The sequence below is a fragment of the Pseudomonas vranovensis DSM 16006 genome, assembly GCF_000425805.1.
Classification (GTDB): domain Bacteria; phylum Pseudomonadota; class Gammaproteobacteria; order Pseudomonadales; family Pseudomonadaceae; genus Aquipseudomonas; species Aquipseudomonas vranovensis.
Genome location: NZ_KE384455.1, coordinates 56,645 through 112,972 on the forward strand (window position 1 = coordinate 56,645; position 56,328 = coordinate 112,972).

A 56,328-nucleotide genomic window follows, 5' to 3' on the forward strand; every position below is an offset into this window, starting at 1 on the left:
ACTGATGGTAGTCAAGCAAGGCAAGGTGGTGGAGCAAGGCGCAGCGGCAGATATCTTTGCCGCCCCGCAACATACCTATACCCGGCAACTGCTGGAGGCAGCCTTCCTGGCCCCGACAACACCGTAAGCGCATCACCTGACGGGAGTAGCCGCGGCCAAGGCACGAGGCTGCAATCGACTGCAAAGCAGTGACACACCTGCCCGTTCCGGTGTTGCGGTCGTTTCACGACCGATCGCAGCCTGGCGGCAGCGGCTAAGCTCCACAGAAACAGAAAAGGCCGCTTGCGCGGCCTTTCCTGTTTAAAGCGACAGCACTCAGTAGCGAGTGATGTCTGCCTTGGTTTCCAACTGCTTGCGGTACGCCGCAAAGTCCTGCTGGCCAGCACGGGAAGCGAGGAACTGGCGATAATTCGCCTTCTCTTCTTCGGTGGCTGCAGCACCTTCGTTCACACCGTTCAGGCGCAATACCACCAGGCTGCCGTCATTCAGCGTGACACTGCCGTAGACCGGCTTGTCCTTGGCTTCAGGCTTGCCCATGCGGAACAGTGCCTGCAGCTCGACCGGATCAATACCTTCCTGGCTGCGCGAAACCGCCTCTTGAACCTTCCAGCTCTGGCCTTCCTGGGTAGCGGCCAGCGGAATGCTGCCGTCACGCAGGCCTGCGATCAGGGCATCAGCCTTGGCTTTCACCGCGGCGGTAGCCTGCACCTGGGCCAGGTGCTTGCGGATGCTGTCCGAGACCACATCCAGGCTCAGTTGCTCTGGCTTGCGGTGCTCTTTGACGCGCAGCACGACTATCGTTTCCGGGTCCAGCTCGATAGCGGTGCTGTTGGCACCCTCTTCCAGGACTTCGGCACTGAAAGCAGCCTGGATCACCGCACGGTTGGCAGTGATGCCGTCGCCACCTTCACGACCGAACGCAGGTGCAGTTTGCACTTTCAAGTTCAGTTCCTGAGCCGGCTGGGCCAGGTCGGAGGCTTCGAACGCCGCGTCTTCGAGCTGCTTGGTCACCTCGACAAAGCGCTGCTCGACCTGCTGGGTCTTGAGTTCGCCAGTCAGTTTGTCTTTCAGGCTGGCGAAGCTCGGCACTTCAGGCGCCTGAACGTCGAGCAGCTTGATCAGGTGGTAGCCATATTCGGTACGTACCGGCGCCGAGACCTGATCCTTGTTCAGCGCGTACAGCGCTTCTTCAAAGGCAGGATCGTAGACACCCTGGCCGGCGTAACCCAGGTCACCACCGTTGTTGGCCGAGCCCGGGTCTTGGGAGAATTCCTTGGCCAGCGCGGCAAAGTCTTCACCCTTGGCCAGGCGCTGCTGGATTTCTTCCGCTTTTGCCTTGGCCTGCGCATCGCTCACCTTGTCAGTGACTTCGATGAGGATGTGAGCGGCATGACGCTGCTCGGCAAGGTTGGCGATCTCTTTCTCGTACAGTGCCTTGAGCTCGTCTTCGTCAATCTTGACCTGGTCGAAGAACGAGGACTTTTTCAGCTCGATGTAGTCGATGACGACCTGATCAGGGCTCATGAATTCCTTGGCGTGTTGATCGTAATGCGCCTTGATCTGCTCGTCGGTGACCTTGACCGCAGCGGGGTCGGCCTTGAAGGTCAGCGAAGCGAAATCACGGGTCTGCTTTTCAAGGCGTGCAAAGGCGTTGACCTGATCATCGGTGACGAAACCGCTGCCGGCGAGGCCTGCACGCAGTTGGCCGATGAGCATTTCCTGGGCCAGCATTTCACGGAACTGCAGACGGCCGTAGCCCATCTGGCGAATGACCTGGTCGAAACGGTCGGCACTGAACTTGCCATCCTCCTGGAACTCCGGCGTTTGCAGGATCAGTTGGTCGAGTGCGGCTTCGGAGAAAGCGAACTTGGCGTCTTCAGCGCCCTGGAGCAGCAACTTGCGGTCGATCAGCCCCTTGAGTGCCGCCTCACGCAGCAGCTTCTCATCGAGCAGCGCCGGATCGAAATCCCGGCCCAGCTGTTGCATCAGCTGCCGACGTTGCATGTCGACGGCCTGGCTCAGCTCGTTCTGGCTAATGGTGTCCCCATTGACCTTGGCAGCATCCTGGCTGTTGGTGGTGGCCTGGAAGATGGCATCGAAGCCGGTCAGCGCCATCAAGGCTACGATGACACCGATGATGGTCTTGGCAATCCAACCTTGTGAATTGTCCCTGATATTCTGCAGCATGCGTCCCCCAGAAACGGTTTTACTGAATAAACAACCGTGGAGCGTGGGTAGAGTCCTGATAGAAGAAAGGCGCATCCGAGGATGCGCCTTCTCGTAACCAGCTGAACATCGGATGCCTTATGGCGCTTCCCGACATTCAGCAGCCAGGCCAGGCAGGTGCCTGGCCTGGTTAGGCGTAAGCCTGAAGGAAGTGACTTAGTTGACGGCTTCTTTCAGTGCCTTGCCAGCCTTGAAGCCTGGCTTCTTGGCAGCAGGGATTTCCAGAGTCTTGCCGGTTTGCGGGTTGCGGCCGGTGCGAGCTGGGCGATCGGTGACGGAGAAGGTACCGAAACCTACCAGTACCACGGAATCACCTGCCTTCAGGGCGCCGGTGACGGATTCGATTACTGCGTCCAGCGCCTTACCAGCGCTAGCTTTCGAAATATCAGCAGATGCGGCGATAGCGTCAATCAGTTCCGACTTGTTCACTCTAAGTCCCCTTATATCTCTATTGAGTTTGTTTCTAAGTATGTAATGAAAAGCTTAACGAGCGCTGGGTGGCCTGTTGACACTTAAGTGCCGCTTTATAACAAGGGCCTGAAAATACTGTCAAGAAAGCCCCCCAGCCGAATACGTACTAATGCGTGCTAATTCTTTCCTTGGAATCGCTGTCGCGCTTTTCATCCTTGGCGACAATCTCGGGAGCCACATCTGGCAAGGGCTCCGGGGCGTATTGCAGCGCAATTTGGAGGACTTCGTCAATCCATTTGACCGGTTTAATCTGTAGATCCTGCTTAATATTCTCAGGAATTTCCTTCAGATCACGCACATTCTCTTCCGGAATGATCACGGTCTTGATTCCACCGCGGTGCGCCGCCAGCAATTTCTCTTTAAGCCCGCCAATGGCAAGCACCTGCCCACGCAGGGTGATTTCACCGGTCATGGCCACATCGGCCCGTACCGGAATCTGCGTCAGGGCCGAAACCAGGGCGGTACACATGCCGATACCGGCACTTGGACCATCCTTGGGCGTGGCGCCTTCAGGCATGTGGATGTGGGTGTCGCGCTTCTCGTGGAAGTCGGCAGGAATGCCCAGGCTTCTCGCCCGGCTGCGCACCACAGTCTGCGCGGCAGTGATCGACTCGACCATCACATCGCCCAACGAGCCGGTCTTGATCAACTGGCCCTTGCCTGGAATCACCGCCGCCTCGATGGTCAGCAACTCGCCACCGACCTGGGTCCAGGCAAGGCCCGTGACCTGGCCAACCTGGTCTTGCTGCTCGGCCAGGCCGTAACGGAACTTGCGCACCCCAAGGAAGTGCTCCAACTGCTCACCTGTGACCTTGACCGCCACCTGCTTGAGGCCGGCATGCTCCTTGACCACCTTGCGGCAGACCTTGGCGATCTGGCGCTCAAGGCCCCGCACACCGGCTTCACGGGTGTAGTAGCGGATGATGTCGCGGATGGCCGTCACGTCGACTTCCAGCTCGCCCTTCTTAAGGCCGTTGGCCTTGATCTGCTTGGGCGTCAGGTACTTGACCGCAATGTTGATCTTTTCGTCTTCGGTGTAACCCGGCAGGCGAATGACTTCCATCCGGTCCAGCAGCGCTGGCGGAATGTTCATCGAGTTGGAGGTGCAGAGGAACATCACATCGGAAAGGTCGTAGTCGACTTCCAGGTAGTGATCGTTGAAGTTGTGGTTCTGCTCGGGATCGAGCACCTCAAGCAGCGCCGAGGCTGGATCGCCACGCATGTCGCTGCCCATCTTGTCGATTTCATCGAGCAGGAACAGTGGGTTGCGTACGCCCACCTTGGTCATCTTCTGAATCAGACGACCCGGCATCGAACCGATGTAGGTACGACGATGGCCACGAATCTCGGCCTCATCACGCACACCGCCCAGGGCCATGCGCACGAACTTGCGATTGGTGGCGCTGGCAATCGACTCGGCCAGGGACGTTTTACCAACACCCGGCGGCCCAACCAGGCACAACACCGGACCGCGAATTTTCTTCACGCGCTTCTGTACGGCGAGGTACTCAAGGATGCGCTCCTTGACCTCCTCCAGACCGTAATGGTCAGCATCGAGGATTTCTTCAGCCTTGGCCAGGTCCAGGCGCACCTTGCTCTGAGCCTTCCACGGCACTTGCACCAGCCAGTCCAAGTAAGAGCGCACCACGGTGGCTTCGGCAGACATCGGCGACATCTGCTTGAGCTTGTTCAGCTCGGCCTGGGCCTTGGCATAGGCATCCTTGGGCAGGCCAGCGGCGTCGAGGCGCTTTTTCAGCTCTTCGACTTCGTTGTGCCCTTCCTCGCTGTCGCCCAGCTCTTTCTGAATGGCCTTCATCTGCTCATTCAGGTAGTACTCGCGCTGGCTGCGCTCCATCTGCTTCTTGACGCGACCGCGGATACGCTTCTCGACCTGCAGCAGGTCGATTTCAGCATCCAGCAAGGCCATGACATGCTCGACACGGGTCGGCAGGTCGAGGATCTCGAGAATTTCCTGCTTCTGCTCGATCTTCAGGGCCATGTGCGCGGCCATGGTGTCGACCAGGCGCCCTGGCTCATCGATGCTGTTGAGCGACGACAGGACTTCAGCCGGGACCTTTTTGCCCAGCTGAACATATTGCTCAAATTGTGACAGCAAGCTACGAACGAAGACTTCAGACTCGCGCTCGGCGGTCTGCGACTCGTCGATCAGCGAAACTTCGGCACGGATATGGCCGTCGACTTCGTTGAAACGCTCAACTGCACCGCGCTGCTCGCCCTCGACCAGCACCTTGACGGTGCCATCGGGCAGTTTGAGCAGCTGCAGGACAGTAGCAATGGTACCGACGCGGTACAGGGCGTCTTCGCCTGGATCGTCGTCAGCGGGGTTCTTCTGGGCCAGCAGGAGAATCTGCTTTTCGCCCGTCATGGCGGCCTCGAGGGCTTCGATGGACTTCTCGCGACCCACGAACAGTGGGATAACCATGTGCGGATAGACGACGACATCGCGCAATGGCAAAAGAGGCAAGTCGAGGGTGGTCTTCATGATTTCGCCTCTACAGCGGCCTTGTGGCCGGAAACCGATGGAATTTGAGCGTGAAGTTAATGTGGGGGCAGGCCCGCAAAAAAACAAGCTCCACGACAGGAAAAGCAAAGGGGCCCGAAGGCCCCTTGCAGATTCGAGCCGTTTGGCGACTCAGACGTCGGGTGCAGCTTTGGCTTGCGGCTCGCTGTTCTCATAGATCAACAGCGGCTGCGAAGAGCCATCGATGACGCTCTCGTCGATCACCACCTTGCTGACATCCTTCTGCGAAGGAATCTCGTACATGGTGTCGAGCAGGATGCCTTCGAGGATCGAGCGCAGGCCACGAGCACCTGTTTTGCGCTCCAGGGCCTTGCGGGCCACGGACTTGAGCGCGTCGCTACGGAACTCCAGGTCCACACCTTCCATTTCGAACAGCTTGGCGTACTGCTTGGTGAGGGCATTCTTCGGCTCGGTGAGAATCTGCATCAAGGCAGCTTCGTCGAGCTCGTCGAGGGTTGCCAGCACTGGCAGACGACCGACGAATTCCGGGATAAGACCGAACTTGACCAGATCGTCAGGCTCGACCTCACGCAGCGATTCACCAACCTTCTTGCCTTCCTGCTTGCTGCGCACTTCGGCACCAAAACCGATGCCGCCGCGGGTGGAGCGGTTCTGGATGACCTTTTCCAGGCCTGAGAACGCACCACCACAGATGAACAGGATGTTACGCGTATCGACCTGCAGGAATTCCTGCTGCGGATGCTTGCGGCCACCCTGCGGTGGTACCGAGGCAACCGTGCCTTCGATCAGCTTCAACAGCGCCTGCTGCACGCCCTCACCCGAGACGTCACGGGTGATGGACGGGTTGTCCGACTTGCGCGAGATCTTGTCGATTTCGTCGATGTAGACAATGCCCATCTGGGCCTTTTCCACGTCGTAGTCGCACTTTTGCAGCAGTTTCTGAATGATGTTCTCGACGTCCTCACCCACATAACCGGCTTCGGTCAGGGTGGTGGCATCGGCGATGGTGAACGGTACATTCAACAGACGCGCGAGGGTTTCGGCGAGCAGGGTCTTACCCGAGCCCGTCGGACCGATCAGCAGGATGTTACTCTTGCCGAGCTCGACGTCGTCGTTCTTCTTGTCGCGTTGGTTCAGGCGCTTGTAGTGGTTGTACACCGCTACGGCCAGCACCTTCTTCGCACGCTCCTGACCAATGACGTACTGGTCCAGGATGGTGCTGATTTCTTTCGGCGAAGGCAGTTTATGCGCGCTGCTTTCGGCCTGGGCTTCCTGCACCTCCTCACGGATGATGTCATTGCACAGGTCGACGCACTCGTCGCAGATAAATACCGAGGGGCCGGCAATCAACTTGCGCACTTCGTGCTGGCTTTTGCCGCAGAAGGAGCAATAGAGCAATTTGCCGTTGTCCTCGCCGTTACGGGTGTCAGTCATTCGATCGATCCAATCCGGTAGGCTTGCAACACAAGATGAAGGCAATTGCGGGCTTTTTCAAGTCCGCAGGTGGCGGGAAGGCCCAACCACCTGCTTTGGCGCCTTGTCAGACAGCCATTTGCCGCTTGTCGTGTACCGAGTCGATCAGACCGTACTCGGCGGCACGTTGCGCGCTCATGAAGTTATCGCGTTCGGTGTCACGCTTGATGGTCTCCAGGTCCTGGCCTGTGTGGTAGGCCAGCAACTCGTTCAAACGCGATTTGATGGAGAGGATTTCCTTGGCGTGGATCTCGATATCCGTCGCCTGGCCCTGGAAGCCACCCAGCGGCTGGTGAATCATCACCCGCGAGTTGGGCAGGCAATGACGCTTGCCCTTGGCACCGGCAGCCAGCAGGAAGGCGCCCATGGAGCACGCCTGACCGATACAGGTAGTAGAGACATCAGGCTTGATGAACTGCATGGTGTCGTAGATCGACATGCCCGCAGTCACCGAACCACCCGGCGAGTTGATGTACAGATGGATATCCTTGTCCGGGTTTTCCGCTTCAAGGAACAGCAGTTGCGCTGCAATCAGGTTGGCCATGTAGTCCTCTACCGGGCCGACCAGAAAGATCACCCGCTCCTTCAAGAGGCGCGAGTAGATGTCATAGGCGCGTTCGCCACGAGCGGATTGCTCGATAACCATCGGGACCAGGCCGCCTGCGGCCTGGATGTCAGAGCTCTGCTGATAATAAGAATTGCGGGACATGTCCTGCACTCACTCCCAAATAGTCATGTCTTGAATACGCACAAGCCAGCTCGAAGGCTGGCTTGTGGTGTTTTCCTACGAGAGAAGGAAATCAGTCAGCGGCAGGAGCCTGCGCTGGCTTGACAGCTTCTTCGTACGAGACCGATTTGTCGGTCACAGTCGCTTTCTGCAGAACAGTATCCACAACTTGTTCTTCCAGCACAACCGAACGGACTTCGTTCAGCTGCTGGTCGTTCTTGTAGTACCAAGCTACGACCTGCTCAGGCTCCTGGTAGGCCGAAGCCATTTCCTGGATCATTTCGCGAACGCGGTCTTCGTCTGGCTTCAGTTCGTTCTGCTTGACCACTTCAGCAACGATCAGACCCAGTACGACACGGCGCTTGGCTTGCTCTTCGAACAGCTCGGCCGGCAGTTGCTCTGGCTTGATGTTGCCGCCGAACTGCTGGACCGCTTGAACGCGCAGGCGGTTGACTTCGTTTTCCAGCAGGGCCTTGGGCACTTCAATCGGGTTGGCAGCCAGCAGGCCGTCCATTACCTGGTTCTTGATCTTGGTCTTGATGGCCTGACGCAGTTCACGCTCCATGTTCTTGCGAACTTCGGTGCGGAACCCTTCCAGGGTTGCTTCCTTGATGCCGAACTGGGCGAAGAACTCTTCGGTCAGCTCAGGCAGCTTAGGCTCGGAAACGCTGTTGACGGTAACGGTGAACTCGGCGGTTTTGCCAGCCAGGTCCAGGTTCTGGTAGTCCTCGGGGAAGGTCAGGTTCAGAACGCGTTCGTCACCAGCCTTGGCGCCAACCAGGCCTTCTTCGAAGCCTGGGATCATGCGACCCGAGCCCAGTACCAGCTGGGTGCCCTTGGCCGAACCACCGGCGAACACTTCACCGTCGACCTTGCCGACGAAGTCGATGTTCAGCTGGTCTTCGTTCTGGGCAGCGCGGTCGGCGGCTTCAAAACGGACGTTCTGCTTGCGCAGGACTTCCAGCATGTTGTCCAGGTCGGCATCAGCCACTTCGGCGCTCAGGCGCTCGACGGCGATCGAGTCGAAACCGGCAACGGTGAACTCAGGGAATACTTCGAAGATGGCGACGTATTCCAGGTCCTTACCCTTTTCGAACGACTTTGGCTCGACGGCAGGGGCGCCAGCCGGGTTCAGCTTCTGCTCAACCACAGCTTCGTAGAAGGAAGCCTGAACCAGGTCACCGAAGGCTTCCTGGCGAGCGGCGTCTTCGTAGCGCTGACGGATCACGCTCATCGGCACTTTGCCAGGGCGGAAGCCTGGAACCTTGGCGCGACGGGCAGTCTGTTGCAGACGCTTGTTGACTTCGGTCTCGACGCGCTCGGCCGGAACGGCGATGGTCATGCGACGCTCGAGAGCAGAAGTATTTTCAACAGAAACTTGCATGGATATTCCTCGTTGCACAGACGTTAGCCGGCGATACCCGACTCCAGAATCAAGGGCAAGCATTCTAGTGGCTCAAAGGCCAGAAGTCACCCCGTTCAAGACGACGGGAAAGTACGCCGGTCCATTTCATTTACAGCCCCCGGCAAAAAGTGTGTCCGGGGACGCTCAAGACCCGCCGCCCAAGGCTTGGCTACAGCCGGCACTCGGTGGATATGCCAGGCCTCGGGCAGCCAGAAATACATGTCAAAACACTACAAACAGCGCCTCAGGGCGCTGATTCGTCGATCTCGTTGAAGCTGCAGTAGTCTTCCCACTCAAGCCCCAGCGCCTGGGCCACTTCCCGATGCACTTCAAGACGCATGGCCTTGAGCTCATCTTCAGAGCCTGCGATCAACTGCAAGGTCAACTCCCAGGGCTCGAGCCCCTGCTCCTGGGCGGCATCCTCGAACGCCCACTCGATCTGCTGTTGCTGCTCATGCTCACTGAGCCCGGCAATCTCTTCAAGCAACTGCGGATTGGCCTGGGCGAAGCGCTGCAACGCGCTGGCCTGGCGTTCTTTTGAAACCATGGGACTGTCCTCATCACACCTTGCCGCTGACCACGGCCTCAACCGGCTGAAATCTATCAGCTTTTGGCCCTTTGTCACCAGTGCACCGCAGCACCGGCCTGCAACAACCCAAATACTATTTATTATCATTTGATAATGATAATCGATATACTGCGGCACCTTTTCGCTCCACACCGGCAAGCATCCCGATGGAACCCAGCCCTACCCCCACCTCACTCAACGCCTGCCTGCACACGCTCTACCAGGATCATCATCACTGGCTGCACCGCTGGCTGCGTCAGCGCATCGGTTGCCCGGAGCATGCTGCCGACATTGCCCAGGACACGTTCCTGAGCATCCTCAGCACCAAGGACTTGTTCCAGATCCGCGAACCCCGTTCCTTCCTGTCCACGGTGGCCCGGCGCCTGATGGCCAATGCCTATCGCCGGCGCATGGTCGAGCAGGCCTACTTTGAGGCATTGGCGCTGCTGCCCGAGACAGTGGAACCCTCACCGGAAGTCCGCCTGCTGGCCCTCGAAGCCCTGACCCTGCTTGACCGTATGCTCGACGCCCTGCCTGCCAGGGTGCGCGAGGCGTTTTTGCTGTCGCACCTGCAAGGCCTGAAAATAGCCGAGATTGCCGAACGCCTGCAGGTCAGCACCCGTTCGGTAAAGCTGTACCTGGTGCGCGCCAATCAACACTGCTTTTTTGCCCAGCCATCATGAGCCGACCCAGCCCGTTCAACGCCCGCACCACTCGCGAAGCGGCCCAGTGGTTGACCGAGACCATGGACGGCCCGCTCAACCCCGAACAAGAACAGGCTCTGCACCGCTGGCGCATGGCCGACCCGGAGAACGAGCGCGCCTGGCTGCATATTCACGCTTTGCGCCAACGCTTGTCGGGCCTGGACCGGCGCGCCGGCTACCAGAGCCTGTCCAAGGACCAGGGCAGCAGTCGCCGCAGCGCAATCAAGGCCCTGGCCTTGCTCGGCCTGTTTGGATGCGCAGGGCAACTGCTCTACCGCAGCCAGTCCACCGCCGGTATTGCCTACAACAACGGCGCCAGCTCGCCCCGTACCCTGCACCTTGATGACGGCAGCCAGCTGACCCTGGATGCCGAGACCGAAGTGGTGGTGTACCTGACCGCCGAGTACCGACACCTGCAACTCAACAGCGGTCGCCTGATGATCAACAGCGGCCATGCCGCCCCTTACGCCGCAGCGCCATTGAGCGTGTTGACCCCGCAGGGCAGCATTCGCGCCCTGGGCACGCGCTTCCTGGTCGAACTGCTGGACACCAGCACCCGGGTGTCGCTGTTTGAAGGCAGCGTGGAACTCCAGCCACAGAACGCCCCTTTGAATACCTTGCGCCTGAAACCCGGCGAACGCAGCCGCCTGGACACCTGGCAGGCCAGCGCAAACACCCCCGATGCCCTGGAACCGGCCTGGAGCAAAGGGCTGCTGGTGGCCGAGGACATGCGCCTGGACGCCTTTGCCCGGCAACTGGCGCGCTACCGCCCAGGCGTGCTGCGCTGCAGTGAAGACGTGGCCGGCCTGCGTATTTCCGGCGTGTATCCGCTGAGCGACAGCGACGCAGTACTCCATGCCCTGAGCCACGCGCTGCCCATTCAAGTACAACGCCGCTCCCGCTACTGGATCACCCTGAGCGCCCGTTGACCGGGCACGACGCTCACGACAGCAGATCGATGCGCACGCCCTGCGACTGGTCCGCGACCACCTTGACCTGCGCCCCGAACACGTCGGCGATCCGCTCCTCGCTGAGCACCTGCACCGGCGTGCCCTCGGCGCACAGCCTGCCGTGCTCCAGCAACCACAATCGGTCGCAGTAGCGCGCGGCCAGATTCAGGTCGTGCAGCACACACACCACCGCAATGCGTGGCAAGCGCGCCAACGAGCGCAGTACCCGCATCAAATTCTGCTGCTGGCCGACATCCAGCGCACTGGTGGGTTCGTCAAGTAACAGCAAGCGCTCCTGGTTGTCACCCCGCACATTGGCAGCCGGACTCACCGCCAACTGGTTCATGGCGCGGGCGATGGTCACCCGCTGCAACTCCCCGCCCGACAGCGACAACACGCCGCGTGACAATAGATGACGGATATCCAGGGCATCGATGATTCCCGGGCACGGTTCGCCGATATGCTGCTGCCCCAACTGGATGAATTCCAGCACCTGCCAGTCAAACACGCTGTCCATTTGCTGGGTGACCAGGGCGCGCCGGCTTGCCAGTTGCCTGGCGCTGAAATCGGACAGCGGCCGGCCAAGCAAGCGAATCTGGCCACTGTCTGGCCGGGTGTAGCCGGAGATCAGGGAGAGCAACGTGCTTTTGCCGGCACCGTTGGGCCCGATCAGGCCAAGCAACTGCCCTTCCTTTATAGAGGCTTTCAAAGGCCCCAGCGCAAACGGCTGCGCCAGACTGACATCGATCAGTTCAAGCATTTCAGAACTCCCGCACCTTGCGCCCAAGCAGCAGCCATAAAAAGTAGGGCCCGCCGATCACACTGGTGACCAGCCCTACCGGAATTTCTGCGGGGCTGGTCAGGCTTCTGGCCAGGGTGTCGGCCAGCAGCAGCAAGATGGCGCCACTCAGCATCGACGCCGGTATCAGCAACCGATGTCCAGGCCCGAAGCACAGGCGCAAGCAATGCGGCACCAGCAGGCCGATGAAACCGATGATCCCGGTCAGCGCCACGCACAGCCCCACCCCCAGCGAGGACGCCAGGACCACCCGGCTTTTCAGGCGACCGCCGTTCAGGCCGGCAGCATGGGCTGACACCTCGCCCAGCTGGAACAGGTCCAGGTCCGCCGCGCACCGCGCCAGCACCCACAGCGCCGGCGGCAGCACCATGCAGGCCACGCTCAGGGTCGACCACTGGGCGCTGCTGAGACTGCCCATGCCCCACAAGCTCAACTGACGCAGCTGCTCTTCGCTGGCGACATAGGCAAGAATGCCGCCCACCGCGCCCGTCAGGGTGTTGATGACCAGCCCTGCCAACAGCAAGGTAATAGTGGACTCACGCCCCCGATTGCCCCGTCCGATGCGGAAAATCACCAGGGTCACTAGCAAGGCACCGATAAAGCCTGCAAAAAACTGCCCGTACAGCTCAAAGCCCGGCAAACGGCCATTGACCAGCACCACCCAGACCGATACCGCAAGCCCGGCGCCACTGGCCTGACCGAGCAAGGTCGGATCTGCCAGCGGATTACGGAACAGGCCCTGCATGGCCGTACCGCCCGCCGCCAGGGTGGAGCCCACCAGCACAGCCAGCAGCAGGCGCGGCAGGCGCACTTCGTACCAGACTTGCCACTCCAGCGGTGCAGGCATCACGCCGACAAATATCGCCGGCGACAACCCGATGCTGCCCACCAACGAGCACACCGCCAGTAACAGGCACAACCCCACCAGCATCAACAGAAGAGTCTGCGTCGAAGCACCTCGCACCTGCATCATGGGAACAAGGCTCCGGCATCACGGCGCAACTGCAACATGGCCTGGACCGTGCGCGGCCCCAGGTTGAGCAATGCCTGGTCATCAACCTGGACCAGGCGGCGCTGCTGTCCGGCGGGCGTATGGGCCAGGCCGCCGAGTTGCCAGAGGTTTTCTTCCCCACCCAGCGCCTCCAGCCCCGCCTTGCTGACAATGACAAAATCAGGCGCCAGGGCCACCATGGCCTCCGCCGCCACCTGCTTGTAGGCGTTGAAGGGCGCACTGTTTTCGATACCCGCCTGTTCAAGAGCTGCGTGGGCTTCGGTGCCCCGGCCCATGATCAATGGGGTCATGCCGGCCCGATTGAAAATGAACAGTGCCCTTGGCCCTTCGAGCACCGGCATCCGGGCCAGCTCGGCCGCCAGGCGCTGCTGTTCCTCGGCCAACAGGTGCCCTTGCGCCTGGCGGTCCATCACCCGGGCAACCTGTTCGATTTTGCCGGCTATGTCGCCGATCCCTTTGCCGCGAGCGACACTGATCACTTCAAGATCCAGCGCTTGCAGTTGACGCAACACGATCACCGGCCGCGCCGCATCGCTGATCAACACTCGCTTTGGCTTGAGCGAGAGGATTCCTTCGGCTGACAACTGACGCAGGTAGCCCACCGAAGGCAAGCTGGCGATTGCTGGCGGATAGCGGCTGGAGTCATCACGCCCGACCAACTGCGCACCGGCATCCAGGCGCTCGACAATTTCAGCGAGGTCGTTGCCAATGACCAATGTGTCCGCCGCCTGACCACCTGCATACACCCCTATGCTGCCAACCAACAGGCATACGCCCAGACAAAGCCCCTTCATTGCATCACCTCCAGCGCATCCAGCCACTGGCGCCAGGCCACTTGCTCCGGCTCACCGGCCGGACGGCGGGCAAACACCTGAACGATCAAGCGCTGCCCGGCATCAAACAACTCAAGACTGGTCACTCCACCGCGCTCGTTGGGTTTGTGCACGCGCCAGGTCTGCGCCTCCATGGCATCCACAATGCTGAAACAGGTTGCAGCGGCCAGCGACGTTGCAGGCATTTCGAACACCAGGCGGTTTTCATAGGCATGCATGCCCGACAACTGCCCGGTAAATATCTGCACACTGCCCGCACTGTAGACAAACAGCATCAACTCCAGCCCGCTGCCGGCCAGTTGACGAAACAGCGCAACCGGGCTGCGCTCGGCCAGGCGCCGGGCGAATTGGGGCGTCACCAATTCATTGCCCTCGTAACGCGTCAGGCCATGTCGCTTGAGCAAGGCAAAATGCTCATGGACATTGTTCATTGCCGCCCACTCCTCCACTAGCCCCGGCACAAGCAACTCACGCCTGACGAAGGGTTCCTTGAGGGCGAATTCAGGCCGACGCTCCACACAACGGCCATACAGTTGCCTCCACTCCGCCAGCGAGGATTCAGGCACCGACATCACGCACAACAACAGCCTCCCGTGACGATCGAACACCTTCAGGGCATAGCTGCCGGCGCCGGCATCATGAGACACGCCCACCCAGTACCAGGCACGCAGATTCAGCCGCAGGTCCAGGCCATCGTCGCCAATCACCAGGCCAGCCTCGCTGATGTCGTCCGATTGCGGATAACGCCCCAACTGTTCGATCCACGCATGGCTGGCGGGCGTGCGGGTAAGCACCGGCCCCAGCGCATGCAGGTGCGCGGCCACCTCTACGGCAGGGACATCAAGGTGCAGACAATCGGCATCCAGGCACACGCCGGGTTCGGCTGCAGTCAGTACAGTCATCGGTAAATTCCTTGTAGAAGGCAGGCTCAATGCCCGGCGGTTGAAACGGGTTGATCACATTCGGCAGGGGCTGCAACCAGCGCAGAGCCATCGGCATCATGGGCAGGCAGCAACCAGAGAAAGTCGGCATCGGTAGCGGCCAGGCTCTGGCCCTGCTCGCCAATCACCAGCACCTTCAGGCCCGGGTCCAGCGGCCCCTTGGCCAGGTACTGGGGAGCACCCAGGCCCTTGAGCGTATGCAGGGTTCCGGCGAACAACAGTCGGGGCGCCTCGGCGCTGTCGAGTACCTGGGCCATGCGCAGATCGCGGGCATGCTGGATCGCAAGCATGCCGTTCAACCGCTCCTGATCAATCTGGCCGCAATGCATCCTGACGATATGTTGGCGTTGACGCGCCGCAATGGCGGGCGTAGGAGACAGCGCATGCACAGAAGCCCCCGAGGCACTCATCAAGCGCTTGCGCTCGGTGACCGACAGATTGCCTGCCAACAGCGGAAACGGCGCCGGCATCAACGCTTCCACCAGCGAACCGTACTGCTCCCAGGGCCAGCGCTCATTCCAATGCATGATCTGGCGCAAGCGCGGTGGCCGCACCTGATTGCCCTGGCGCAGCCAGGCCTGCACATCGGCAACCGGCCGCTGCTGGTCGCTGTCGAGCATTTCCAGCACCACAGCGCCCTGGGCACGGCGCTCGGCCAGGCGGGTGACCAGCCATTGCTCGATCAAATGATGGGCCAGGTTGTCATGCACTTCGCCGACCATCAGCGTACTGGCCGGGGCTAGTGCATCGATCAGCTCAGCCGCGCTGATCTGGCGGCCACTGCCGAGCTCGACAATCGCTCCCCACTGCGCGATGTTCGCTTCCATCGAGGCGTAAACCGACTCCCGTGGCGCGGTATTGACGCTGGCGCAGCCCATCAGCAGCGCCAGGCACAGCGCTGCAAATCCTTGCTTGTACATTCATTACTCCCCAGCCTGCGCCACTCAGTACTCGAAGGTGAAACCGATCGAAGCGGTACGGCCGCGACCGGTACCACGATCCAGGGAGGCAGACATGATCGAGTCCACCGAGGCGTTGTAGCTGTAGACCTTGTTGGCGACGTTCTCGACGTTGAAGAACACACTCAGGCTCTTCTGCACCTGCAGGCTGCCGTACACATCCCAGAGCACACCGGTAGAAGGCGTCTTCTTGGTTTCATACCAGTCCCAGCTCTCTTCGGCCGAGCCCGAATACTCACCGCGCGCGCCAAGTACCAAGCGCTCGTCGAACCAGCGTGTGCCGACATCCAGCGTCCAGTAGCGGTCCGGCTGGCTGTTGATGTCTTCGAGTTCGATGCCGGAAGTGGTCGGCGCCTTGGTGGTGGCGCGGGTCCAGGACAGGTTGGTATAGAAGAAGCCGACGTCGTAGCGACCTTCCACCTCATAGCCATCCATGCGCACTTGTTCGGGCCAGTTAACCCAGTTCATCTTCGCCGAATACTCGCCATCGTCGTCGACAATATCGAAAGACTGCGGGGTGATATAGCCGTCGATCTTGCTGATGAAGCGGTTGATCTTCAGTTGCCCGTAGTCCGAACTGCTGAGCAACCCGGCACGACTGAAGTTGACGCCGAGCTCATAGTTGGTGGAACGCTCCTGTCGCAGGAATGGGTTGGCCCCTACCCCATCGGCGTCGCTGGCATCGGCTTCGAGCGGGACTTTTTCGAAGAACATTTCCTGCACCCGCGGCGCCCGCGTGGTACGCGACCAACTGGTGTAGAGCTGCACCCAGTCGTAGGGCTTGACGGCAAAGCCGACGCGCGGGTTGAAGCTGTGTTCACGGCGGGTGATGTCGATATCGCCACCGCCGATGTCCAGGCATTGGCCGATGATCGAGCACTTGGGTACGTGACCGCTGACCTTGTAGCCGTCGTAATGGCCCGCCAGGGTCAGGGCATAGATGTCGTAGTTGAGCTCCAGGGTGCTGAACACGCTGTGGGTAGCTTGCTCGCCCTCGGGGTTGGCACCGCGTTTCTCCGGGGTCTTGGCGACGAAGTCATCAGTGTAGTAGCGAGCACCATTGCTCCAGTTGGCCTCCACCTCGCCCAGGTTGAAGCGACTGACGTTGGTGAAATCGAAACCGTGGGCATCGTCACGGGTCTTGCGGCCAATGTAGCTGGAGTCTTCTACCGGCGGATACTCAAGCCGGGTCGTGTTCTGATAGGCATTGACCGTCAGGTTTACCCATTCGCTGTAGGGGGTGTAGGCGTATTTGGCCCGATAGGTTTCGTTGTCCAGCTGCCAGGGGTAGTTGTGGTAGAACTCGTTGCGGTACTTCACCCCGCTCAGGTCCAGGCGGTGCATGTCATTGGGCTGCAGGCGCAGCTTGAGCAGGCCGGAGCGCGGATTCTGTTTGGTGGTGTCGTACTCGTTGGTCTGCCCGGAACTGGTCTCGTACTCGCCAGTCTGAGTGCTGCTGACGGCGGCGGCGATACCGTACACACCATCGACATCTTCAGGTTGCGTCCTGGCACCAGCGGCGAACATACGGGTATTGCCATAGCCGTTGTTGCCGGTGCGGTAGGTGGAACGAAAGCCCACGCGGTGGTCAGGCTTGACGATGTCATCGATGTCGAAGGTACGAAAATTCGCCGTGCCACCCAGGGTGTTCGCCCCTTCGGCGCCGTCCACCGAACCACGCTGCACATCGACCCCGGCCAGCAGGTTGGGATCGACAAAAGCCATTGGCCCTCCCGAACCGTGGCCTGCATTGTTGCGGAAGGTCTGGGTGACACCATCGATCATGGTGTTGACCCGCCCAAGGCCCGACAGGCCTCGGATATTCACCGACACGCCCGGCTGGCTACGCGAATGCATCGTGTAGGTGCCCGGCATCGACCGCACCAGGCTGTTCAGGTCCTGGCGCTCCGGGTGCGCTTCGCGGCTGCTCTGGATAGCGCCCGGCCGCTCGGCCAATGCCCCGACCATGGTTGGCGCGACTTCCAGGGCATCTGAACGCTGCTCATTGACCCGCAGCACATACGTACGGTCCTTGAGCCGCTCGATCCACAGACCGGTGCCCATCAACAGCAGGTCGAAGGCTTCCTTGACGGTGTAGTCGCCGCTGAGGCCTTGGGTGCTGCGGTTTTCGCTGAGTTCAGGAGCGTAGGTCAGCATGATGCCGGTTGCGCCGGCGAGCTGATTCAAGGCAGGCGCCAGGGGCCCGGAAGGAATCTCGTAATGCTTGCGGGCGCTGGCCTGCTCGGCGGCCTTGGTCTCGCCCGCCATCGCCGCCGAACCACCTGCCATCCCGATGGCCAGCGTCAAGGCTGTCAGCGCGCCACGCGCCAGCTTCAATGCATTGCTCTTGTCGTTGTGCTGCAACCACTGCACGGCGGCTGGCTGTGTGCTCTTCACTTGGCGCTCCCTGAACATTGAAAAATGATCTTTGTAGAGAGGTCACGCGAAGATCCGAAAAGGGGAAATGAAAATAATAATTATTTAAATAATTTTCAGAGGCAGATGCTCGGCAGCCAATCCGCATCAGATTTTTGGGGAAGGGAGAGAAGCGAATCGCCAGAAACGAAAAAAGCCGCTCTAGGCGGCTTTTTCTGTGCTTTCTCGCACTTCAGCGAAGGGCGGTGAAAGCTTGGATGGTGCGGACGAAGAGACTCGAACTCTTACAGCTTGCGCCGCTGGAACCTAAATCCAGTGTGTCTACCAATTTCACCACGTCCGCGTGAAGCTTTTAAAGCAAAGGCGCCAGATTTTCATCAGGCGCCTTTCTGGAATATGGGGTGGACGATGGGGATCGAACCCACGACAACAGGAGTCACAATCCTGTGCTCTACCAACTGAGCTACGCCCACCATATTGCATTTACCGCTTTACTTGTGCCTAAGCTGCCTATTGGCGCACCCGGCAGGACTCGAACCTGCGACCATCCGCTTAGAAGGCGGATGCTCTATCCAGCTGAGCTACGGGCGCATATTTAATCTGCTTTCTGTTACGATTACAAATTAACTTTTAGCCGTACCGAACAAGCTACCAAATCCGCTCATTCTGCCTGACCTTGCTAACCAGTGCTAGGCTCTGCCCGACAAGTGCGACGAATGTTATAGACGAGTGGTTAGGTCGTCAACTCTTTTTTGAAAAAAATTCATTTTATTTAAGGGCTTAGGGGAATTGCCGGACCAAGCGCCTTTGCCCTCGGGCCCCTTCATGCGAGAATGCGCGCTCTTTTTATTCCCTCTCGATGGTTAATCACGCGTCATGACTGCACACCTTATCGACGGCAAGGCGATCGCCGCCAGCCTGCGCCAGCAGATCGCCCAACGTGTCGTGGAGCGTCGCCAGCAAGGCCTGCGTACGCCTGGCCTGGCGGTGATCCTGGTCGGCACCGACCCCGCCTCTCAAGTCTATGTCTCGCACAAGCGTAAAGATTGTGAAGAGGTCGGCTTTATCTCCCAGGCGTTCGACCTGCCCAGCGAGACCTCCCAGCAAGCGCTGACCGACCTGATCGATCGCCTCAATGATGACGCGAACATCGACGGTATCCTGCTGCAGCTGCCATTGCCTGCCCACCTGGATGCTTCGCTGCTGCTCGAGCGTATCCGTCCAGATAAAGACGTCGATGGTTTCCATCCTTATAACGTCGGCCGCCTGGCCCAGCGGATCCCGCTGCTGCGTCCATGCACCCCCAAAGGCATCATGACCTTGCTCGAAAGCACCGGTCAGGACCTGTACGGCATGAATGCCGTTGTCGTCGGCGCCTCGAACATCGTCGGTCGCCCGATGGCCATGGAGCTGCTGCTGGCCGGCTGCACCGTGACCGTTACCCACCGCTTCACCAAAGACCTGGCCGGCCATGTCGGCCGCGCCGACCTGGTGGTGGTTGCCGCTGGCAAGCCGGGCCTGGTCAAGGGTGAGTGGATCAAGGAAGGCGCCATTGTCATCGACGTCGGCATCAACCGTCAGGACGATGGCAAGCTGGTGGGCGATGTGGTCTACGAGACCGCCCTGCCCCGCGCCGGCTGGATCACGCCGGTGCCGGGTGGCGTCGGGCCGATGACCCGGGCCTGCCTGCTGGAGAACACTTTGTATGCAGCGGAAGAACTGCATAAGTAAGGTGTGGAGCGGGTAGTGAAAAAACGGCATCTGTGAAGATGCCGTTTTTTTGTGCCCGCAATGGCTTATTTGCGTGCCGCATCCCAGGACTTGAGCAGTTCGCTGTAGCTGACGGTCTCGCCTTTTGGCTTCTCGTTGGCGAGTTTGGACTTGGGCGCGCCCGGCTGGTCAAACCAGTACTGGGCATCCCGCTCCGGGTTCAGCTTGGGCGCACAGGTGGCCTGGGCCTTGGAGCGCTCGAGCCGTTCGAGGATTTTGTCCTGGTCGCGGGCCAGGCCATCCAGGGCTTGTTGCGGGGTCTTTTCACCGCTGGCCGCTTCGGCGATATGACTCCACCACAACTGGGCCAGGCGTGGGTAATCCGGCACGTTGGTGCCAGTGGGCGTCCATTGCACCCGCGCCGGGCTGCGATAGAACTCCACCAGCCCACCGAGCTTAGGCGCCAGGTCAGTCATGGCCTGGGAGTTGATGTCCGACTCGCGGATCGGCGTCAGGCCGACGATGGTTTTCTTCAGCGACACGGTCTTGGAGGTCACGAACTGAGCATACAGCCAGGCCGCCAGGCGCTGCTTCTCCGGCGTCGACTTGAGGAAGGTCCAGGAACCGGCATCCTGGTAACCAAGTTTCATCCCCTCCTCCCAATACGGCCCCTTGGGCGACGGCGCCATGCGCCATTTCGGTGTGCCGTCGGCGTTCATCACCGGCAGGCCAGGCTTGGTCATGTCGGCGGTAAAGGCGGTGTACCAGAATATCTGTTGAGCGATGTTGCCCTGGGACGGTACCGGCCCGGATTCCGAAAAGGTCATGCCCTGGGCTTCCGGTGGCGCGTAGGCACGCATCCAATCGACGTATTTCTGGGTCGCATACACCGCCGCCGGGCCATTGGTGTCGCCGCCGCGGGTGACGCTGGAGCCGACCGGGTGGCAGTCCTCCACACGAATGCCCCACTCATCCACAGGCAAGCCATTGGGCAGCCCCTTGTCGCCACCACCGGCCATGGAGAACCAGGCATCAGTGAAGCGCCAGCCCAGCGACGGGTCTTTCTTGCCGTAGTCCATGTGCCCGTAGACACGCTTGCCGTCGATCTCTTTCACGTCTTCGCTGAAGAACTTGGCGATGTCTTCATAGGCTGACCAGTTCACCGGCACGCCGAGTTCATAGCCGTACTTTTCCTTGAACCTGGCCTTGAGGTCCGGGCGATCGAACCAGTCGGCACGGAACCAGTAGAGGTTGGCGAACTGCTGGTCCGGCAACTGGTAGATCTTGCCATCAGGCGCGGTGGTGAACGAGATGCCGATAAAGTCCTTCAGGTCCAGCGTTGGCGAGGTGTAGTCCTTGCCTTCGTTGGCCATAAGGTCAGTGATGGACTCGGTCTTGCCATAGCGAAAATGCGTGCCGATCAAGTCCGAGTCGTTGACCCAGCCGTCATAGATGTTCTTGTCCGACTGCATCTGGGTCTGCAGTTTTTCCACCACGTCGCCTTCCTGCAGCAGGTCGTGGGTCAACTTGATGCCGGTGATTTCGCTGAAGGCTTTGGCCAACACCTTTGATTCATATTCATGGGTGGCAATGGTTTCCGACACCACGTTGATTTTCATGCCGCGAAACGGCTCGGACGCCTTGATGAACCACTTGAGCTCCTCAAGCTGTTGCTCCGGGGTCAGGGTCGAAGGCTTGAACTCGCTGCCGATCCATTTCTTTGCTGCATCTTCATAGGCGTCTGCCCAGGCGCTGGCGTTGAAGCTGCCCAGTACGAGCAATGCAGCCAGGGTCAAATGTCGCCGGTTCTTGTTGTTGTCGAACATCGTGATCTCCCGATTGTGTATTCCCACGGAGCCTGGCCGAACCTGTCCGGTCAGCCCCAACGCATCACCACCAACAGCCACACCAGTGACAGCAGCGAGGCCACCCAGATATTCCAGTCGCCGCCCCCGATCACCAGCAGGTGCAGGTAAGCGCTGACCAGGAGGCCGATGAACAACCGATCGCCACGGGTGGTGGCAATCGGTAGGAAACCCCGGCGTTCCACGCAGGGCTTGCGCAACTCGAGCAGGGTCATGCCCAGCAGCAAACAGCCGATCGCGCTAAAAAACAGCGCCGTCGGCAAGGTCCAGGCCATCCACTCCATCGCACGCCTCCTCAGACCCGGCCCAGGGCAAAGCCCTTGGCCACGTGGTTGCGGACAAACCAGATCACCAGCATGCCCGGCAGAATCGTCAACACCCCGGCCGCCGCCAGCACGCCCCAGTCGATACCCGAGGCCGACACCGTGCGGGTCATCACCGCCGCGATCGGCTTGGCGTTCACCGAAGTCAGCGTGCGCGCCAGCAGCAGCTCGACCCAGGAAAACATGAAGCAGAAAAACGCCGTCACGCCGATGCCCGAGCCAATCAGCGGCACGAAGATCTTCACGAAAAAGCGTGGAAAGCTGTAGCCGTCGATATAGGCGGTCTCGTCGATTTCCTTCGGCACGCCAGACATGAAGCCTTCAAGGATCCACACCGCCAGTGGCACGTTGAACAGGCAGTGGGCCAGGGCCACCGCAATGTGGGTATCGAACAGGCCGATGGAGGAATACAGCTGAAAGAACGGCAGCAAGAACACCGCCGGCGGAGCCATGCGGTTGGTCAGGAGCCAGAAGAACAAGTGCTTGTCACCGAGAAAGCGGTAGCGCGAAAAGGCATAGGCCGCCGGCAAAGCCACGCCCAGCGATATCACCGTGTTCAGGCACACGTAGTAGAGCGAATTGATGTAGCCGCTGTACCAGCTCGGGTCAGTGAAAATGACCCGATAGTTGTCGAGGGTAAACGCCTGCGGCCACAAGGTCAGGCCGCCGAGAATCTCGGTGTTGCTTTTGAACGACATGTTCAGCAGCCAGTAGATCGGCACCAGCAGGAACAGGATGTACAGCAACAAGGGCAGCGTCTTGCGCGGGTTCATGCGGGCCGCCTCCTAGTCGTTGTCGGCATGGGTCATGGCGGTGTAGAACAGCCACGACACCAGCAGGATGATCAGGAAGTACACCAGCGAGAATGCCGCCGCCGGCCCCAGGTCGAACTGCCCCACCGCCATTTGCGTGAGGGTCTGGCTAAGGAAGGTGGTGGCATTGCCCGGCCCGCCACCGGTGAGCACGAACGGCTCGGTGTAGATCATGAAGCTGTCCATGAAGCGCAGCATCACCGCGATCAGCAGCACGTTCTTCATCTTCGGCAACTGGATATGCCGGAACACCGCCCAGGCCGAGGCGCGGTCGATGCGCGCCGCCTGGTAGTACACATCCGGGATCGCCCGCAGCCCCGAGTAGCACAGTAGCGCCACTAGCGAGGTCCAGTGCCATACGTCCATCACCAGCACCGTCACCCAGGCGTCCATGGTATTGGCCGCGTAGTTGTAGTTGATCCCCAGCTGGTTGAGCGAGGCACCCAGCAAACCGATGTCGGCACGGCCAAAGATCTGCCAGATTGTGCCCACCACGTTCCACGGAATCAGTAACGGAATGGCCATGACGATCAGGCACAGCGACGACCAACGCCCCTTGGTCGGCATGGTCAACGCGATGGCGATCCCCAGCGGAATCTCGATCAGTAGCACACAACCCGAGTAGATGAACTGGCGCAGCAACGAGTCGTGCAGGCGCGGGTCCTGCAGCACCTGGCGGTACCAGTCGGCGCCGACAAAGTAGCGACTGGACTGATCGAAGATGTCCTGCACCGAGTAATTGACCACCGTCATCATCGGCACCACAGCGCTGAACGCCACCAGCAGGAACACCGGCAGCACCAGCCACCAGGCCTTGTTGTTGGGTACCTTGTTCATGGCATGGCCTCCACCAGCACATCGTTGGCATAGAGCATCAGCCACTGGGATGGAAAACTGATCCAGGCATGCCCCTCCGGCACTGCGCGGTCTTCACCCAGGCGTACCTTCAGCGCCACACCCTCAAGCTCCAGGGTCAGGATCCGGTAGGTGCCCAAGTCTTCGATATCCACTACGCGAGCCTTGAAGGCATCATCGAAGGGGGCCTCCCGCACCTGGACGAACTCCGGGCGGATACCGACCTGCAAGCGTGCAGTGGGCAGCTGTTCCAGGCGCTCGCGCAGCGATGCCGGCAAGGGCAGCACCACGGCACCAAAGCGCACGCCGCCCGCCGCGACCTGCACCTCGATCAGGTTCATGCCCGGGCTTCCGATGAAGTAGCCGACGAAGGTATGGCGCGGCCGCTCGAAAAGTTCGCGCGGGGTGCCGAACTGAACGATCTGGCCGCCATACATCACCGCGATCTTGTCCGCGAAGGTCGAGGCCTCCAACTGGTCGTGGGTGACGTAGATCATGGTGATGTTGAACTGCTCGTGGATCTGCTTGAGCTTGCGTCGCAGCTTCCACTTCAGGTGCGGGTCGATCACTGTCAGCGGCTCATCGAAGAGGATTGCCGAGACGTCGTCACGCACCAGGCCGCGCCCCATCGAGACTTTCTGCTTTTCGTCGGCAGTGAGGTTGCGAGCTTTTCTTTTCAGTGCCGGGCCCAGGTCCAGCACTTCGGCGATTTCCGCCACCTTGCTGCGCACCCGCGCCTCATCCATGCCCTGGTTGCGCAGCGGAAAGGCCAGATTGTCGAACACGGTCATGGTGTCGTACACCACCGGGAACTGAAATACCTGGGCAATGTTGCGCGCCTGGGGCGAGAGGTCATTGACCACCTTGCCATCGAACAGTACCTGGCCCTGCAACGGGCTGAGCAGGCCGGAAATGATATTGAGCAAGGTCGACTTGCCGCAGCCCGAAGGCCCGAGCAAGGCGTAGGCACCGCCCTGCTCCCACACGTGTTCCAGCTCACGCAAGGCGTAGTCGTCAGCGCTACCGGGTGTGCGGCTGTAGCTGTGGGCCAGGTGCTGCAAGCGGATCTCGGCCATCAGACACCCCTTGCTTCACGGACGCCCGGCGCCTGCACCAGCTTGCCCACGCTGTCGAACACGAACAATTTATGCGTGGGAATGAACACCCGGATCGACGCATCGACGTTGTACTCATGCACGCCGGGCAAGTGCAGGATGATGCGAAAGTGCTCGTTGCGCACATGCAGGAAGGTTTCCGAACCGCTGATTTCTGCCAATTCCACCAGCACCGCCAGCTCCAGGTCGTCGTCGTTGGAAGGCACCAGGCTGATATGGCTGGGGCGCACACCAAAGCGGTATTCGCCGTCGCCGATACGGCGCAGGTCAGCGTTCATCGCAAAATGCACGGCACCGGCGAAACTCACTTCGTTGCCATTGATGCGCCCGGGAATCAGGTTGATCGGCGGCTCGGAAAACAGCTCCGCCGCCAACACCGTGCGCGGCTGGTGATAGACCTTTGCGGTGGGGCCGCTCTGCACGATGCGTCCCTCATGCAGAACGGTGGTGGTGCCACCCAGGGCCAGCGCCTCATTGGGTTCGGTGGTGGCGTACACGGCAATGCAGTGACGCTGGGCAAACAGCGCGCGCATCTCCTGACGCAGCTCTTCGCGCAACTTGTAGTCCAGGTTCACCAAGGGCTCGTCGAACAGGATCAGCTCGGCATCCTTGACCAGCGCCCGAGCCATGGCCGTGCGCTGTTGCTGCCCGCCCGACAGCTCCAGGGGCATACGCGTGAGAAACGGCTCGATACGCAGCATCTGCGCGGTCTGGTACACCTTGTGGCGAATCTCTTCGTCGCTCACCCGTGCCTGGCGCAACGGCGAGGCAATGTTTTCGAACACGCTCAGGGTCGGGTAATTGATGAACTGCTGGTAGACCATCGAGACATTGCGCTGGCGCACCGGCTGGCCCGTGACATCCACCCCGTTCATCAGCACCCGGCCGTGGTCGGGACGATCGAGCCCGGCCATCAGGCGCATCAGGCTGGTCTTGCCCGACAACGTGCGACCGAGCAGAACATTGAACGAGCCCGGCTCAAAACTGAGGCTGGCATCGACAATCCACGGCTGGTTATCGACGGTGCGGCTGACATGTTCCAGCGTTAGCGACATGGGCGGCCCTGGTTGTTGTTATCAGACAGGCATTGGCCACAAAGCCAGATCCGTGCCAGTACCGGGCGCTTCAGCTAAGCCATTGTCAACGCGGTATTTTTCCGGGAACCCCGGCCAATGCCTGTTCGCCGTTGAACACGATTGAACAGCAAGCGTTGAACACTTGAACAACCCACGCATTGACAATGAACAGGACTGAACAACACTGGATCACACAAAAACAACAGCACTGCCCCGGCAGAGGGAAGGCCCATGGCCGTATCCGCCCCCACCCATGCCCAACTGATCCAGGCGTCCTGGGCGCGCTGTCGCGAGTACGGCCTGACACCGCAAAACACACCCGACTTCGATCAGTTGTCCGGCACTCACCTTGGCGAGCTGCTCGAGCGCCAGCAGGTGCTGTTGCGCACCACCCGCGACGAGGTCATGCCGCAGTTCAGTCACCTGTTGGGCAACTCCAGCTACCTGATCATGCTCAGCGATGAGCAAGGTCGCCTGCTGGACACCTGGGGCACCCGGCGCTTCATCGACCCGCATCAGCAGCACGGTTTTGTCGCCGGTGCCCGCTGGCTGGAACAGGGCGTGGGCACCAACGCCATTGGCACCGCGCTGGCCTGCGCCCAGGCTGTGCATGTGGGCCAGGATGAACACTTCCTCAAACTCAACCGCTACATGGCCAGCGCCGCTGCGCCGCTGATCGATGCCGAGCGCCGCCTGATCGGCGTGCTCGATGTATCCAGCGACAGCTACCTGCCCGCCTCGCAAACCCTGGGCCTGGTGCGGATGATGAGCCAGAGCCTGGAAAACCGCCTGATCATGGCCCGCTATGCCGGGCACTGCCGGCAACTGAGCTTCAACTCAGGCTCGAACAACCTCGACAGCCAATGGGCCGGCCTGCTGCTGTTCGATGACCTGGGACGCATCCTTGCCGCGAATCGACGGGCCGACAGCCTGCTCGGCCAGTCGCCCCTGCAGCAGCGTCTTGAGCAAGTCTTCCAGACACCGCTGACGGAGCTGCTCAAGCACGCACCCGGTGAGCCCTTTGCCGTGCAGGTGACCGGCCGCAACCGCTTTCATTGTTTATTGCATGAGCCGCTGCAACGTCCCGCTCCGTTCGCCGTCAAGCCACCTGCACATGAAGGCGACCCACGGATCGGCAAGGCCCTGCAACAGGCCGGCCTGCTGCTGGAAAAAGACATCCCGGTGTTGATCCAGGGCGAAACCGGGGTCGGCAAGGAAGTGTTCGTCAACGCCCTGCACGCCGCCAGCAGCCGTCGTCACCAGCCGCTGATTGCCGTCAACTGCGCTTCAATCCCGGCAGAACTGGTAGAGTCGGAACTGTTCGGCTATGAAAAAGGCGCTTTCACAGGCGCCCACCACAAGGGCAACCCGGGGCTGATCCGCAAAGCCGACCACGGTATCGTCTTTCTCGACGAAATCGGCGACATGCCGCTGTCGACCCAAGCGCGGTTGTTACGCTTTCTTCAGCAACGCAGCATCCAGCCACTGGGCAGTGGCGAGCCGGTAGCGGTGGATATCCGAGTGGTCTCTGCCACCCACCAGGACCTGCCCGCACTGGTACGCCAAGGTCGTTTCCGCCAGGATCTCTACTACCGCATCGCCGGCATGAGCCTGACCTTGCCGCCTTTGCGCGAGCGCAGCGACCGCCTGGCCCTGATCAGGCAGATCCACCAGCAGCACCGCGCCCCCGATGCGCCCGGGCAGCTCGACAGCAACATCCTGCAGCACCTGTTGCAACACCCTTGGCCAGGCAACCTGCGCCAGTTGAGCAGCACCCTGCAGGTAGCCCTGGCCCTGGCCGACGGCCAGCCCATTGCCGTGGAGCATTTGCCGGACAGTTTCCTGGCCGAAACGGTGGCCCCTCCGTGTGTCGGGCGCAATGCAGCCGAAGAGGACCTGAGCCTGCGCCTGCGGGCACTCAACGGCAACGTATCGGCCCTGGCCCGAGACCTGGGAATCAGCCGCACCACCCTCTACAAGCGCCTGCGCGACCAGGGCCAAATAGTCGGTTGATCGACAACATTTCCCACCGGGCTGGCGCGCAGCCGATTCTGCTGTAACACCCTGGATTTCAGCTTTACCGGCTGAGCGCCCGCTGTGCTTCAGCCGGGATTTATCCCCCGTCGCATCGACAATAGCCATACCGCCAACCCCGGATGCGTGCCTCGATGCAAACAACAAATACAGTCTTGATGATCCGCCCGGCGCGGTTCGCCTTCAACCCGGACACCGCCCTCAACAACCGCTTCCAGCAAGCACTGCTCGACCCGGACCGGGCACAGCAGAAAGCGCTGGAAGAGTTCGATGACTATGTCGATACCCTGCGCCAGCATGGCGTCGAAGTGCTGGTGGTGCAGGACACCCCGGCACCCCACACCCCCGACTCGATCTTCCCCAATAACTGGTGGAGCAGCCACGCCGATGGCAGCCTGGTGCTCTATCCGATGGAAGGCCAGAACCGCCGGCTGGAGCGCAACAAAGGCGTACTCAAGGTGCTTGAAGAACGCTTCGCCGTTCGTCAGACCATCGATCTGAGCCCGCTGGAACAGCAGAGTATGTACCTGGAAGGGACTGGCAGCATGGTCCTGGATCGCCAGCACCGGATCAGCTACGCCTGCCATTCCGGTCGCACTCACACCCAGGCCCTGCGCCTGTTTGCCGAACAACTCGACTACCGCCTGTGCGTGTTCCACGCCGTCGACCGGCACCAGGCGCCGATCTATCACAGCAACGTGATGATGAGCGTGGGCCGCGGGCTCTCGGTGGTCTGCCTGCAAGCCCTTCCCGACGCCAACGAGCGCCGCGCCCTGGAGCACTCATTGCGCGACACCGGCAAGGACATCCTGGCCCTGGACTTCGACCAGCTCGAAGGCTTTGCCGGCAACATGCTCGAAGTCCACGACAAGCAAGGCCAGCCGCTGCTGGTGATGTCGCGCAGCGCCTGGCGCTCGCTGTCGGTCGAGCAACGCAGCCAGGTCGAGCAGCACAGCCACCCGGTGGTGGTAAACATCGACCATATCGAACGCATCGGCGGCGGCAGTGCCCGCTGCATGCTCGCCGAAGTGCACCTGCCGGTGCGCCACTGATTACAACAAAGGAGTTCATCATGACCCGCTATATCGACATTACCGATCTCAGCCACCTGGTGGCGCGCAAGGGCCTTGGCACCTGCATCAGCGAGATGGCCGAGTACATTCGTGAGGACTACCTGCGCTGGCACGACTTTGAAAAATGCGCGCGCCTGGCCAACCACTCACCCGATGGCGTGATCGAGTTGATGCCGGTGTCCGATGCCAACCTCTATGCCTTCAAGTACGTCAACGGCCACCCCAGGAACACTCAACGCGGCATGCTCACTGTCATGGCGTTCGGCGCCCTGGGCGATGTCGATACCGGCGCACCGGTGCTGCTCAGTGAGATGACCCTGACCACCGCGATCCGCACCGCCGCCACCTCGGCCCTGGCCGCACGCTACCTGGCGCGCCCGGGCAGCCGACGCATGGCCCTGATCGGCAATGGCTCGCAGAGCGAATTCCAGGCCCTGGCTTTCCACACCCTGCTGGGTATCGACGAGATCCGCCTGTACGACCTGGACCCTGCGGCCAGCGCCAAGCTGGTGGCCAACCTCAGCACCTTCCCTCAGCTCAAGGTGAGCATCGCAGGCTCTGTGGCCGAGGCAGTACGCGGCGCCGACATCGTCACTACGGTGACCGCCGACAAGGCCTACGCCACCATCCTCACCCCGGATATGATCGTACCCGGCATGCACCTCAACGCCGTGGGTGGCGACTGCCCGGGCAAGACCGAACTGCACCGCGACATCGTCGAACGCGCCCGGGTAATCGTCGAATACGAACCGCAAAGCCGTATCGAAGGCGAAATCCAGCAGATGCCCTCCGATTCGCCCACCACCGAGTTCTGGCAGGTGGTCAACGGCCAGGTGCCGGGTCGCGAGAGCGACGAGCAAGTCACCCTCTTCGACTCGGTCGGCTTCGCCCTTGAGGACTATTCGGCCCTGCGCTACGTACTGGATGTAGCCACGGCCCTGGACATCGGTCACGACATTGCCCTGGTGCCCGAGCTGGACAACCCCAAGGACCTCTTCGCCTTGCTGCGCCAGCCGCTGACCAGCGCCCAGAAAAAGCGCGCCTGAGGCCCCTCGGTTGCGCCGCGCCAACGCACGGCGCAACCGTAACCGCTGTCACTCAAACCCAAACAGGAGGTGGCGCAGCCGATCCGGCTGCAATTACACGTTCAACAGCAGAATCCGGCAGCCGACGCCGGTTGAAACGACACAAAAAAATCGTCGCCATCGCGCATTCTTGGCCCGACCAATCAGTCACTGACTGACCGAAGCGCTCCACTGCCCTACATCAATTATAAAACTCAGGGATTACCACCATGACTTCGCTGCGCAAGCTCCTCGGCGTGCTGCTCCTTCCTTTGTGCGTAAACAGTGTCCAGGCCAAGGAATGGACTGAAATCCGCTTCGGCGTCTACCCCGAATACCCTCCCTTTGAGTCCGTTGCCGCTGATGGCAGCCTGCAAGGCTTCGACATCGAACTGGGCAATGCCATCTGCGCCAAGCTGCAGGTCAAGTGCACCTGGGTACACAACGAGTTCGACGGCATGATCCCGGCCCTGCGGGCACGCAAGTTCGACGCCATCATGTCGTCGATGGCCGTGACCCCTGCACGCCTCAAGCAGATCGACTTCAGCGCCCGGCTGTTCCTCAGCCCCACCTCGGTGATCGTGCGCAAGGGCGCCGACTTCGGTGACACGCCCGAATCGCTCAAGGGCAAGCAGGTCGGTGTGCTGCAGGGTTCGCTACAGGAAGCCTACGCCCGTGCCAAGCTGGCGCCACTGGGTGCCCAGGTCAAGGCCTACCAGGCCCAGGACCAGAACTACGCCGACCTGATCAACGGCCGCCTGGACGCCACCCTCACCGACAAGCTCGAAGCCCAGCTCAACTTCCTGTCCCGGCCTGAAGGCGCCGACTTCCAGAGCGGCCCGGCGGTCAAGGACCCTACCCTGCCCCTGGACATCGCCATGGGCCTGCGCAAGAACGACACCGAGCTCAAGGCCTTGCTCGACAAGGGCATCGCCGCCGTCCACGCCGACGGCACCTTTGCCGCGATCCAGAAGAAGTACGTGGGCGACCTGGATATCTACAACGATTGATTCGCACGCCGCCGGCCAGGGTTGACCTGGCCGGCGCTGCGCCTTGTCTTGTGTGCTGACGAGAGCCTTCAAAGTGAACAACTTTTTCCACTCTACCGGCTTGCATGCCTTGAGCTTGCAGGGCTTCGGCCCGCTGCTGCTGCAAGGTACCTGGATGACCGTGAAACTTGCCCTGTTGTCATTGGCCCTGAGCCTAGGTCTGGGCCTGCTGGGCGCCAGCGCCAAGCTGTCACGCCTGCGTGCGCTGCGCGTGCCGGCCACCCTCTATACCACCCTGATCCGCAGCGTGCCGGACCTGGTACTGATCCTGCTGATCTTCTACACCCTGCAACTAAGGCTCAACGACCTGACCGAGCTGCTGGGCTGGGACTACTTCGAGATCGACCCCTTCACGGCTGGGGTCATTACGCTGGGCTTTATCTACGGCGCCTATTTCACCGAAAACTTTCGCGGCGCGATCCTCAGCGTGCCAGCCGGGCAACTGGAGGCGGCGACCGCCTATGGCCTGAGCCGTGCGCAACGTTTTCGCCTGGTGCTGTTCCCGCAACTGATGCGTTTTGCCCTGCCGGGCCTGGGCAACAACTGGCTAGTGCTGCTCAAGTCCACCGCCCTGGTGTCGATCATCGGCCTGGCCGACCTTGTGAAGGCAGCGCAGAACGCCGGCAAGACTACCAACAACACCCTGTACTTCCTGATCATCGCCGGGTTGGTCTACCTGCTCATCACCACCCTTTCCAACCGCCTGTTCAAGCACCTTGAGCGGCGCTACAACACCGGCATCAAGGAGCTGGCGCGATGATCGAACTGATTCAGGAATACGGCCTGGCCTATCTCTTCAGTGATGGCACCGGGCTCTCGGGACTGGCCATGACGTTGTGGCTGTTCATCGTCACCATGGTGCTGGGTTTCGTGCTGTCGCTGCCACTTGCCCTGGCACGCGTTTCACACACCCGGTGGCTGCGCTGGCCGGTGGAGGCCTACACCTTCGTGTTTCGCGGCACCCCGTTGTATATCCAGTTGCTGATCTGCTACACCGGCTTGTACGGCCTTGAAGTGGTGCGAGACAACGCCCTGCTCGACCAGTTTTTCCGCAATGCCTTGAACTGCACCCTGCTGGCCTTTGTGCTCAACACCTGTGCCTACACCGTGGAAATCTTCGCCGGGGCCATTCGCAACATCCCCCACGGCGAGATCGAAGCGGCCCACGCCTACGGCCTGCACGGCTGGCGCCTGAATCTGTTTGTGATACTGCCGGCCGCCCTGCGCCGTTCGCTGCCGGCCTACAGCAACGAGCTGATCCTGATGCTGCACGCCACCTCCCTGGCCTTTACCGCCACCATCGCCGACATCCTCAAGGTGGCCCGCGATGCCAACGCTGCCACCTTTCTGACCTTCCAGGCCTTTGGAATCGCGGCGTTGCTGTACATGTTGCTGTCGTTTGCACTGGTCGGCGGCTTTCGCCTGGCCGAACGACGCTGGATGCGTTTTCTTGTTCCTGCCCGAGGCTAATCCATGACTACCACCGCAACCGCCTTGTCGACCGCCGCGACGCCAGCCCTCCGCCCCAGCCCGCGTATCGCTGCCGTGGCCCAGGACGCCTCCGTCAAACTCAGCGTCCAGGAACTGCATAAAAGCTACGGTGAACACCAGGTGCTCAAGGGTGTATCCCTCAATGCCCGCAAGGGCGACGTGATCAGCCTGATCGGTGCCAGCGGCTCGGGCAAAAGCACTATGCTGCGTTGCATCAACTTCCTCGAACAACCCGATGCCGGCGTCATCACCCTCGATGACCAGCGCATTGAAATGCGCCAGGGCCGTACCGGCAGCCGGGCGCCACACCCCGCACAACTGCAGGATTTGCGCACGCGCCTGGCGATGGTGTTTCAGCACTTCAACCTGTGGAGCCACATGACGGTACTGGAGAACATCTGCCTGGCGCCCCGCCGAGTACTGGGCGTCAGCGCCGAAGAAGCCCACGCGCGGGCGCGCAAGTACCTGGACAAGGTCGGCCTGCCGGCCCGCGCCGCCGACCAGTACCCGGCCTTCCTGTCCGGCGGTCAGCAGCAACGGGTGGCCATCGCCCGGGCCCTGGCCATGGAACCGGAGATCATTCTGTTCGACGAGCCCACCTCGGCGCTCGACCCCGAGCTGGTGGGCGAAGTACTCAAAGTGATACAGACGCTGGCCGAGGAAGGTCGTACCATGCTCATGGTCACCCACGAGATGGGCTTTGCCCGTCAGGTGTCGAGCCAGGTGTTGTTCTTGCATCAGGGCCGGGTCGAGGAACAAGGAAGCGCCGAGATACTTGACCAGCCGCAGAGCGAACGCCTGCAGCAATTTCTTTCCAACCGTTTGAAGTGAAGCCGAACCTGCATGGATACCAAGGTCAACAGCCCACACGCCGCGCCGCCCCTGGACCGGATCGACGAAGCGATCATCGATGTGCTGCGCCATAACGGACGCATCACCTACGAAAAGCTTTCGTCACTGGTACACCTCACCCCCCGACCTTGTCTGGAGCGGGTGCGCAAGCTGGAAAGACGGGGAGTGATTCGCGGCTATGGCGCGATCATTGATGTGCAGATGGTTTCGCCGGGGCTGTCGTTGCTGGTGCTGGTGGCCTTGTCGAACCAGAGCGGGCGCAGCGCGCAGAAGGCCTTCGAGGCGTGCGTGCGGGCCTGCCCGCAGGTATTCGATTGCCAGTTGATCAGTGGCCATTTCGACTACAGCCTGCGCATGCGTTGCCGCGACATGGAGCATTACCGTGTGCTGACCGAAACCTGGATGAACAACGACGAACTGCATATCGACAAACTGGTGGCACATCCAGAGCTGGCAGTGGTGAAAAACACCGCCCCGCAGCTCTGAACGCTCCTTGACTCAGGCGCGTGGCGGCACTTGCTGCTCGCTGCGCGACCAGTCCAGCAACAGGCTGTAGGCCACGGCCAGCAAGGTCGGGCCAATGAACAGGCCGATGAAACCAAAGGCCAGCAAGCCGCCAAACACCCCCAGCAGCACGATCACCAGCGGCAGGTTGCCGCCGCGGCTGATCAGGTACGGCTTGAGTACGTTGTCCACGCCGCTGATGATGAACGTACCCCAGATCCCGAGAAACACCGCCATGCCATACTCGCCCTGCCAGGCCAGCCAGGCCGTGGCCGGCACCCAGGCCAGCGGTGGCCCCATGGGAATCAGACTGAGCATGAAGGTAACAATCGCCAACACCAGCGCACCGGGAACACCGGCAATCAAAAAGCCGATCAGGGCCAGGATTGCCTGGGCTGCTGCTGTCCCGATCACCCCGTTGACCACCCGCTGCACCGTGCCAGCAACCAGCCCCAGGTAATATTCGGCACGCTCGCCGATCAGTCGCTCCAGAAGGCGCAGGACAAAAGCTGCAAGGCGCGGCCCGTCGCGGTAGAAGAAGAACACGAACACCAGGCTCAGGGTCAGCTCGAGGATACCGCTGCCGATCTGCGCGCTGCGCGCCAGCAGCCAGTTGCCGACCTGCCCCAGGTATGGCTTGACCGTGGTCAGCAAGGCGGCGCCCTGTTGATCGATGGTGTCCCACATCGCCACCAGCCGTGGCCCCACCAATGGCACGCTGCCCAGCCAGCTCGGCGCATCCGGCAGGCCATCGACCTGGACATCGCGAACGAAGGCGGTGGCATCGCGGATATGGTCGGCCAGGTTGAACCCCAGCCACACCAGCGGCAAGGCCACCAGCAGTATCCATAACGTGGTCAGCAGGCCGGCCGCCAGGGTTTCGCGCCCGCCCAGCACACGAGTCAGCAGGCGCATCAGCGGCCAGCTGGCATAGGCCAGGATGGCGCCCCAGAGCAGCGCCGACATGAACGGAGCCATCACCCACAGGCCCGCACCGAGCAGGCCAAGCAGGATGATCTGTACCAGCAGGCGATCATTGTTGGGCATGCGCTTCTCGCTCAACGAATCAGTTCGACGTGAAAACCGTCAGTCTTGGCATCACCCACTTCAAGCCTGGCCATGCGTACCCCGGCCTTGCCCAACTGCTCGCGCCAGGCTTCGGCCTGGACGCCGCTCAGGGTGACACGCAAGGTGCTGTCCAGGTTCAGGCTGCGCCCCAGCAGCGTGACCCAGGCCGGTTGAGGCTCACCCAGATCAGGGTAGTCGAGCTTGCCGGTGTCGCGCAGTTCGCGCAGCACCGTTGCCGGGGTCGGCAGCACTTCACCCAGCGGGGCGTCGGCAACGAATTCTTCTACGTGAAGGTAGGCGCGCTTGTTGCCACGGGTGATGCTGTAGAGGGCTACCAACGTGTTGCTCTGCTCGGCGGAGCGGCGCAGCAGGATGAAGGCCTGTTGATCGTCGGCGCCACCGAGGCGCGAATTCTTGAACACCTCGTTGGCCCACAGGCTGTTTTCGCCACAATCGCGGGCCTGGCACCAGAACAGCGGATAGCCACCCTCTTTCTGCAAGGCTTCACGGGCGGAGGTAAAGGCTTCGTTGGCGCTGCGCTCAGGCGGCAGCTCGTAGGTGACCGAACTGACCTGGCCCCGGCTTTCGATCTTGCCTTCGGCCCGCAGTTGGCCGCTGATCTTGCGCAAGGAGCCAAGCGGGTAGATCCGCTCCTGGTCGGCAGCGCTGCGCTCGACCACCACCTTGGCGTCGACCGGCACCGGTAGCCCCTCGGCCAGCAGTGGCGCACTGAACAGCACGGCGATACCCGCCGCCACGGCTTGTCTGTAGCGTGTGATACTCATTGGCTGGCCACGCCGCACGGGGCGCCAAGGCTGAATATGGGTGAAACGTTGTCGTGCTTGTTCATGGTTGTCTCCCTGTTCAACCCGCCAAGCCTCGACAGTTGCCCGCCGCAAGTCAAGAAATGCCAAAAAACTGATTGAAACAGTCTGCAACAAGCCTTGCACCCGACTCGTCGTTCAAGTGCAGGTGGTGACCGCCCGGCAACGGCTCCCAGGCAAAGGGCAACTGTTCAAGCAACTCGGGATGACGGGGCAACATGCCGTCGGCGGCGACCACCAATTGAGCCGGGCAGGCAATACGCTGAACAAAGCTGAGTGCCTGGGCCTGACTCAGGCGCGTGGGTGATGGCAGGGTCAGCCGGCTGTCGCTGCGCCAGGAATAGCCTCCCGGCACGGGCATCACGCCGCGCTGGGCCAGCAGTTCGGCGGCTTCTCGACTGACCGCCACCTGTCCGCGCATCCTTGCCTCCACCGCCCGCTCCAGCGTCGGATGCACGGCCTTGCGCTTGCCGTCCAGGCGCAGTTGCGCATCCAGCGCCATGCCCAGGCGTTCGGCGGCATTCTCGGGGCCACTGGTGGGCGGGACTACCCCGTCGATCAGCGCAAGCCGTGTCACGCGTTCGGGTAGCGAGCCGGCCAGTACCACCGAAACGATCGCACCGAGCGAATGCCCCAACAGGGCAAAGCGTTCCCAGCCCAACTGCTCGGCAACGCGCAGCACATCATGGGCATAGTCCCACAGGGCGTAACCCGCGCCCGCGGGACGATGTTCGGAGTAACCGTGCCCGGCCAGGTCCAGTGCGACAATGCGCAGCCCCGCCAGCTTGGGTGCCAGCCGGGCAAAGCTGTTGGCGTTGTCCAGCCAGCCATGCAATGCGATGACCGGTTGCCCATCGGCTGGGCCGAACAGATGAGCCGCCAGTTCGATGTGCCCCAAGTTCAACCGCACCTCTTCCACGTCATGACTCATGCTTGTCGCTCCTGCCAACGCCCCAGCAGTCGCCTGATCAGGTGGGCGGTGTCATCGGGCCGTTCCAGCGGAAACATGTGCCCGCCCGGCAGACTGTGGTATTCCCCCAGGGGCAAGCGTCGTACTTCGCGGGCATGGTGCTGCTTCACCACCCGGCTGTGGCTCCCGCGCACCATTGCCAGCGGCACCTGCAATTGCTGGGCGCGTCCGGGCCGAGTGTGAGGAATGCTGCGGTAGATGCTGATTTCTGTGGCAGGGTCGAAACACAAGCGCAGCGACTCGCCCTCCTGGCGCAGCCCATGCTGCAAATAGGCCTCCAGGCACTCGGGGTCGAAACCGCGGAACAGGGTCTTGCTGGCAAAGTAGGCCCGCGCCTGGTCCAGGTCGTTGAACGCTTCCCGGCGCCCGAGTGTTCGACCGGCCGGGGTGATCCTGTCGATAAACCCCCAGCACTTGGCCAATTGCAGGAACCAGCGCTCGGCCTGGGTCAGTACGGGCGAGTCGAGCATCACCACCCCTCGGTAGCGCTCCGGACAACGCAATGCGGCGTGCAGGTGCAGCACCCCGCCCAGGGAGTGCCCCACGCCCCACACAGGTTCGGGAAGTTGTTCGAGGTGGTGGATCAGCTCGTCGACCAGTGTCTGCCAGTTGTCGTCCACCGGAAAGCGCGGGTCGTGGGCATGCTGTGACAAATGGCTCACGGTGTAGTCCGGACCCAGGCCGGCAAAGAGCTTGCCGTAGGTGGCCGAAGGAAAGCCGTTGGCGTGAGCGAAAAAGACCTGTTGCGACATACCCGGCTATCCGTAGGAAAAACAGGTCTCAATTGTCCGCAACTGACCAGGGCCGGGCAATGACCGTAACAGCCATCGGCGACGGCACTCCGGTCAATAGCGCCAGGCCCTGTAACCCGGGTGCCCCGAGGGGCAGCCGTCAGGCGTGGGTCATGCTACGCAGGGTCATCAAGCCGGCCAGCGGCCAGTCGCCTTCGAGTTGAGCCAGGCTCGCGGTGCTCATGCCTTCGGTGGCACGGGCATGGCCGTGTTGAAGGATGCCGACCAGGTTCCCTACCAGCGGTTGATGGCTGACCAGCAATACATGCTCGAGGCCCAGGTTATCGAGCGCGGCAATGACCTGGCCCGGATCGGTGTCTGGCGTGAGCCAGGGCACTGTTACCACCGGCTTGCCGAAGCCCAGGGCCTCGTGGACCAATGCCGCAGTTTGCTGCGCCCGCACATAGGGGCTGGCCAGGATTGCCTGCAACGGCTGGCCCAACAGCTGGGCCGCGCTGCGCACCACTTGCTCACGACCGTGGGCCGTGAGGTTGCGCTCGGCATCGCTACGTGCGCGGGGTTCGGCTTCGCCGTGGCGCAATACCCAGAGCTTCACAGCTTGGGTTCCTCGTCACGCGCCGGGTGCGCTGCCGACGGCACGCTATGGGCCGCTTCACCCTCTGGAGCGCGAGGCGCCGGCCAGTCGGCAAATGGCCAGGGTTTCTGGTCGGTATGAAACGTGCCGAAGCGGCCGATCTGTGCCAGGAACTGGCTGAGGCTGTCGCCGAAGTTCATCAGGCTGGCACTGGGTGCGCCGTAAATCAGACGGTAGATCAACTGCACCAGCACCAGGCCGCCCAGCAGGGTTTGCGCCACTTGCCACACCAGCAAAAACACCAGCATCCACAGCACGCGCAATATGATCGACTCGCGCCGGGCCTGGTTGGGGGATTCGTTCATGTGTTGCTCCTGTACTCAGTTGAAACCGCTGGTGGAGATGAAGTCGACATCGGTTTTCGGCTCGGCGCGCATCAGCAGCTCGATGACCTGGGTCAGGGTGCGACCTTCAAACAGGATCGCATGCAAGCCCGCCACCAGGGGCATGTACACCTGCACCTGTTGCGCCTTTACCTTCAGCACCTTGAGGGTATTGACCCCTTCGGCGACTTCGCCCAGGCGATTGACCGCCTCTTCCAGGCTCAAGCCTTGCCCCAGGGCGTAGCCTACCTGGTAGTTGCGGCTCTTGGGCGAGGAGCAGGTCACGATCAGGTCACCGACACCGGCCAGCCCGAGGAAGGTCATGGGGTTGGCGCCCTGGCTTACCGCAAAGCGGGTCATCTCGGCCAGCGCGCGGGTAATCAGCATGCTCTTGGTGTTCTCGCCCATGCCCAGAGCCACGGCCATGCCGGCAATGATCGCGTAGACGTTCTTGAGTGCTCCGCCCAGCTCGACGCCAAAGCGGTCGCTACTGGCGTACACGCGGAAGGTGCGCCCGTGCAGTACGGCCTGCACGCGCTGGCAAAGCGCTTCGTCTTCACTGGCCACCACGGTGGCGGTGAGGGCATGCTCGGCCACTTCGCGAGCCAGGTTGGGCCCCGACAGCACGCCGATGCGTGCTTGTGGCGCGATTTCTTCGAGAATCTGGCTCATCAGCTTGAAGCTTTGTGCCTCGATGCCCTTGGTCAGGCTGACCAGCATCTTGCCCGTGAGCAGCTGCGCATGCGGTGCCAGCACGCTGCGCAAGGCGCTGGAGGGCAAGGCGACGAAGATCAGTTCGCAATCGTTCAACGTGGCCAGCAGGTCATTGACCGGCTCGACACCCGGGTGGATCTTCACCCCCTTGAGGTAGCGCGGGTTTTCCCGGTTGTCGCGCATGGCCTGGGCCTGTTCGGAGTCGCGCATCCATTGGCGTACCGCGATGCCGTTTTGCGCCAGCAGATTCGCCACGGCGGTACCGAAACTCCCGCCTCCCAGAACTCCAACCGGCTGCTGTTCAGTCATATCCAATCCGTTAAAACCAATAATAGTGGCGACCCTCGCATTATACGGAGCGACAAGGCCAGGACCAGCGCCACATCAGCAAATTGACGCGTACATTGCCCTGCCCGCGACTGAAAAATACTGGCCACTCGGTTAACATGCCCGGCTTTAACCCGATACCAAGGCCACGCCGTGTCATTTGGCCCGCCCTCCTCTCGCCCAGCTGTACTGTTGACCGCCTTGTTGAGCGCCCCTGCGGTAGCCGACGACCTGTTCGTAGACACCCAGGCCGTGCCCCAGGTACTGACTGCCACCCGGCTCAAACAGTCGCCGGCAGCCGTACCCGGCAGCATGACCGTGCTCGACAGCACCTTGATTCGCGCCAGCGGCGCCCGCGATGTCCCTGAATTGTTGCGCCTGGTGCCGGGGATGATGATCGGCTACGGCGCCGCCAACCAGCCGACGGTCAATTACCACGGCAGCAACGTCAACGACGCCAGGCGCATGCAGGTGTTGATCGACGGTCGCTCGGTATACCGCGCGGGCCTGGCCACGGTCGACTGGAGCGACATCCCCCTGGCCATGGAAGACATCGAGCGCATCGAGGTGTTTCGTGGCCCCAACACCGTCAGCTACGGCGCCAATGCGCTGATGGCGGTGGTCAACATCCTTACCCGCAAACCGGCCGACAGCCACGGCACGCGCCTGAAAGTCACCCGCGGTCAGCGCGGGATCAACGACTGGTACGCAAGCCAGGGAACAGGCTGGGAAGATGGCGACCTGCGCCTGTCGCTCTCCGGCATGCAAGACGACGGCTTCGACGAAGACCGCCACGGCAATGACTACCGTGACAGCCGCCGGCTCAATCGACTTAACCTCAGTGTCAGTCATGCCTTGGCGAGCAACCAGAGCCTGGATTGGCAACTGGCGGTCAAAGAAGGCAGCAACCAGCGCCCCTACACCTATCAGCCGGTGTTCTATGGTGTCACCGAAAATGGTGACAATTCCGATGCCAACGCCAAGAACTATGCAGGCTCGGTGCGCTGGAACATCGATCTGAATCCCGAGCACAGCCTGTACGTGCAAGGCACGACCCAGCACTGGGAGCGCAAGCAGGTATGGCGCGCCTGTGATGCCGCGTTGTCGTTCAGCCCGCAGTTGACCCGCCTGTGGCAGCTCGACCCGAACTACGCCGAGCAGGTGGCGCGCAACATCCTCGCCCCGCTACCCCCTGCCAGCCCTGAAAAGTACGCCCTGGCAAGCGAGGCCCAGCAACAATGGCGCAACGGTGGCTCTGAACAGGTGTGTGGCGACATCGACCAGAGCACCCGGGAAACCCGCATGGACCTTGAGCTGCAGGACACCCTGAGCCTGTCCGACAGCCTGCGCCTGGTCAGCGGTGTCAATTACCGCTATGACCGGGCCGATTCGCAGACTTTCTTCAATGGCAGCCTGGACGACAGCACCTGGCGCTTGTTCGGCCACCTTGAGTGGCGTGCCAGCGAGCACTGGATCCTCCAGGGCGGAGCAATGTTCGAAGATGCCCGGCTGTCCGGCAGTTCGCTGACGCCGCGCGTGGCAGTCAACTACCTGATCACACCGCGCCATGGCTTGCGTGCGGTGTACTCCGAGGCGGTACGCTCACCCGACATGTTCGAGAACAACGTCAACTGGAGCTACCAGGTCAATAACCTGAGCCCCGCAGCCTTCGGCCAGAACAGCGCGCGCTACTTCGTCAGGACCCGTGGGCCGGGCGACCTCGACCAGGAGCACATGCGCTCGCGAGAACTGGGCTATAACGGTTACTTCGCCGACGCCGATATCAGCGTCGACCTCAAGCTGTTCTACGACGAAATCACCGGCATGATCAGTGAGCCGCTGCGCAACAACCAATACATTGCCAGCAACAGCAACAAAGCCCGCTTCAGCGGAACCGAGGCACAGATGGACTGGCACCTGAGCCTGGCCGATCGCTTTCGCCTGACCTACGCTCACGTCGATGCCTGGGCCAGCAACGCTGCCGACCGGCAAATGAGCGCACACAACAGTGGTTCGGCCGGCTGGCTGCGCAACTGGGGCCGAGGCTGGTCCAGCGCCCTCTTCTATTACGGTGACGACGCGCTCAACCAGTACCGCTTCGAGCGGGTGGACCTGCGCGTTGCCAAGCAAATCACATGGGATCGCACCCAGCTCGAGTTGGCGGGCATGCTGCAGCAGCGCCTGGACGATGAGCCCACCAGCAACGTCGATAACTACTACGACAGCCGTCACGTGCTGTACTTCAGTGCGGAGTTGACGTTCTGATGCACCTTGTGCGGCGCTGGCTGTTGCTCATCTGCTTGTGGCCTCTGGGCGGACCGTGGGCCAGTGAAATCCTGCTCACCGCGAGCCAGGACGGCCCCAGCGTCGAGCAATTTGTACAAGCGCTGCGCGAACGCCGACCCGCCGACATCGTCCGCTTCGTGCCGGTCGATGAACTTGGCCGCCCGGCCAAGCTCGACCCAACCATACGCCTGATTCTGCTCGACAGTGCCAGTCTCGAGTGGCGCCTGAGCGAAAACCCCGGGCCACCGGCCCTTGCCTTGCGCGTAAGCCGAGTGCAAGCGGAAAAACGCCTGGGCAAACTGCGTCCGGCTTACCTGAGCCTGCTCTGGAGCGACCCGCCACTGGATCGCCAATTGCGCCTGACCCGCCACCTGCTGCCCCAAGCCCGCCGCATTGGCGTGCTGTATGGCCAGCACAGCCAGTTCTTGCTCGAAGAGTTACGCCGCGCCGCCCAGCCCATGGGCCTGGAGATCGTCGCCCAGGCCTGGCCAGACTTGCGCGACAGTCGCCCTTTGCAAACCCTGCTGCAAAACAGCGATGTACTGCTGGGCATCGACGACCCCCAGCTGTACAGCCCCAAGACGGCCAAGAATCTGTTACTCAGCAGCTACGCCCGGCAAATGGCACTGATCGGCCCCACGGCCGGGTTTGTCCGTGCCGGTAGCCTGGCCAGTACCTTGAGCGACCAGGACGACTGGTTGGCGGTGCTTGACCGCCTGCTCGACCAATCACCCGGCAAATGGCCCCGAGCCCAGTACCCGACGCACTTCCACGTCGTCGGCAACCAGCAGGTCGCCCGTGCCCTGGGGGTTGAAACCATTGATCCGCTGGCCGCCGCGCAGGCCCTGGCCCTGGCCGAAGGAGAACGCAGACCATGAGGCGACGCCTGAGCTGGGACATCCACACCCGCACGCAGATCATCAGCCTGGGCCCAGCCCTGTTGCTGACCTTGCTGCTGATCAGCTTTTTCACCTTCGTGCGCATTCAGGACCTGCGCCAGGAGCTCAATCACACGGGCCAACTGATTGCCAACCAACTGGCGCCGGCCTCCGAGTATGGTGTGATCGCCGGAAACGATGAAGTGCTCGAAAGCCTGATGCGCGCCACCTTGAGCATCCCACACGTACGTTTTCTCGAGGTCCAGGACAGCAGCAACCATATCCTGGTGTATGTCGAGCAGCCGGATGAACACGCCAATCGCGCCCAGCAGGTCGAGGTGTTCCAGGCCCCCATCCGCCTGCAGCAGATTCGCCTGGACAACGACTTTCTGCACAACAGCAAACCACCGGTGAAGAACATCGGTGACGACTACCTGGGCCGGGTAATCGTCGGCATGTCCAATGACGCCTTCAGCCAGCGCCAGCAGGAGATCGTGATCAAGGCCGCGATCCTTGCCTTGTTCGCCCTGCTCTTTACCTTTCTGTTGGCCAGGCGCCTGGCCATGAGCCTGGCTAAGCCGATCAGCGAGATGGGGCATGCGGTCAAGGCCATCCAGCAAGGCGATTTCAACGCCCCTCTGCCTGTGGTCGATGACAGTGAACTGGGGCATCTGGCCCAGCACATCAACAACCTCGCCTGCGCCCTGGCCCAGGCCAGCCATGAGCAGCAGCAGGCGATGTCACAACTGATCCAGGCCCGCGAAGAGGCTGAACAGGCGAACAAGGCCAAGTCCGATTTCCTGGCCATGATGAGCCATGAGTTGCGCACGCCCATGAACGGCGTACTGGGCATGCTGCAATTGCTGGAAACCACGGCCTTGAGCGAAGAACAGGCCGAGTACACCGAGGTGGCCAGCGAGTCGACCGGCCATCTGCTCAAAGTGATCAACGACATTCTCGACTTCTCGCGGATCGAGCGTACCAACCTTGAGCTTGAACACATCAACTTCAATCTGGGCGAACTGATCGGCAGCAGCGTGCAGTCTTTCCAGCACCTGGCAGCCCAGCGCGGCCTGGACCTCGTCCTGCTGCTGCCACCTGGCATGGAGCAGCTTCATGTGGTGGGCGACCCGACACGCATCCGGCAGATCCTGCTCAACCTGGTCGGCAATGCCCTGAAGTTCACCGAGCACGGCAGTGTGCGCATCGAGCCGCGCTGGCAGGTACTCGACCGCCAGTTGATCTGGTTCGGCTGTGCGGTACACGACACCGGTATCGGCATCGACAGCAAACGCCTGGAAACCATGTTCGTTGCCTTCCAGCAGGCAGACAGCTCGATCTCCCGCCGCTATGGCGGCACGGGCCTGGGCCTGTCGATTGCCCGTACCCTGGCCGAACGGATGGGCGGTACCTTGCGCGGCGAAAGCCGTGAAGGCCTGGGTTCGACCTTCACCCTGGAGATGCCGCTGGCACTGGCAGACAAGCCCTCGGCCCACGTACCCAGCCTGCTCGGCGACCCTGAAGACGAAGGTCAGGGCCGACGCATCCTGCTGGTGGAGGACAACCCGGTGAACCAGACCGTGATAGAAGCCATGTTGCGCAGCCTGGGATTCGAGGTGTGCGTGGCCGTGGACGGCGCCCAGGCAGTGACCCAGGTCGCCCGCCAGCGCTTTGCCGCCACCCTCATGGATTGCCGGTTGCCGATTCTCGACGGCTATGAAGCCACCCGGCGCATTCGCCAGCTGCCCCAGGCCGCTGCCATGCCGATCATCGCCCTGACGGCCAATGCCCTGCAGGGCGATCGTGAACGCTGCCTCAACGCGGGCATGAACGATTACCTGGCCAAGCCATTCAAACGGACTGATCTGCAGCAGATTCTTCTGCGATGGCTGCCCGATCAGTCAGCTGCGACTGGCGATTAATCTGAAATTGCGGCAGTCTTATGGACTGGACAGGCCCCTCGAAAGGCCTGAAAATAAAATTTCAGTGCACAAGTGTACTTCTTTGCCCCGTGCGCTGTGACTTTCACTACAACGCAATAGTCTATGTGTAGGCTGCCGCCCCAAGCACAAGCGTTTTGGGTCGGCCGGGAAGATTTGCCCCCTGCCGCACGGGGACTATTGAGGAGCTCGCATGACCAAACAAAACGCCTTTACTCGGGAAGACCTGCTGCGCTGCAGTCGCGGTGAGCTGTTCGGCCCAGGTAACGCGCAACTGCCCGCCCCGAACATGCTGATGGTGGATCGCATTACCCACATCAGCCAGGAAGGCGGCAAGTACGGCAAAGGTGAATTGGTCGCCGAGCTGGATATCAATCCGGACCTGTGGTTCTTCGCCTGCCACTTCGAAGGTGATCCGGTGATGCCAGGCTGCCTGGGCCTGGACGCCATGTGGCAACTGGTCGGTTTCTTCCTCGGCTGGCAAGGCCTGCCAGGCCGCGGTCGCGCCCTGGGTTCGGGTGAAGTGAAATTCTTTGGCCAGGTCCTGCCGACCGCCCAGAAAGTCACCTACAACATTCATATCAAGCGCGTCCTCAAGGGCAAGCTGAACATGGCCATCGCCGATGGTTCGGTCAGCGTCGACGGTCGCGAGATCTACACCGCCGAAGGCCTCCGGGTCGGCGTATTCACCTCCACTGACAACTTCTAAGGGTTATCCGCATGCGCCGCGTCGTTATCACTGGTCTGGGCATCGTTTCGTGCCTGGGCAATGACAAAGAGACCGTCTCCGCCAACCTGCGTGCAAGCCGCCCTGGCATCCGATTCAACCCGGAATATGCCGAAATGGGTCTGCGTAGCCAGGTTTCCGGCTCCATTGACCTCAACCTCGAAGAACTGATCGACCGCAAAGTCTTCCGTTTCGTGGGTCACGCCGCTGCCTATGCCTACCTGGCAATGGCCGACGCGATCAAGGACTCGGGCCTGACCGAAGAACAGGTGTCCAACCCGCGTACCGGCCTGATCGCAGGCTCCGGCGGCGCATCGACCCTGAACCAGATGGAAGCGCTGGACATCCTGCGCGAAAAAGGCGTCAAGCGCGTCGGCCCGTACCGCGTCACCCGGACCATGAGCAGCACCGTCTCGGCGTGCCTGGCCACCCCGTTCAAGATCAAGGGTCTGAACTACTCCATCGCCTCGGCATGCGCCACCAGCGCACACTGCATCGGTACCGCGATGGAACAGATCCAGATGGGCAAGCAAGACATCGTCTTCGCCGGTGGCGGTGAAGAAGAACATTGGAGCCAGTCGTTCCTGTTCGACGCCATGGGCGCTCTGTCCAGCAAGCGTAACGACACGCCGGAACTGGCCTCCCGCGCCTACGACAACGACCGTGACGGCTTCGTTATCGCCGGCGGCGGTGGCATGGTCGTGGTTGAAGAGTTGGAACACGCCCTGGCTCGTGGCGCCAAGATCTACGCCGAAATCGTCGGCTACGGTGCTACCTCCGACGGCTACGACATGGTCGCCCCAAGCGGCGAAGGCGCCATCCGCTGCATGCAGATGGCCATGTCCACCGTCGACAGCCCGATCGACTACCTGAACACCCACGGCACCTCGACCCCGGTCGGTGACGTTGCCGAAATCAAGGGCGTTCGTGAAGTATTCGGCGACAAGGCCCCGGCCATCAGCTCGACCAAGAGCCTGTCCGGTCACTCCCTGGGCGCCGCCGGCGTTCACGAAGCGATCTACTGCATGCTGATGATGGAAGGTAACTTCATCGCCGGCTCCGCCAACATCGACGAACTGGACCCTGCGGTTGCCGACATGCCGATCCTGACCAAGACCCAGGAAAACGCCAAGATCGATACCGTGATGAGCAACAGCTTCGGTTTCGGCGGCACCAACGCCACCCTGGTGCTCAAGCGCTGGGAAGGTAAATAAGGGCCAGCCCCTTATGTGAAAACGCCCCGACTGGTTCGGGGCGTTTTTGTTTGTGTCGCCATCGCGGGGCAAGTCGAAACGCCGCACCACCGCGCCTACACTGAAAACCTCCCGACCAGCCCATTCAATTCGATCGCCAACTGCGACAATGCCTGGCTCGCCGCATTGGTCTGGTTAGCCCCCGCCGACGTCTGCAGCGCCAGATCGCGAATGTTGGTCAGGTTGCGATCCACCTCCCGCGCTACCTGCGCCTGCTGCTCGGACGCACTGGCAATCACCAGGTTGCGCTCATTGATCTGGCTGATGGCCGTGGTGATTTCATCCAGCGCAACCCCAGCCGCGTGCGCACCGTCCAGGGTGATACGGGCGCGCTCGTTGCTCTGTTGCATCCCCGACACCGCACGGTCGGTACCCTGCTGGATGCCATCGATCATCTGCTCGATTTCCCGGGTCGACTGCTGGGTACGATGCGCCAGCGCCCGCACCTCATCGGCCACCACGGCAAAGCCGCGCCCGGCATCACCGGCGCGGGCAGCCTCGATGGCAGCATTGAGTGCCAACAGGTTGGTCTGCTCGGCAATGGCGCCGATCACATCCAGCACCTTGGTGATGCCATGCACCTGCTGCGCCAGCTGCTCCACCTCCTCGGCATTGGAGGTGACACCCGCCGCCAGCGATTCGATCGAAGCAACAGTCAGGCGCACTTGCTCACGACCTTGCCGGGCAATCCGGTCCGACTCTCGAGATGCCTCTGAGGTGGCCACGGCGTTGCTCGCCACTTCCTCCACCGCCGTGGTCATCTGGTTGACGGCCGTGGCAGCCTGCTCGATTTCCTGACTTTGCTGCATCAAGCCGCGGGTAGCGTCATCGGTCACTGCGCTCAGCTCTTCGGAGGCAGAGGCCAACTGATTGGACGAGTCGGAGATTCGCCCGATGGTGTCGCGCAAGCTCTGCTGCATCTGCTTGAGCGCTGCCAGCAAGCGCGCCGGCTCGTCCTTGCCCTGTACAGAAATCTGCGGGGTCAGGTCACCGGTGGCGACCACCTCGGCCACTTGCAACGACTGGCCCAGAGGCCGAACGATGCTGCGGGTCAAGGTCAGGGCAAGAATCACCGTCAGCACCAGCGCCGCCACCAGCAATGCAACCACCCATACCCGGGCACTCTGGAACACCGCCTCGGCAAGGTCGGTGGCGGTGTTGGCGTGGTGGTGGTTGAGAGCAATCAACTCGTTGAGCGTGGCGGTCAATTGGTCGGCCAGCTGGTTCATTTCACCGTTGACCCGGGCAATGGCCGCCTCGACCTGGTTTTGCGCCGAGAGCTGCGTCACCTGGGCCTGCAAACCGAAGTACTGGCGCTCAAGATTCAGGTAGCGATCAAACAGGGCCTGCTCCTCAGGCAGGACGATCAGCGCCTGGTACTGCTGCTGTGCCTTGCCAAGGCCGGCCTTGATCTCTTCGACACGCTCCTTGTTCTGCTGCAGCGCCTGGGGATCACGATTGATCAACAGGCGCAAGGTCAAGGCCCGGATGCGCATGGTGTCCTGAGCCATCTGCCCTACTGCAATCACACTGGGTAGCCAGTTGCTGTCGACCTGCTCGGACTGCTGGCGCATGCTGGTCATTTGCAGCAAGGCAAACCCACCCAAGGCAACCACCAGTAGCGCGACCAAGCCAAAACCGAGGCCAGCCCTGGGCGCGATATTCATGTTTCTCAAACTCATACACTGGCTCCTTCCGAAAGCGCCGCAATGCGATGCAGCAGTCCTTGCTTCTAGAAGGTATCGGCCAGTGGAGAATTTGCGTAAGACGAAAAAGTGATATCAAAGTGCCTTATCATCACACTGCCAACTGCGCCCTGGCTCAGCGCACGGTAAAGCGCTGCTCGGCCAGCAGGCGATCGCCCTGGAACACCATGAAATGCCATTGGCCCGGTACCACTTCGTGGTTTTCAGTGAACTCATAGGCCATCACATCCTGGGCAGCGCCAGGCACCAGCTTTTGCACCACTTCGAATTTGTCATGGCGCTTGCCGTCGGGGGTGCGTACGCCTGGGGTGAGGTACAGCAGGGTCAGCGGCGTGTCTTCGGCGACCTTGCCCTCCAGGCGATAGCGCATGCCGAACTTGCTGCCCAGGCGCGCCGGAATCTCTTCGGTTTGCTGGATGGTCTGGTTGCTCATGGTCAGCACCCGCTCGCCGGGCTGGAAGTTCTGGTGTCGGGTTTCAAACAGACCGTACTCAATAGGGCCCTGGACGCGAACCTCGGCACTGGTCAGGCCACTGACCAGCAAAAGCCCGCACACAGCGCTGAAACGACTGAAAAACATGATGCACTCCATCAGGGTTGATGGCGGCAGGCTATGACACGGTCATGACAGACTGATGACAAACACGTCACTCACGCGGCCTGGGCAGTACGGCAAGAAAGTTGTCCCGCGCCACCTTGCGCCCCACGTCTTCAGGCAAAGCATCAAGGAACACATCAAAGCCGTGCATCTGCTCGCCCAGGCTACCGAACTTCCCCACCACGTCGGAACCGAGCATGAAGCGCTCCGGGAAGCGTTCGACCAACCTGAGCCACTGCTCACGGGGCTTGCCCTTGTCGTCCAGCAGGTAAGGCTGCAGCACGCTCCAGGACAGGTCTATGTACAGGTTGGGATAGTCCTGGAGCATGCGCGACAAGGTTGGCAGGAGAAAATCCAGCTGCGTCTGGTGGCGATGGATCTCCATGCTGGTGCCGGCGTGGGCCCAGATGAAGCGCGTGTGCGGATGATTGCGCAGCGGCTCTTCGATTTCCGCGAGGTACAGCGGATTGCGCTCGCGCTTGGAGGTGATATTGGAGTGGATCAGCACCGGCAAGTCCTGCTCGGCCGCCAGGTGATAGATGCGGGTCATGGCTTCGTTGTTGGCCCGGGGCGTGTCGCCGCTGGTGAGGGCCGTGAGGTCGTCATGACGGGTAAACACCTCACCAATGCCCTGCCACAATCCCGGATGCAACTCGAGCATGCGCTCGATGTGCGCCACGGCGTTCTTGTCTACCGGATTGAAGCCGGTGAGAAACGGATGAAATCGCTGACGCTGGGCCGGCGTGAGCTTTTGCAGGGCGGCGGCCACATAGATATCGGTAGCGCTGTACCAGTAGGCATCGGCATCGTCGCCTGCGTAGTAGCGCGGGCGCTTGGGTTCATCCTCATGCCATTTTTTTGCCACCGGAATGCCAGAAATCATCGACTGGTCGATACGCGCCTCATCCATCGCCTTGAGCAACGCATCCATGCCTTCGCTTTCCTGGAAAAAATCCACGTAGTGCAGGTGCGCATCACTGTAGTGGTATTCCCGCGCCTGTACGTTTTGCAGGGTCAACCCCATCAACAGCACCCAGCCCAGCCCTTTGGCGAACATTGCACATTCCTTCCTGGCGATTCAGACAGGGTAGACCGGCTGCGGCGCCGCACAGTTCAGCCGTGGCTGCGAACAGGCTATGATCCAGGCAATCATTCCCGGCCTGGAGCCCACCGTGAGCATTCCCCTGGTCATCCGTCCTCGCGCTGAATCCGTCGAAGGACAACCTATCCTGCGCCCATTGCCTTCGGCGCAACGTCGCAGCGTGGGGCCGTTCGTTTTCTTCGATCACATGCTTGAAACCGACTACGCCCCGGGTAGCGGCGTGAACATTCGCCAGCACCCGCATATCGGCCTGTCTACCCTCACCTACCTGTTTGAAGGCGAGCTGCTGCACAAGGACAGCCTGGGCTCCGATCAACGAGTCAAGGCCGGGGAAGTCAGCTGGATGACTGCCGGGCGCGGCATCGCCCATGTCGAGCGAACCCCCGCCGACCTGCTGGCAAGTGGCTCGCGACTGCATGGCCTGCAAGTGTGGCTGGCGTCACCCAAGGAGGCTGAACAGGGCGAAAGCCACTACAGCCATCACCCGGCCACCAACTTGCCGGTCAGCGACAGCCTGGGCGTGAGCATCCGCATGATTGCCGGTAGTGGCTTCTGCCTGCAGTCGCCGGTGCCCGTGCTCTCGCCCACCCTGTATGCCCTGGTACAGATGCAGTCCGCCACGACCCTGACCGTTCCCACTGAACATGCCGAGCGCGCGCTGTATGTGCTGGAGGGGGATGTGAGCCTGAACGAGGAGCCGATTGAGCCGCACAGCCTGGTGATACTGCCGGAGGCTGAAGAGATGAGCCTGTACGCCGACAGCGAAAGCCGGCTGGTGCTGTTCGGTGGCGCTCCGCTGGACGGGCCGCGGCGGATGAACTGGAACTTTGTGGCCAGTGATCCGGCCTTGATCGATCAGGCCCGGGCGCGCTGGGCGGCGGGCGATTGGCCGACTGTGCCAGGGGAACGTGAGCGGATCGAGCTACCCTGATGAGTTGATGGCGGGGCAAGCCCGCTCCCACCAACGGCTAAATAGCTGTGGGAGCGCGCTTGCGCCGCGATCCGGCTTATACCTTGAACACTTCATCCAGCAAATTGAACATCGCTCTGAACGCCCGTTTGGACGTGCGCGCGTCGTACTTCATCTTGCCGGGGATGTTGGCCGCCGTGTCGGTGAACGAGTGCACCGCACCGCCATAGCTGACCAGTTGCCAGTCGACCTTTGCCGCATCCATCTCCGCCTCGAAGGCAGGCAGTTGCGCTTTAGGCACCAACGGGTCGGCAGCGCCATGCAGCACCAGCATCGACGCCTTGGCCTTGCCTTCCTGTGCCGGCAGCGGTGTGTCCAGGGTGCCGTGGAACGAGACGGCTGCCTGCAAGCGCTCGTCCATGCGCGCCAGTTCCAGTGCGCAGCAACCGCCGAAGCAGAAACCGAATGTCGCCAGCTTGCCGGGTTCCAGCACAGCCCTGGATTGACCGAGCAACTGGTCCAGCGCCTCTTTCATGCGCTTGCGCAGCTCTACACGGTCATCCTTGAGCGGTGTCATCGCCGCCCCGGCTTCATCCATGTTCGAGGGGCGCAGCGTCTGGCCATAGAGGTCAGCGATCAACACCACGTAGCCCTGGGCGGCAACCTCCTTGGCGATACGCTCTGCGCCCTCGCCAATCCCCATCCAGTTGGGCGCCATCAGCAGCCCGGGTTGTCCCGAGGCACCCTGGGTGTAGACCAGGCGACTCTCATAGGCTTTGCCGGCAACATGATAGACCAGCGACTCGATTGTGACTTTGCTCATGCAGTCCTCTCCTTGCACCATGAAAAAAGCCCGCCGAAGCGGGCTTTCCTGACTCTACTTAAGCCGACAATTCGACCAGCAGCTTGTTCAGGCGACGAACGTACGCCGCCGGGTCCTTCAAGCTGTCACCCGCCGCCAGGGCGGCCTGATCGAAGAGGATGTGCGAGAAGTCGGCGAAACGGTCTTCACTCTGCTCGTTGTCCAGCTTCTCGATCAGCGGATGGCCGGGGTTGAATTCAAAGATAGGCTTGGAATCCGGTACCTTCTGGCCGCTCGCCTCAAGAATCTGACGCATCTGCAGGCCCAGGTCCTGTTCGCCGATCGCCAAGATTGCAGGCGAGTCGGTCAGGCGGTGCGATACACGCACTTCGCTGACGTTTTCGCCCAGCGCGGCCTTGAGGCGCTCCACCAGGCCTTCTTTCTCCTTGGCGACTTCCTCCTGGGCTTTCTTGTCTTCTTCAGAGTCCAGCTTGCCCAGGTCCAGGTCACCGCGAGCTACGTCGACAAAGCTCTTGCCGTCGAACTCGCTCAGGTAGCTCATCAGCCACTCGTCGATACGGTCGGTCAGTAGCAGCACTTCGATGCCTTTCTTGCGGAAGACTTCCAGGTGCGGGCTGTTCTTGACCTGCGCGTAGGACTCGCCGGTGAGGAAGTAGATCTTGTCCTGGCCTTCCTTGGCACGGGCCAGGTAGTCGGCCAGCGACACGCTCTGCTCGCCGCTGTCATCGCTGGTGGAGGCAAAGCGCAGCAGGCCGGCGATCTTCTCCTTGTTGGCGAAGTCTTCGGCCGGACCTTCTTTCATGACCTGGCCAAAGTTTTTCCAGAAGCCCTTGTACTGCTCAGGCTCGTTCTTGGCCAGCTTCTCGAGCATGTCCAGAACGCGCTTGGTCAGGGCCGACTTCATCGAGTCGATGATCGGGTCTTTCTGCAGGATTTCCCGCGAGACGTTCAACGACAGGTCGTTGGAATCGACCACACCCTTGATGAAGCGCAGGTACAGTGGCAGGAACGACTCGGCCTGGTCCATGACGAACACGCGCTGCACGTAGAGCTTCAAGCCGCGTGGCGCTTCGCGCTGGTACAGGTCGAACGGCGCACGGGCCGGTAAGTACAGCAGCGAGTTGTACTCAAGCTTGCCTTCGACCTTGTTGTGGCTCCAGGCCAGCGGGTTTTCGAAGTCGTGGCCGATGTGCTTGTAGAACTCCTGGTATTCCTCGTCCTTGATCTCGGTACGCGGACGGGTCCACAGGGCACTGGCGCGGTTGACGGTTTCCCACTCTTCGGCTGGTTTCTCTTCACCTTCGGCGGCTTCGACCTGTTTTGGCAGCTCGATCGGCAGGGCGATGTGGTCGGAATACTTCTTGATGATATTGCGCAGGCGCCAGCCGTCAGCAAACTCTTCCTCACCCTTTTTCAGGTGCAGGACGATACGGGTACCGCGCTCGGGCTTGTCGATGGTGGCGACTTCGAACTCGCCCTCGCCCTTGGACGACCAATGCACGCCCTCGGCGGCGGGCTGGCCCGCACGGCGGCTGAATACATCAACCTGGTCGGCGACGATGAAGGCCGAGTAGAAGCCCACGCCAAACTGGCCGATCAGGTGCGAATCCTTCTTCTGGTCACCGCTGAGGTTCTTCATGAAGTCGGCGGTGCCGGACTTGGCGATGGTGCCCAGGTGGGTAATCACGTCCTCGCGGCTCATGCCGATGCCGTTGTCTTCGAGGATGACGGTGTTCGCGTCCTTGTCGAAGCTGACACGGATTTTCAGCTCGGCGCCGCCTTCGAGCAGCTCAGGCTTGGCCAGGGCCTCGAAGCGCAGCTTGTCGACGGCATCGGAGGCGTTGGAGATCAGTTCGCGAAGGAAGATTTCCTTGTTCGAATACAGGGAATGGATCATGAGGTGCAGCAGTTGCTTCACCTCGGTCTGGAAGCCCAGGGTTTCTTTTTGAGTTTCCACACTCATGGTCTTCAACACTCCAATCTGATGGCAGTTGTCGCTCGGCAGGCGAGCCCTATGGCCCAAGCCTGCTTTTACGGCGGGATGTCCTGCAGATGGGGGCACGGGACGCTATTTCAAGGGCGAGGTCATTTCTTCGACCTTGAAATGTGCTCGGGCCGTGGCGATCGGTTCGTCCTGGCTGCCCTGCCAGGCGGTGATCGCCACGTTGGTCACCCGCCGCCCCTGGCGCCAAAGCTGGCACTGGGCGTAGGTATCGCGAAAATACCCGGCGCGCAGGTAGTCGATGGAAAAATCGATGATCTTCGGGATCGCGGCGCTTTCGCTGTAGATCAGCAAGTACAACGCTGCCGACAATTCCATGAAGCCTGCGATCACCCCTCCGTGAATGGCCGGCAGCAGTGGATTACCAATGTTGTCCTTGTTGGCAGGCAGGCAGAACAGCAAGTCATCGCCCTGGCGGCTGCATTGAATGCCGATCAACCCGGCGTAGGGAATCAGTTGCAGCAGCGGCTGGTAATTGCCTTCGGCATGGGCCTGGCGCAATTGCTGGTGGACTTCTGGCGGAATCATTGCGCACCACCCTTAAGACGGTTGCCGAAGTTCAGGCCACCCTTCACGCCCTTGCCCAGTCGCATGAAGGTTCCTACCACCTGGGCAATCGGTTGCTCGGGGTCGTCCTGATACGCCATGCCACGGGTAAAGATCACGTCACGGGTCACGCGGTAGCACTGGGCATAGCCGTAGATATCCTGGCCGGCCTTGGCCGGGTGCATGTAGTCGATGCGCAGGTCCAGGGTCGGACACACCTCGAACTCTTTCAACGCACAGAGGGTAGCCATGCCGCAGGTAGTGTCCATCAGTGTGGTCAGTGCGCCGCCATGAATGGCGCCGGTCTGAGGATTGCCTACAATGTTGGCCGAGTAAGGTAGTATCAGGGTCATGCCCTGAGCGTCAGCGTGATGCACACGCATCTGCAACAGCTGGCAATGACGCAAGGCAGAAAGAAAACGCTCCGCCATGGCCATCAATGGATTGTCATTCATTTCATCAGGCCTTCAGGATGATTGAGGCAACGCACAAGGCTGAAAAAAAGTCTATATATATCCACACGTTATATATCTTTAACACGAACGGAACTTCTTTTGATTACTTGCGCTCAAAGGAACAAGCAACTTATTCCCACAAGGAGAAACACCCCATGCGTAAACCTTTTGCTTTTGCCGTAATGCTGGCCGCCGCCCTGGGTCTCGCTGCTTGCGATAAAGCCAGCGAAGACAAGGCTCAGGATGCTGCGCAACATACCGAGAACGCTCAGCAGAAGATGGACGAAGCTCAGGATAAAGTGAACGAAGCTGCAAAAGAAAACGCTGAAGCTGCCAAAGACAGTGCTGAAGCGCAACAGAAAGCCGCTGAAGAAGCCGCTCCTGCTGCTCCGGCCACTCCAGCGCCAGCTGAGCCTGCTAAATAAGCACGCGCACCAGAATGAAAAAACCCGACTTCAGTCGGGTTTTTTTATGGCCACCGGAACCGGATTAATCGATTCAGTTCGCACTTGTCTCTTTTGCTGTCTCGGCAACGGGTGCTTCGGTGGGGGTAAATACCATCACCTCCAGCACATCGGAATGAAACTCGCGACGGTACAGCACCAGTACCACACCGGTACTCATCAGCATGAACAACCACGGGCTGATAAACCAACTGAGCATTGCCATGCCAAAGTAATAAGAGCGCAGGCCGAAGTTGAACTGGTTGGCCGCCATCGAAATAACCCGCGCTCCGCGCTGGGCAAACGCTTTGCGCTCCAGCTCACTGACATGGCGCTCACCGATCATCGGCGCAGAGCCCACCAGTACCGCGGCGAAGTTGTACTGGCGCATGCACCAGCTGAAGGTGAAGAAGGCATACACAAAAACGGTCGCCAGGCACAGCAGCTTGATTTCCGACATGCCCTGGGACGCCTGCTGCACTAGCGGCAGGTCTGCCAGTAGCGACACCGCACGATCCGATGCGCCCAGTACAGTGAGAATACCGGCCAGGATAATCAGGGTGCTGGAGGCGAAGAACGAGGCGTTGCGCTCCAGGTTGCCGATCACACTGGCATCGGCAATTCGGTTGTCGCGCATCAGCATGCGACGCATCCAGTCTTCACGGTACAGGTGCATCACACTGGCCAGGCACGCCGTGTCGCGCCCCTTCCAGGTGGCGTAGCGGGTATAGCCGCCCCAGCAAATCACAAACCAGCAGGCTGCCAGAAAATGGATCAGGTTACTTTGTATGAAGCTCATTCAAGGTTCCGGTAAAAGGTTTCGTGCACAGTAAAGCGCATTGATCGCCTTTCGACGTTTATCCACAAAAAAAGACACGTCTTTACGCCAGCAATGAAAAAGCCCCGCACCCTTTCGGATGCGGGGCTCTGGAATCGACCCTGCCCGGCGCGCTTGGCTTGTGGCCTGCGCCGGGCCCAAGCCTATTCTCAGGCCAGCGCTTCGGCCGGCTTGCCCAGCAAACGGTCGCAGACCACGGCCACGGCCAGGGTCACCACCGAGGGGACCAGCCAGGCCAGGCCTTGCTCGCTCAGTGGCAGGTGCGACATCGCATCGGGCAGCACGGACGCAAGGCTGGTGCCCTTGATGGCGTCAATCATGCCGAACAGCAGCGAGACAGCCATGACCGGTGCCAGGATGCGGACTTGGGAGTTCCACAGATCCTTGCAGAAGCTCAGGCCCACTACCACGATGCACGGTGGGTAAATCGCGGTCAGTA

Annotated in this window: 54 protein-coding genes and 3 tRNA genes (2 of these 57 only partly in view); 19 read left to right on the plus strand and 38 right to left on the minus strand. The window is 61.2% G+C overall.

Going from position 1 to position 56,328, the window contains the following annotated elements; genetic code table 11:
• Window positions 1-127: the end of an ABC transporter ATP-binding protein gene (locus H621_RS0121260; protein WP_028945299.1), read on the plus strand. It extends 1,481 nt beyond the left edge of the window; the window shows 127 of its 1,608 coding nt (coding positions 1,482-1,608); the start codon falls outside the window, past its left edge; it ends in the stop codon at window positions 125-127.
• Window positions 128-315: 188 nt separating this feature from the next.
• Here the strand turns inward: H621_RS0121260 and H621_RS0121265 are convergent, their stop codons facing one another.
• The 7 genes from H621_RS0121265 to H621_RS0121295 form a co-directional block, all read right to left on the minus strand.
• Window positions 316-2,187, minus strand: a complete 1,872-nt coding sequence (locus tag H621_RS0121265) for a SurA N-terminal domain-containing protein (protein WP_028945300.1) — start codon at window positions 2,185-2,187, stop codon at window positions 316-318.
• A 195-nt stretch (window positions 2,188-2,382) separates the two neighbouring features.
• Window positions 2,383-2,655, minus strand: coding sequence for an HU family DNA-binding protein (locus tag H621_RS0121270; RefSeq protein ID WP_010224366.1), 273 nt, complete (start codon window positions 2,653-2,655; stop codon window positions 2,383-2,385).
• 148 nt (window positions 2,656-2,803) lie between these two features.
• A complete protein-coding gene (lon, locus tag H621_RS0121275) occupies window positions 2,804-5,200 on the minus strand; it encodes an endopeptidase La (protein ID WP_028945301.1) in 2,397 nt (798 codons plus the stop codon).
• Window positions 5,201-5,350: 150 nt separating this feature from the next.
• A complete protein-coding gene (clpX, locus tag H621_RS0121280; protein ID WP_028945302.1) occupies window positions 5,351-6,634 on the minus strand; it encodes an ATP-dependent Clp protease ATP-binding subunit ClpX in 1,284 nt (427 codons plus the stop codon).
• A gap of 106 nt (window positions 6,635-6,740) precedes the next feature.
• Window positions 6,741-7,382 carry an ATP-dependent Clp endopeptidase proteolytic subunit ClpP gene (clpP, locus tag H621_RS0121285; RefSeq protein WP_028945303.1) on the minus strand — a complete coding sequence of 214 codons (642 nt, stop codon included), beginning with the start codon at window positions 7,380-7,382 and terminating at the stop codon, window positions 6,741-6,743.
• A gap of 91 nt (window positions 7,383-7,473) precedes the next feature.
• Window positions 7,474-8,784 carry a trigger factor gene (gene tig / locus H621_RS0121290; protein ID WP_028945304.1) on the minus strand — a complete coding sequence of 437 codons (1,311 nt, stop codon included), beginning with the start codon at window positions 8,782-8,784 and terminating at the stop codon, window positions 7,474-7,476.
• Window positions 8,785-9,049: 265 nt separating this feature from the next.
• Window positions 9,050-9,352, minus strand: coding sequence for a DUF6388 family protein (locus H621_RS0121295; protein WP_028945305.1), 303 nt, complete (start codon window positions 9,350-9,352; stop codon window positions 9,050-9,052).
• A 188-nt stretch (window positions 9,353-9,540) separates the two neighbouring features.
• Here H621_RS0121295 and H621_RS0121300 point away from each other — a divergent pair, with 188 nt between their 5' ends.
• Window positions 9,541-10,056 (plus strand): sigma-70 family RNA polymerase sigma factor, encoded by a 516-nt coding sequence (locus H621_RS0121300; RefSeq protein WP_028945306.1) that lies wholly within the window; start codon window positions 9,541-9,543, stop codon window positions 10,054-10,056.
• Window positions 10,053-11,006 carry a FecR domain-containing protein gene (locus tag H621_RS0121305; RefSeq protein ID WP_051270674.1) on the plus strand — a complete coding sequence of 318 codons (954 nt, stop codon included), beginning with the start codon at window positions 10,053-10,055 and terminating at the stop codon, window positions 11,004-11,006. Before H621_RS0121300 ends, H621_RS0121305 begins: the two co-directional genes overlap by 4 nt.
• A gap of 13 nt (window positions 11,007-11,019) precedes the next feature.
• Here H621_RS0121305 and H621_RS0121310 read toward each other — a convergent pair whose 3' ends face one another.
• The 9 genes from H621_RS0121310 to H621_RS0121350 form a co-directional block, all read right to left on the minus strand.
• Entirely contained in the window at window positions 11,020-11,787 is a 768-nt protein-coding gene (locus H621_RS0121310) for an ATP-binding cassette domain-containing protein (RefSeq protein WP_028945308.1), read from the minus strand.
• A 1-nt stretch (window position 11,788) separates the two neighbouring features.
• Window positions 11,789-12,799: a FecCD family ABC transporter permease gene (locus H621_RS0121315; RefSeq protein ID WP_051270678.1), complete on the minus strand. Its 1,011-nt coding sequence runs from the start codon at window positions 12,797-12,799 to the stop codon at window positions 11,789-11,791.
• The gene (locus H621_RS0121320; RefSeq protein WP_028945310.1) at window positions 12,796-13,632 is read right to left on the minus strand and encodes a heme/hemin ABC transporter substrate-binding protein; all 837 of its coding nucleotides are present in this window, start codon (window positions 13,630-13,632) and stop codon (window positions 12,796-12,798) included. The genes H621_RS0121315 and H621_RS0121320 overlap by 4 nt, the downstream gene beginning before the upstream one ends.
• Window positions 13,629-14,573: a ChuX/HutX family heme-like substrate-binding protein gene (locus H621_RS0121325; RefSeq protein WP_028945311.1), complete on the minus strand. Its 945-nt coding sequence runs from the start codon at window positions 14,571-14,573 to the stop codon at window positions 13,629-13,631. The genes H621_RS0121320 and H621_RS0121325 overlap by 4 nt, the downstream gene beginning before the upstream one ends.
• 26 nt (window positions 14,574-14,599) lie before the next feature.
• The gene (locus H621_RS27455; protein ID WP_051270680.1) at window positions 14,600-15,532 is read right to left on the minus strand and encodes a ChaN family lipoprotein; all 933 of its coding nucleotides are present in this window, start codon (window positions 15,530-15,532) and stop codon (window positions 14,600-14,602) included.
• 24 nt (window positions 15,533-15,556) lie between these two features.
• Window positions 15,557-17,968, minus strand: a complete 2,412-nt coding sequence (locus tag H621_RS0121335; RefSeq protein WP_158259251.1) for a TonB-dependent receptor — start codon at window positions 17,966-17,968, stop codon at window positions 15,557-15,559.
• A 237-nt stretch (window positions 17,969-18,205) separates the two neighbouring features.
• A tRNA-Leu gene (locus H621_RS0121340) sits at window positions 18,206-18,290 on the minus strand.
• Window positions 18,291-18,344: 54 nt separating this feature from the next.
• Window positions 18,345-18,420, minus strand: a tRNA-His gene (locus tag H621_RS0121345).
• Window positions 18,421-18,461: 41 nt separating this feature from the next.
• A tRNA-Arg gene (locus tag H621_RS0121350) sits at window positions 18,462-18,538 on the minus strand.
• 285 nt (window positions 18,539-18,823) lie between these two features.
• Here H621_RS0121350 and folD point away from each other — a divergent pair.
• Window positions 18,824-19,678, plus strand: coding sequence for a bifunctional methylenetetrahydrofolate dehydrogenase/methenyltetrahydrofolate cyclohydrolase FolD (folD, locus tag H621_RS0121355; protein ID WP_028945313.1), 855 nt, complete (start codon window positions 18,824-18,826; stop codon window positions 19,676-19,678).
• A 65-nt stretch (window positions 19,679-19,743) separates the two neighbouring features.
• On the opposite strand, the gene H621_RS0121360 is transcribed toward folD, so the two are convergent.
• The 6 genes from H621_RS0121360 to H621_RS0121385 are packed head-to-tail and all read right to left on the minus strand — an operon-like array spanning window position 19,744 to window position 25,682.
• Window positions 19,744-21,483, minus strand: a complete 1,740-nt coding sequence (locus H621_RS0121360; protein ID WP_028945314.1) for an ABC transporter substrate-binding protein — start codon at window positions 21,481-21,483, stop codon at window positions 19,744-19,746.
• A 50-nt stretch (window positions 21,484-21,533) separates the two neighbouring features.
• Window positions 21,534-21,806, minus strand: coding sequence for a DUF2160 domain-containing protein (locus H621_RS0121365; protein ID WP_028945315.1), 273 nt, complete (start codon window positions 21,804-21,806; stop codon window positions 21,534-21,536).
• Between the two features lie 11 nt (window positions 21,807-21,817).
• Window positions 21,818-22,618, minus strand: a complete 801-nt coding sequence (locus H621_RS0121370; protein WP_028945316.1) for a carbohydrate ABC transporter permease — start codon at window positions 22,616-22,618, stop codon at window positions 21,818-21,820.
• Between the two features lie 12 nt (window positions 22,619-22,630).
• Entirely contained in the window at window positions 22,631-23,494 is an 864-nt protein-coding gene (locus tag H621_RS0121375; RefSeq protein ID WP_028945317.1) for a carbohydrate ABC transporter permease, read from the minus strand.
• On the minus strand, window positions 23,491-24,588 hold the full coding sequence (locus tag H621_RS0121380; protein WP_028945318.1) for an ABC transporter ATP-binding protein: 1,098 nt from the start codon (window positions 24,586-24,588) through the stop codon (window positions 23,491-23,493). The genes H621_RS0121375 and H621_RS0121380 overlap by 4 nt, the downstream gene beginning before the upstream one ends.
• A complete protein-coding gene (locus H621_RS0121385) occupies window positions 24,588-25,682 on the minus strand; it encodes an ABC transporter ATP-binding protein (RefSeq protein WP_028945319.1) in 1,095 nt (364 codons plus the stop codon). Before H621_RS0121385 ends, H621_RS0121380 begins: the two co-directional genes overlap by 1 nt.
• 252 nt (window positions 25,683-25,934) lie before the next feature.
• On the opposite strand from H621_RS0121385, the gene H621_RS0121390 reads away from it, so the two are divergent.
• From H621_RS0121390 to H621_RS0121425, 8 genes are all read left to right on the plus strand, one after another.
• Complete coding sequence (locus H621_RS0121390; protein WP_028945320.1) at window positions 25,935-27,716, plus strand: sigma-54-dependent Fis family transcriptional regulator; 1,782 nt, start codon at window positions 25,935-25,937, stop codon at window positions 27,714-27,716.
• 155 nt (window positions 27,717-27,871) lie between these two features.
• Window positions 27,872-28,789 carry a citrulline utilization hydrolase CtlX gene (gene ctlX / locus H621_RS0121395; RefSeq protein ID WP_028945321.1) on the plus strand — a complete coding sequence of 306 codons (918 nt, stop codon included), beginning with the start codon at window positions 27,872-27,874 and terminating at the stop codon, window positions 28,787-28,789.
• 20 nt (window positions 28,790-28,809) lie between these two features.
• The gene (locus tag H621_RS0121400; protein WP_028945322.1) at window positions 28,810-29,856 is read left to right on the plus strand and encodes an ornithine cyclodeaminase; all 1,047 of its coding nucleotides are present in this window, start codon (window positions 28,810-28,812) and stop codon (window positions 29,854-29,856) included.
• A gap of 248 nt (window positions 29,857-30,104) precedes the next feature.
• Complete coding sequence (locus H621_RS0121405; RefSeq protein WP_028945323.1) at window positions 30,105-30,884, plus strand: ABC transporter substrate-binding protein; 780 nt, start codon at window positions 30,105-30,107, stop codon at window positions 30,882-30,884.
• Between the two features lie 73 nt (window positions 30,885-30,957).
• Window positions 30,958-31,683 carry an ABC transporter permease gene (locus H621_RS0121410; RefSeq protein ID WP_036990272.1) on the plus strand — a complete coding sequence of 242 codons (726 nt, stop codon included), beginning with the start codon at window positions 30,958-30,960 and terminating at the stop codon, window positions 31,681-31,683.
• Window positions 31,680-32,393, plus strand: coding sequence for an ABC transporter permease (locus H621_RS0121415; protein ID WP_028945325.1), 714 nt, complete (start codon window positions 31,680-31,682; stop codon window positions 32,391-32,393). The genes H621_RS0121410 and H621_RS0121415 overlap by 4 nt, the downstream gene beginning before the upstream one ends.
• Before the next feature lie 3 nt (window positions 32,394-32,396).
• Complete coding sequence (locus H621_RS0121420; RefSeq protein ID WP_028945326.1) at window positions 32,397-33,245, plus strand: ABC transporter ATP-binding protein; 849 nt, start codon at window positions 32,397-32,399, stop codon at window positions 33,243-33,245.
• A gap of 12 nt (window positions 33,246-33,257) precedes the next feature.
• The gene (locus tag H621_RS0121425) at window positions 33,258-33,752 is read left to right on the plus strand and encodes an Lrp/AsnC family transcriptional regulator (protein WP_028945327.1); all 495 of its coding nucleotides are present in this window, start codon (window positions 33,258-33,260) and stop codon (window positions 33,750-33,752) included.
• A gap of 12 nt (window positions 33,753-33,764) precedes the next feature.
• Here H621_RS0121425 and H621_RS0121430 read toward each other — a convergent pair whose 3' ends face one another.
• From H621_RS0121430 to H621_RS0121460, 7 genes are all read right to left on the minus strand, one after another.
• Window positions 33,765-34,817, minus strand: coding sequence for an AI-2E family transporter (locus H621_RS0121430; RefSeq protein WP_028945328.1), 1,053 nt, complete (start codon window positions 34,815-34,817; stop codon window positions 33,765-33,767).
• Between the two features lie 11 nt (window positions 34,818-34,828).
• Entirely contained in the window at window positions 34,829-35,623 is a 795-nt protein-coding gene (locus H621_RS0121435; RefSeq protein ID WP_028945329.1) for a DUF4892 domain-containing protein, read from the minus strand.
• Window positions 35,624-35,738: 115 nt separating this feature from the next.
• Window positions 35,739-36,593, minus strand: a complete 855-nt coding sequence (locus tag H621_RS0121440; RefSeq protein ID WP_028945330.1) for an alpha/beta hydrolase — start codon at window positions 36,591-36,593, stop codon at window positions 35,739-35,741.
• Window positions 36,590-37,384: an alpha/beta fold hydrolase gene (locus H621_RS0121445; protein ID WP_028945331.1), complete on the minus strand. Its 795-nt coding sequence runs from the start codon at window positions 37,382-37,384 to the stop codon at window positions 36,590-36,592. The genes H621_RS0121440 and H621_RS0121445 overlap by 4 nt, the downstream gene beginning before the upstream one ends.
• Before the next feature lie 139 nt (window positions 37,385-37,523).
• Entirely contained in the window at window positions 37,524-37,979 is a 456-nt protein-coding gene (gene sixA / locus H621_RS0121450) for a phosphohistidine phosphatase SixA (RefSeq protein WP_028945332.1), read from the minus strand.
• Complete coding sequence (locus H621_RS0121455; RefSeq protein ID WP_028945333.1) at window positions 37,976-38,323, minus strand: DUF4389 domain-containing protein; 348 nt, start codon at window positions 38,321-38,323, stop codon at window positions 37,976-37,978. Before H621_RS0121455 ends, sixA begins: the two co-directional genes overlap by 4 nt.
• 15 nt (window positions 38,324-38,338) lie before the next feature.
• A complete protein-coding gene (locus tag H621_RS0121460; protein ID WP_028945334.1) occupies window positions 38,339-39,364 on the minus strand; it encodes an NAD(P)H-dependent glycerol-3-phosphate dehydrogenase in 1,026 nt (341 codons plus the stop codon).
• A 171-nt stretch (window positions 39,365-39,535) separates the two neighbouring features.
• Between H621_RS0121460 and H621_RS0121465 the strand changes: the two genes are divergently transcribed.
• The 5 genes from H621_RS0121465 (at window position 39,536) to fabB (ending at window position 46,427) form a co-directional block, all read left to right on the plus strand.
• Window positions 39,536-41,647: a TonB-dependent receptor plug domain-containing protein gene (locus H621_RS0121465; RefSeq protein WP_028945335.1), complete on the plus strand. Its 2,112-nt coding sequence runs from the start codon at window positions 39,536-39,538 to the stop codon at window positions 41,645-41,647.
• Complete coding sequence (locus H621_RS0121470) at window positions 41,647-42,546, plus strand: ABC transporter substrate-binding protein (RefSeq protein ID WP_028945336.1); 900 nt, start codon at window positions 41,647-41,649, stop codon at window positions 42,544-42,546. The genes H621_RS0121465 and H621_RS0121470 overlap by 1 nt, the downstream gene beginning before the upstream one ends.
• The gene (locus H621_RS0121475; protein ID WP_028945337.1) at window positions 42,543-44,468 is read left to right on the plus strand and encodes a response regulator; all 1,926 of its coding nucleotides are present in this window, start codon (window positions 42,543-42,545) and stop codon (window positions 44,466-44,468) included. The genes H621_RS0121470 and H621_RS0121475 overlap by 4 nt, the downstream gene beginning before the upstream one ends.
• A 211-nt stretch (window positions 44,469-44,679) precedes the next feature.
• The gene (gene fabA / locus H621_RS0121480; protein ID WP_028945338.1) at window positions 44,680-45,195 is read left to right on the plus strand and encodes a 3-hydroxyacyl-[acyl-carrier-protein] dehydratase FabA; all 516 of its coding nucleotides are present in this window, start codon (window positions 44,680-44,682) and stop codon (window positions 45,193-45,195) included.
• 11 nt (window positions 45,196-45,206) lie between these two features.
• On the plus strand, window positions 45,207-46,427 hold the full coding sequence (fabB, locus tag H621_RS0121485; protein WP_028945339.1) for a beta-ketoacyl-ACP synthase I: 1,221 nt from the start codon (window positions 45,207-45,209) through the stop codon (window positions 46,425-46,427).
• A gap of 95 nt (window positions 46,428-46,522) precedes the next feature.
• On the opposite strand, the gene H621_RS0121490 is transcribed toward fabB, so the two are convergent.
• From H621_RS0121490 to H621_RS0121500, 3 genes are all read right to left on the minus strand, one after another.
• Entirely contained in the window at window positions 46,523-48,148 is a 1,626-nt protein-coding gene (locus H621_RS0121490) for a methyl-accepting chemotaxis protein (protein ID WP_028945340.1), read from the minus strand.
• Between the two features lie 139 nt (window positions 48,149-48,287).
• A complete protein-coding gene (locus tag H621_RS0121495) occupies window positions 48,288-48,752 on the minus strand; it encodes a DUF3859 domain-containing protein (protein ID WP_028945341.1) in 465 nt (154 codons plus the stop codon).
• A 67-nt stretch (window positions 48,753-48,819) separates the two neighbouring features.
• Complete coding sequence (locus H621_RS0121500; protein WP_028945342.1) at window positions 48,820-49,827, minus strand: amidohydrolase family protein; 1,008 nt, start codon at window positions 49,825-49,827, stop codon at window positions 48,820-48,822.
• Window positions 49,828-49,942: 115 nt separating this feature from the next.
• Here H621_RS0121500 and H621_RS0121505 point away from each other — a divergent pair, with 115 nt between their 5' ends.
• Entirely contained in the window at window positions 49,943-50,803 is an 861-nt protein-coding gene (locus H621_RS0121505) for a pirin family protein (protein ID WP_028945343.1), read from the plus strand.
• A gap of 76 nt (window positions 50,804-50,879) precedes the next feature.
• Here H621_RS0121505 and H621_RS0121510 read toward each other — a convergent pair whose 3' ends face one another.
• The 4 genes from H621_RS0121510 to H621_RS0121525 all read right to left on the minus strand — a co-directional run bounded on the left by H621_RS0121510 (window position 50,880) and on the right by H621_RS0121525 (window position 54,608).
• Window positions 50,880-51,605, minus strand: a complete 726-nt coding sequence (locus H621_RS0121510; RefSeq protein ID WP_028945344.1) for a dienelactone hydrolase family protein — start codon at window positions 51,603-51,605, stop codon at window positions 50,880-50,882.
• A 58-nt stretch (window positions 51,606-51,663) separates the two neighbouring features.
• The gene (gene htpG, locus H621_RS0121515) at window positions 51,664-53,568 is read right to left on the minus strand and encodes a molecular chaperone HtpG (RefSeq protein WP_028945345.1); all 1,905 of its coding nucleotides are present in this window, start codon (window positions 53,566-53,568) and stop codon (window positions 51,664-51,666) included.
• Between the two features lie 105 nt (window positions 53,569-53,673).
• Complete coding sequence (locus H621_RS0121520) at window positions 53,674-54,135, minus strand: PaaI family thioesterase (protein ID WP_028945346.1); 462 nt, start codon at window positions 54,133-54,135, stop codon at window positions 53,674-53,676.
• A complete protein-coding gene (locus H621_RS0121525) occupies window positions 54,132-54,608 on the minus strand; it encodes a PaaI family thioesterase (protein WP_028945347.1) in 477 nt (158 codons plus the stop codon). Before H621_RS0121525 ends, H621_RS0121520 begins: the two co-directional genes overlap by 4 nt.
• A gap of 155 nt (window positions 54,609-54,763) precedes the next feature.
• Between H621_RS0121525 and H621_RS0121530 the strand changes: the two genes are divergently transcribed.
• Window positions 54,764-55,033: a hypothetical protein gene (locus H621_RS0121530; protein ID WP_028945348.1), complete on the plus strand. Its 270-nt coding sequence runs from the start codon at window positions 54,764-54,766 to the stop codon at window positions 55,031-55,033.
• Window positions 55,034-55,106: 73 nt separating this feature from the next.
• On the opposite strand, the gene H621_RS0121535 is transcribed toward H621_RS0121530, so the two are convergent.
• Window positions 55,107-55,850, minus strand: a complete 744-nt coding sequence (locus tag H621_RS0121535) for a DUF599 domain-containing protein (RefSeq protein ID WP_028945349.1) — start codon at window positions 55,848-55,850, stop codon at window positions 55,107-55,109.
• 188 nt (window positions 55,851-56,038) lie between these two features.
• A protein-coding gene (gene brnQ / locus H621_RS0121540; protein WP_028945350.1) for a branched-chain amino acid transport system II carrier protein crosses the window boundary here: on the minus strand, window positions 56,039-56,328 show its final stretch. The gene runs 1,024 nt beyond the window's last position; only the last 290 of its 1,314 coding nucleotides appear in the window; its start codon lies off the right edge, out of view; it ends in the stop codon at window positions 56,039-56,041.

What these genes read in the sequence shown, in the direction of transcription:
- H621_RS0121265 (WP_028945300.1), bottom strand. Translation starts at nt 2,187, where the DNA reads ATGCTGCAGAATATCAGGGACAATTCACAAGGTTGGATTGCCAAGACC.
- lon (WP_028945301.1), bottom strand. Translation starts at nt 5,200, where the DNA reads ATGAAGACCACCCTCGACTTGCCTCTTTTGCCATTGCGCGATGTCGTC.
- clpX (WP_028945302.1), bottom strand. Translation starts at nt 6,634, where the DNA reads ATGACTGACACCCGTAACGGCGAGGACAACGGCAAATTGCTCTATTGC.
- clpP (WP_028945303.1), bottom strand. Translation starts at nt 7,382, where the DNA reads ATGTCCCGCAATTCTTATTATCAGCAGAGCTCTGACATCCAGGCCGCA.
- tig (WP_028945304.1), bottom strand. Translation starts at nt 8,784, where the DNA reads ATGCAAGTTTCTGTTGAAAATACTTCTGCTCTCGAGCGTCGCATGACC.
- H621_RS0121295 (WP_028945305.1), bottom strand. Translation starts at nt 9,352, where the DNA reads ATGGTTTCAAAAGAACGCCAGGCCAGCGCGTTGCAGCGCTTCGCCCAG.
- H621_RS0121300 (WP_028945306.1), top strand. Translation starts at nt 9,541, where the DNA reads ATGGAACCCAGCCCTACCCCCACCTCACTCAACGCCTGCCTGCACACG.
- H621_RS0121305 (WP_051270674.1), top strand. Translation starts at nt 10,053, where the DNA reads ATGAGCCGACCCAGCCCGTTCAACGCCCGCACCACTCGCGAAGCGGCC.
- H621_RS0121310 (WP_028945308.1), bottom strand. Translation starts at nt 11,787, where the DNA reads ATGCTTGAACTGATCGATGTCAGTCTGGCGCAGCCGTTTGCGCTGGGG.
- H621_RS0121315 (WP_051270678.1), bottom strand. Translation starts at nt 12,799, where the DNA reads ATGATGCAGGTGCGAGGTGCTTCGACGCAGACTCTTCTGTTGATGCTG.
- H621_RS0121320 (WP_028945310.1), bottom strand. Translation starts at nt 13,632, where the DNA reads ATGAAGGGGCTTTGTCTGGGCGTATGCCTGTTGGTTGGCAGCATAGGG.
- H621_RS0121325 (WP_028945311.1), bottom strand. Translation starts at nt 14,573, where the DNA reads ATGACTGTACTGACTGCAGCCGAACCCGGCGTGTGCCTGGATGCCGAT.
- H621_RS27455 (WP_051270680.1), bottom strand. Translation starts at nt 15,532, where the DNA reads ATGTACAAGCAAGGATTTGCAGCGCTGTGCCTGGCGCTGCTGATGGGC.
- folD (WP_028945313.1), top strand. Translation starts at nt 18,824, where the DNA reads ATGACTGCACACCTTATCGACGGCAAGGCGATCGCCGCCAGCCTGCGC.
- H621_RS0121360 (WP_028945314.1), bottom strand. Translation starts at nt 21,483, where the DNA reads ATGTTCGACAACAACAAGAACCGGCGACATTTGACCCTGGCTGCATTG.
- H621_RS0121365 (WP_028945315.1), bottom strand. Translation starts at nt 21,806, where the DNA reads ATGGAGTGGATGGCCTGGACCTTGCCGACGGCGCTGTTTTTTAGCGCG.
- H621_RS0121370 (WP_028945316.1), bottom strand. Translation starts at nt 22,618, where the DNA reads ATGAACCCGCGCAAGACGCTGCCCTTGTTGCTGTACATCCTGTTCCTG.
- H621_RS0121375 (WP_028945317.1), bottom strand. Translation starts at nt 23,494, where the DNA reads ATGAACAAGGTACCCAACAACAAGGCCTGGTGGCTGGTGCTGCCGGTG.
- H621_RS0121380 (WP_028945318.1), bottom strand. Translation starts at nt 24,588, where the DNA reads ATGGCCGAGATCCGCTTGCAGCACCTGGCCCACAGCTACAGCCGCACA.
- H621_RS0121385 (WP_028945319.1), bottom strand. Translation starts at nt 25,682, where the DNA reads ATGTCGCTAACGCTGGAACATGTCAGCCGCACCGTCGATAACCAGCCG.
- H621_RS0121390 (WP_028945320.1), top strand. Translation starts at nt 25,935, where the DNA reads ATGGCCGTATCCGCCCCCACCCATGCCCAACTGATCCAGGCGTCCTGG.
- ctlX (WP_028945321.1), top strand. Translation starts at nt 27,872, where the DNA reads ATGCAAACAACAAATACAGTCTTGATGATCCGCCCGGCGCGGTTCGCC.
- H621_RS0121400 (WP_028945322.1), top strand. Translation starts at nt 28,810, where the DNA reads ATGACCCGCTATATCGACATTACCGATCTCAGCCACCTGGTGGCGCGC.
- H621_RS0121405 (WP_028945323.1), top strand. Translation starts at nt 30,105, where the DNA reads ATGACTTCGCTGCGCAAGCTCCTCGGCGTGCTGCTCCTTCCTTTGTGC.
- H621_RS0121415 (WP_028945325.1), top strand. Translation starts at nt 31,680, where the DNA reads ATGATCGAACTGATTCAGGAATACGGCCTGGCCTATCTCTTCAGTGAT.
- H621_RS0121420 (WP_028945326.1), top strand. Translation starts at nt 32,397, where the DNA reads ATGACTACCACCGCAACCGCCTTGTCGACCGCCGCGACGCCAGCCCTC.
- H621_RS0121425 (WP_028945327.1), top strand. Translation starts at nt 33,258, where the DNA reads ATGGATACCAAGGTCAACAGCCCACACGCCGCGCCGCCCCTGGACCGG.
- H621_RS0121430 (WP_028945328.1), bottom strand. Translation starts at nt 34,817, where the DNA reads ATGCCCAACAATGATCGCCTGCTGGTACAGATCATCCTGCTTGGCCTG.
- H621_RS0121435 (WP_028945329.1), bottom strand. Translation starts at nt 35,623, where the DNA reads ATGAGTATCACACGCTACAGACAAGCCGTGGCGGCGGGTATCGCCGTG.
- H621_RS0121440 (WP_028945330.1), bottom strand. Translation starts at nt 36,593, where the DNA reads ATGAGTCATGACGTGGAAGAGGTGCGGTTGAACTTGGGGCACATCGAA.
- H621_RS0121445 (WP_028945331.1), bottom strand. Translation starts at nt 37,384, where the DNA reads ATGTCGCAACAGGTCTTTTTCGCTCACGCCAACGGCTTTCCTTCGGCC.
- H621_RS0121455 (WP_028945333.1), bottom strand. Translation starts at nt 38,323, where the DNA reads ATGAACGAATCCCCCAACCAGGCCCGGCGCGAGTCGATCATATTGCGC.
- H621_RS0121460 (WP_028945334.1), bottom strand. Translation starts at nt 39,364, where the DNA reads ATGACTGAACAGCAGCCGGTTGGAGTTCTGGGAGGCGGGAGTTTCGGT.
- H621_RS0121470 (WP_028945336.1), top strand. Translation starts at nt 41,647, where the DNA reads ATGCACCTTGTGCGGCGCTGGCTGTTGCTCATCTGCTTGTGGCCTCTG.
- H621_RS0121475 (WP_028945337.1), top strand. Translation starts at nt 42,543, where the DNA reads ATGAGGCGACGCCTGAGCTGGGACATCCACACCCGCACGCAGATCATC.
- fabA (WP_028945338.1), top strand. Translation starts at nt 44,680, where the DNA reads ATGACCAAACAAAACGCCTTTACTCGGGAAGACCTGCTGCGCTGCAGT.
- fabB (WP_028945339.1), top strand. Translation starts at nt 45,207, where the DNA reads ATGCGCCGCGTCGTTATCACTGGTCTGGGCATCGTTTCGTGCCTGGGC.
- H621_RS0121490 (WP_028945340.1), bottom strand. Translation starts at nt 48,148, where the DNA reads ATGAGTTTGAGAAACATGAATATCGCGCCCAGGGCTGGCCTCGGTTTT.
- H621_RS0121495 (WP_028945341.1), bottom strand. Translation starts at nt 48,752, where the DNA reads ATGTTTTTCAGTCGTTTCAGCGCTGTGTGCGGGCTTTTGCTGGTCAGT.
- H621_RS0121500 (WP_028945342.1), bottom strand. Translation starts at nt 49,827, where the DNA reads ATGTTCGCCAAAGGGCTGGGCTGGGTGCTGTTGATGGGGTTGACCCTG.
- H621_RS0121510 (WP_028945344.1), bottom strand. Translation starts at nt 51,605, where the DNA reads ATGAGCAAAGTCACAATCGAGTCGCTGGTCTATCATGTTGCCGGCAAA.
- htpG (WP_028945345.1), bottom strand. Translation starts at nt 53,568, where the DNA reads ATGAGTGTGGAAACTCAAAAAGAAACCCTGGGCTTCCAGACCGAGGTG.
- H621_RS0121520 (WP_028945346.1), bottom strand. Translation starts at nt 54,135, where the DNA reads ATGATTCCGCCAGAAGTCCACCAGCAATTGCGCCAGGCCCATGCCGAA.
- H621_RS0121525 (WP_028945347.1), bottom strand. Translation starts at nt 54,608, where the DNA reads ATGAATGACAATCCATTGATGGCCATGGCGGAGCGTTTTCTTTCTGCC.
- H621_RS0121530 (WP_028945348.1), top strand. Translation starts at nt 54,764, where the DNA reads ATGCGTAAACCTTTTGCTTTTGCCGTAATGCTGGCCGCCGCCCTGGGT.
- H621_RS0121535 (WP_028945349.1), bottom strand. Translation starts at nt 55,850, where the DNA reads ATGAGCTTCATACAAAGTAACCTGATCCATTTTCTGGCAGCCTGCTGG.